The following is a 52,283-nucleotide window of genomic DNA, read 5'->3' as shown; positions in this document are numbered from 1 at the left end:
AATCAACTAAAAAGTTATTTAAAATCAATCGGTTAAAACAAGCACCCAACTAACAATCCCGTTCAAATCTTAAGCTGTGAAACCGCTTTGGCTTGAACCCCTCGCTGGTTGGGAGGGCAAATTATACTGATTTAAGATCTGGCATCAACACCTTTCTTTCATATTTTGTAAATTATTTACGAAAACGAAAAACGCCCTCGCAAAGAGGGCGTTTTATAACAATAAAGGACTTTATTAAGACAGCACAAACAGTTGGTGCTTCTTCTTACCCAGCTTAACTAAGAAGTACTGGTCAAACTTTGCTTTAGCCGGTGTAAACAGATCAGATGTTTGTCCGATGGCATCTAGCCCTAATGCTTCGCCATTAATGGTAACGGCATTTCGCTGTAGCGCATCTTTGACCTGCTTGCCGGTTCCCATATCCGCTTCTGACAACAATTGAGTCAGGGGCTTATCGGTTAGCTCTTCTGCTTTGATGCGAGCGGTTGGTAATCCATCGAGACTCAGTTGCTCGTAATCATCCCGGCTTAGGCTATCGGTATTACCTGAGAATAAAGCATCCGTAATACGAGTCGCCGCTTCTAATCCCGCTTCGCCGTGTACTAATTTTGTTACTTCAGTTGCCAACACAGATTGCGCTTGCGGACGACCTTGGCGCTCTTTGTCTTCCGCTTCCAGTGCATCAATCTCTTCAACGCTCAGGAAAGTGAAGTATTTCAAGAAAAGGTACACATCAGCATCCGCGGTTTGCAACCAGAACTGGTAAAACGCGTAAGGGGATGTTTTGTTCTTGGACAGCCAAATCGTTCCGGATTCTGTTTTACCAAACTTTGTACCGTCCGATTTAGTGATTAGCGGCAACGTTAAGCCAAAGACACGATTGCCATTCATACGGCGCGTCAGTTCGGTACCACCTGTGATGTTACCCCACTGGTCAGAGCCGCCGATCTGTAATGTACAGCCGTGAGTGCTGTTTAACTTTTGGAAATCGAACGATTGCAAAATCATGTAGGTGAATTCGGTGAACGAGATCCCTTCGCCTTCGCGATCGATTCGTTGCTTAACGGACTCTTTCGCGATCATCTGATTGACCGAGAAGTGCTTACCAACATCACGCAGGAACGTCAGAATATCCAGATCACGCGTCCAATCCAGGTTATTCACAACCTCTGCGCTGTTTTGGCCGCAGTCAAAATCCACAAACGCACTGACCTGCGCTTTCAGCTTGTCGACCCAACCAGCAACGGTAGAGTCATCATTGAGCTTTCGCTCTTGGGCTTTAAAGCTAGGATCGCCGATCAAACCGGTTGCGCCACCCACCAGCACCAAAGGCTTATGCCCATACGCCTGAAAACGCTTAAGTGCCAGCAAAGGCACAAGACTACCGATGTGTAAGCTATCGGCGGTTGGGTCAAAGCCGCAATACAAGGTCACACTGCCTTCATTGAGGTGTTGTTCCAGCTCTTCTTCGCTGGTCATTTGCGCCACTAACCCACGCGCTTTTAAATCCTCTAACAGTGTTAACTTCGTCATTGCTGTGCCTTTACCTACATAAAAGATCATTTCAAAAAAAGAGACGCAATTCTAACCAGAGCCGTGCCATTGAACAAACGATAATCACTGCTTAACCTTCCGAGCGGGCGGCCGATAGTGCTTTTATGACTCTTAACGGTACTCATCAAACCACTTTCGATCTTTTTTGTAGGCTTTTTTTAGCGCTGCTCTGTTTGTTCACCCTATGTTTCACCGCTAGCACATCTCAGGCTTCTGAAGGGTTTCGCCAAAACCTAAAAGCCAATCAAGCCTACCTTGAGGGACAAATAAAGACCTCATTTTCCAAAGATGCCCAATTAGCCGGTTTACCCAAAGCGATTGTTGATCAGATGATTGATATGTTTGCGTGGGATGTCGACTTTGCCAAAGACATTCAAGCCTACGATCGTTTTCGAGTCATCTATCAAGATGACCCTTTGAATAAGCCCTACGTCATCGCGGCGCAACTCGTTGTCCAAAAACGTACCTTCACAAGCGTACGCTACGTCACCCAACAAGGCGTTGCCAGCTACTACACGCCGGAGGGCTTCAGCACTCGAAAAGCGTTTTTACGTATGCCCGTTGAGTACGCACGTATCAGTTCGCGGTTTAACCCCAATCGCCGCCATCCGATCCTTAATACCATTCGCGCCCACAAGGGGGTGGATTACGCAGCAAGAAAAGGCACCCCGGTGAGAGCAACCGGTGACGGACGAGTAACTTGGGCTGAGCGTAAAGGCGGATACGGCAATACCGTGATAATTGATCATGGCGATCAGATCACAACCCTTTACGCCCATCTGTCACGATTCTCGACTTCATTAAAAAAAGGCAGCCGTGTAAAACAAGGACAAATTATCGGTTATATTGGCATGACAGGTTTGGCGACTGGACCACACCTGCATTATGAGTTTCGTATTGCACAGGAGCATCAAGACCCATTGAGCGTGGAACTTGAGCATACCTACCCGATCCATGTTCGGGAACGTCTACGATTCAGAAACGAAGCCAATCAAAAGCTGGCTCTTTTATCCCTTTATGCAATGCGTTTTGCCAGCCGGGATTAAAACGAAAAGAACGATAACCCATGATCACACCCGTGTTAAAAGATGGCTTGTACATCGGCATCATGTCCGGAACAAGCTTAGATGGCCTTGATGTAGCTGCCGTTGAATTCACCAATGATGTCCCTCGCTTTGTAGCAGCGGATGCCTTCGACTTACCCGACATCATAAAACACAACCTTGAAGAGTTGATGCAGCCTGGTGATAACGAAATTGAGCGAATGGGGCGCGTTGATCTAAGCTTTGGATATTTTATTGCCGACTGCATTAACCAGTTTATTGATCAGCACGAACTGGATCGATCATCCATTATTGCCATTGGATCGCACGGCCAAACCATCCGTCATCGCCCTTGCATTGGCTTCACACTCCAAATTGGAGACCCAAACATCATCGCATCACGCACCGGCATCACAACCGTTGCTGACATTCGACGTCGAGATATGGCCGAAGGTGGCCAAGGTGCGCCATTAGTGCCCGCCTTTCATAACACCCTGTTCCGATCCGATGAAAAACAACGCATCATCCTGAATATTGGTGGTATCGCCAATGTCACTGAGCTTTCTACATCGCAAGAAAACGCCGTCATCGGATTTGATACAGGGCCTGGGAACACTTTATTAGACCAGTGGCATTTAAAGCATCAAGGTGAGCCGTTCGATGCTAATGGAAACTGGGCGCGAGCAGGGCAGTGTAATTCAACACTGCTTTCAACCTTGTTAGCCGACCCTTACTTTATGAAAGCGATCCCCAAAAGCACGGGGCGAGAACACTTTCATTTAGAATGGTTAGCGACGCATCTTGCCTCACTAGAGCCGATCAACCCTGCGGATGTGCAAGCCACTCTGCTGGAGTTAACCGTCGTATCGATACGCAATGCCATCGAAGCGTTTTGTCATCCGCCAGATGAGATTTTCGTGTGTGGCGGCGGTGCGCGAAATGGTTACTTGATGGAGAGGCTACAACAGCTGATGCCAAACACCGAGATTGCGACCACCAGCGTTTTGGGTATTCATCCTGATTGGGTTGAGGCCTGTGCATTTGCTTGGCTTGCCAAACAAACGCTGTCTGGCACCCCTGGGAACTTAACCGATGTCACCGGAGCTAAACGCCCTACTCTGTTAGGCGCCATCTACCCAGCGTACGGATGATATGGATAGGCATTAAAAAAGGGCTTATTCAGCCCTTTTTTTGTCACACTTCTGCGTGTTTAAATCGAGAAGGATGATCCACAGCCGCACGTTGTCGTCGCGTTGGGATTCTTCACCGTAAATTGGGAGCCTTGCAGCCCCTCTCTGTAGTCCACTTCCGAGCCTTGTAGATACTGATAGCTCATTGGGTCGACAACCATTCTTACGCCTTGATTAACGATTTGCGTATCATCTTCGGCCAAGCTTTCATCGAACGTGAACCCATAAGAGAAGCCTGCACACCCACCACCGGTGATGTAGACGCGCAACATTAGGTTGTCGTTCTCTTCCTCTTGGATAAGAGACTTTACCTTATTGGCTGCGGCATCCGTAAAGATCATGGATGTAATATCTGTCACTGCTGTTACTCTCTTTGTTACCGAAACGCAGAGCCTACTGGGACTCTGCTACCATTGATTGTGATTTAACCAACCAAATTAGTCAAGATTAAGGCATCATACCCAAGGCCGTAAGCCCCTGCTTCTCAGGGAGATCAAACATGATGTTCATGTTCTGAACCGCCTGACCTGCCGCGCCTTTCACAAGGTTATCGATAACGGAAAGCACCACAACAGTATCATCGTTCTGGGGACGGAACACACTGATGCGACACATATTCGCGCCTTTAACGCTGCGTGTTTCTGGGTGACTACCGGCTGGCATCACATCCACGAACGGCTCGTTCGCATAACGCTGCTCGAACAATTCCTGAAGGCCATCCACCGGATCTTTCAAGCGCCCATATAAAGTGGCATGAATACCACGGATCATTGGCGTTAAATGCGGAACAAAGGTTAAACCAACATGCTTACCCGCCGCACGGCCCAATCCTTGACGGATTTCAGGCAAATGTCGGTGACCCGCAACGCCGTAGGCTTTCATGCTCTCGCTGGTTTCACACAGCAAAGAACCGACACTGGCACCACGGCCGGCACCACTGACGCCGGATTTACAATCGGCGATCAAGCGACGGTGATCGATTAGATCGTTTTCAAGCAACGGCAGAAAACCTAACTGAGCCGCGGTTGGGTAACAACCGGGGCAGGCAATCAACTGGGCATCTTTGATCGCTTCGCGATTCACTTCAGGAAGGCCATACACGGCCATTTCAACTAAATCTGGGCAGGTATGCTCTAACTTGTACCACTTGGACCAAAGCTCAACATCTTTAATGCGGAAATCCGCCCCCAAGTCGATGATACGCACTCCTCGGGCCACCAGCGAAGGTGCCATGCTCATAGCCACACCGTGAGGCGTTGCAAAAAACACAACATCACACTCGGCCAGGCGATCTTCATCAGGAACGGTAAAGGTCAAGTCGTAATGATCACGTAGATTGGGGAACATATCCGCAACACGCATACCTTCTTCAGATCGAGATGTAATTACCGCCACTTCTACGCCAGAATGATTGGCAAGAAGACGTAACAACTCAACCCCGGTGTAGCCTGTGCCACCCACAATACCTACTTTAATCACGACAACCCCTCATCGGAATAATGAATATATTGGGGTATAATACCGCCGTAAAACTCTAAACACTATGGACGATGAGTTAAATTCTGGATGCCCAAGATCACTACGCTACTGCAGCAGTTTCGGGAACGGCTCGCGCATTATGATGCGCTACCTCAGTTGGTCATCCTAGGATTGTTGTCCGGCGTACTCACCGGCTTTTTGATGGTTCTGTTTCGTTTGGCCATCGAAGCCCCATTGACCTTCTGGCTAGGTCACCCCGAAGCGTTTGAATCCCTGCCGCAATCTCAACTCTTTTGGTGGCCGTTAGCGGGCAGCATCGTACTGATTGCGATCTATCTAAAGTGGCCCGTCATCGCTCGACAAGTCGGCATGGTGAACATGTTTGAACGCCTAGCCTATCACCAAGGGGTGATCTCGGGTCGCAGCCTCATCATGCAGTTTGTGACGGCCACCACCGCTTTGGTCAGCGGTCACTCCGTTGGGCGAGAAGGCCCTGCGATCTTTCTTGGAGCCGCGTGTAGCTCGTTGCTTGGCCAAAGGATGCGCTTACCCAACAACTCTTTGCGCATATTAATCGGTTGCGGCACCGCTGCGGCCATTTCTGCGGCCTTTCACACCCCGTTAGCGGGCGTTATTTTTGCCATGGAGGTAGTTTTACTCGAATACTCGGTGATCGGTTTCACCCCCGTCATTGTTGCTGCCGTTGCCGCTGACTTGGTGATGCGCAGCACTTTGGGGTACGAAACAGCGTTTTTAGTGCCATCGTTCGAGATAGGTACCTTAGCCGAAGTCCCTTGGATCATGCTGATGGCCGTAGTGATCGGTGCCTGTAGCGCGCTCTTTAACCGACTCATGATTGAAACGATCAACCGGGCTAAGTGGCCTGTTGCTGGGCGCTTTTTACTGGCCGGAATCTTAACAGGCATTGTCGCTACGTTTTACCCGGGCGTCATGGGGGTGGGTTACGACACCATATCCCAAACCTTTACCGGACAATTTGAGTTCACCCTGTTAGCAGGCCTCTTGGTAGCGAAATTGCTACTGACCCCTATTATTCTAGGGCTCGGCATTCCCGCAGGCTTGATTGGCCCTACCTTATTAATTGGGGCACTCATCGGCTGTTTATTCGGCGAAGTCGGCCATTGGCTGACCGATATGAGCGTATCCCATATCGGCCTGTACGCTATGCTCGGTATGGGCGCGATGATGGGTGCGGTATTAAATGCCCCCTTAGCGGCCTTGGTTGCCCTTTTGGAGCTTACCGGAAACCCGAACATCATTTTCCCGGGGATGATTGCCATCGTCATCAGTAACTTAACGATGCGCTTTCTCTTCCACCTGCCCTCGATTTTTATCTCCTCTTTGCAAGCGCAAGGATTGGATTACAGCCGAGAGCCGCTGGCTCAGGTGTTATCCCGAGCGGCGGTGGCAAGCTTGATGGATCGCGATTTTGCTAAAACGCCGAAAGTCACTACCGCCAACGCCGCTACCAAACTGCTAGAGCTCAAGCCCCGCTGGCTTTTGATTAAAGAGCCCGATGAGAAAGCGCTTTCCGTCATGTTGCCCAAGAACCTAGCTGAGTATTTGCAACGTGAGAGTGACGCTGACGAGGTCAAAATGATGGAGATCCCGGCGGAGCGCTATGACGTAGTCGAGATCAGCTATCGATCAACCTTGTATGAAGCCTTCTCGAAGATGGAAGAGCTCCACGCTCCGGTTGTGTGCGTAGTGAACAATCAAGGGGATGTTATGGGCATGCTGACCCAATCCAAAATCGAATACTATTACACGCACAAACAAGCTCTATGACACTGAACAAAACAACGGCGCTCAGCGGTTTATATGCGCTTACCGACACCGAGCTAATGCCTGATGATGAGACGATGATCCGACTCGTCACAGAAGCGATAGACGGTGGCGTCCGTATTCTGCAATACCGCGATAAAAGCGGCGATGATGAAAAACGTTTCCGCCAAGCCACCCAACTTCAAGCTTTATGCCAGGCCAAAGATGTTGTGTTCTTAATCAACGATGATGCCAAACTTGCCAAGGCCTGTGGCGCATCCGGAGTACACTTAGGTCAGAGCGATGGCGCGGTTCCTGAAGCGCGTACGTTATTGGGGGATTCCGCCATCATAGGGGTGACCTGTCACGACCAGTTAAGCCTTGCCGAGACCGCCCTACGTCAATCGGCCGATTATGTCGCTTTTGGTGCTTTCTTTCCCTCTAAAACAAAGCCGAACGCCAAACCCGCACCGATGAGCATCATCCACGAAGCCAAGGCACGCTTTCAATGCCCAGTGGTGGCGATTGGTGGAATTACGGTGGATAATGCCCCTCAATTAATCGACCAAGGTGTTGATATGATCGCGGTGGTTCACAGCCTCTTCAGTGCTGAAAACGTACAGCAACGTGCCGAAGCATTCGCCCGATCGTTCTAACCGATACTGTTTTTGACCGTTATAAAGGTGTTGATATGTCCCGTTCCGAATCTCTATTCCAAGCTGCTCAAGCTCACATCCCAGGCGGGGTCAACTCCCCTGTTCGCGCTTTTAAAGGTGTGGGCGGCACGCCAGTCTTTTTCAAAAAAGGCGAAGGCGCATATCTGTTTGATGAAGACGATCAACGCTACATCGATTACGTTGGCTCTTGGGGACCGATGATTCTGGGCCATGCCAATCCATTAGTGTTGGATGCCGTGCGCTCTGTTTTAGATAACGGCCTTGGGTTTGGCGCACCGACCGCCATCGAAACGGAAATGGCCAATAAAGTCTGCGAATTGATGCCTTCGATTGAGATGGTGCGCATGGTTAGCTCCGGCACCGAAGCCACCATGAGTGCGATTCGACTGGCACGCGGTTACACCGGTCGCGACAAAATCGTGAAGTTCGAAGGTTGCTATCACGGCCACTCTGACTCTTTACTGGTTAAAGCCGGCTCTGGCGCACTGACCTTGGGTGAGCCTAACTCGCCAGGCGTACCAGCTTCATTGGCCGAGCACACCATCACTTTGACCTTCAATGATCTGGATAACGTGAAAGAGGCATTTGCTAAAGTGGGCGATCAAATCGCAAGCATCATTGTTGAACCGGTTGCAGGCAACATGAACTGCATCCCTCCTCAACCTGGCTTCTTGGAAGGCTTACGTGAGGTGTGCGATCAATACGGCACGGTGCTGATCTTTGATGAGGTCATGACCGGATTTCGTGTGGCACTCGGTGGCGCGCAGTCCTACTACAACATCAAACCTGACCTCACAACCCTAGGTAAAGTCATCGGTGGTGGCTTACCGGTGGGTGCCTTCGGTGGTAAGCGTGAGATCATGGAATACATCGCACCGCTGGGCCCTGTCTATCAAGCCGGTACCTTATCCGGTAACCCGTTGTCGATGAGCGCAGGCCTTGCCATGCTGAATGCCTTGGCGGCTGACACCAGCATCCATGAGCAACTTGAAGCCAAAACTGAGCTACTGACGCAAGGCTTAGAAGCGAAAGCACTGAAACATGGCATCCCGTTCACGACGTCAATGGTCGGCGGTATGTTTGGCTTATTCTTTACCGAGCAAGACAAGGTGACGCGCTTCAGTGATGCCACCGCGTGCGATACCGAACGCTTTGCGGCCTTTTTCCAAGGTATGCTGAAAGAGGGTGTATACCTAGCCCCTTCAGCGTATGAAGCGGGCTTTATGTCCCACGCCATCACCGAAGCCGACATTGAGCACACGCTGGATGCAGCAGACCGCGTCTTTGCAACGCTGATCCAAGGATAAGCAATGCTGATGCTCGGGGAGTTATTCATCCTATTTGGAGGCATGGTGGCGGCCATTTTGATGTTCCGCCATCCAGAGCGCTTGAATGATCGACCAAAGGATATGGCCGTACTGCTGAGTTTTTGCTTTTTAGCCACGGCCCTATCGGGATTAACCCAACTGCTTATCCCTGCCAACAATCAAGATCAGCAAACTTTACTGCGTTTGATGATCAACTTGCGGGATTTTATCGCCATCCCTCTGATCGCCTCCATCTTATTAATGTACGCATTCGGTAAAACCTTCTCGCGTGCTGCTTGGGGCCGATGGGCGCTGGTGCTCTTCGCAATGTTTGAGTTGCTTCGCCGCAATGGCAGCGGTGAGATCTATGGCGAAACCTTGCACCTTATCAGCACCGCGTGTGTGCTTATTTTGGCAATCAAAGCGTTTCAAAAAGCAATTACGCTACCGCTTTTCGGGGCTGCACTGTGCTGGTGTGTGTCCTTAAATCTTTTGGGTAGCTACGCGATGATCAATCTGAACAGTCACCCTTGGGGACTCTGGCTTTATTCAGTCCTCTTGGGTGTCAGTATGGTTTTAATCAGTGCGGGGCTAAATCCCATTATTCGGCAACTGCAATCAAACGATTAAGCATAAAAAAAGGGCTCATTGAAGCCCGTTTTTTATTCGACAGTGCGATTAATTAATAGCGCTGTGCAATATTGGTCGCTTTATCCGCCCCTTCCAGATCACCCGAATCGGTACGGATCGATGCGATCAAATTCCAAAGACGACGCAGCTGGCTGTTTTGCCCTTGCGCTGTGGATACGCCCTTGAGCGCCACTTGCTCAGCCTGCAGAAACTCACCTAAACGGCGGTGCGTATCCGCCAGCGAGTAATAGACGTTAGGGTCACGCGGCGAGATCCGCTGTGCGCGCTGAAGACTGGTCTGAGCCGCACGAAGATCACCGTTGTTGGTTTGCTTTTTAGCGGTATCAAGCAGCGCTACAACGGCCGGGTTTTGCTTCGCTTCAACAGCTACCGGTGCAACCGGTACGCTTGGTGTGCTCTCTTCGGTGGTTTCATCACGCTGAGATCGAACCACAGGGACGGGTGCTGTAGGGGTTACCGTAACACCAATGCTTGGGTCGGCAGCGGACACAACGCTGTTGTTCTCATCCGACGGTGGCGCCGTTGTCGAACGATCTTCAATCGGCGTATTGTAAATACCGGAAGTTGAACAGCCCGCCAGTGATACCAGTGCAGCGGCCACGCACACTCTCTGAAACGTCTTCATACTTATTCCTGTCTAAACCAACGGCGAAACCAATCAAGCGGCTGCCCGTTATTATCCTGTTGCGGGCTATTCTGAAGGTCTTGCACCCCACAATCAACCCGATAATCGGGACGCGTCCCTTCTAGGAACGGAACTTGAATCGCGCCTTGGCAACGCTGATCGGATAAATACCCTGTTTCCTTATCAACCCACAGGTACTCGATACCTTCTGGAGCGGGTGCGAGATACGGCTCTAATTGCTCCGTTTTCATGTAAGCGGTCCATGCGCGCAACGCACCACCACTGCCCGTGAAGGGTAAAGGCGAGTTGTCGTCGCGACCAATCCACACAACGCCTAAACGGTTGCCGGTGAAGCCAGCAAACCAGCTGTCACGCTGATCGTTCGATGTACCGGTTTTACCCAGAATGTTAATGTTGGATGGGATCTGGCTGTACACGTAGCGCGCCGTGCCTTCACGAGCCACCTCTTGCATGGCGTATTGCAGTAAGTGCACATCCGCTGCAGGAAGGCTTTGTTTCACCTCGTAGTTGTAACGGGAAAGCTCTTCGTTATCTTTATCCGTCACCGTGCGGATCGCCCGAAGCGGAATCTGGAAACCGTTTGCCGCGATGGTTTGGTAATACTCAGCGACTTCGACCGGCGGTAAGCCTTGCGCACCCAGCAATAAAGAAGGGTAAGGGTCAAGATGACGCGTAACACCTAACTTATTCAGCGTTTTAATCACTTTATCAACGCCAACTTCCAAACCAATGCGTGCTGTGGATAAGTTGTACGAATTGGCCAACGCTCGGTGCAGCGGAATCACGCCGTGCTCTTTATGATCGAAGTTACTTGGGTTCCACACTTGGCCGTTAGGCAGCTTGAGATTGAGTTTTTTATCCTCAATCGGGGATACCAGCGTGTAGCCCTCCATGAGCGCGGTTAGATACACCGACGGTTTAACCAAGGAGCCGATGGGACGAATCATATCCAGCGCGCGATTATAGCCTTGATAGCGAGTACTGCGACCGCCAATGATGGTGAGCACTTCACCGGTTTGAGGGTCGGTCACCACCATACTGGTTTCAAGGTTCTTTGCTTTATCCCCATACCGTTTTTCGAGCATGACCAGCGTGTCGGTTAACCCTTTCTCGGCCTTCGCTTGGGTGATCGGGTCCAGCGCTGTAAACACACGAAGGCCTTCGGAGCTTAAATCCTCTTCGTGATACTGCTCCCGAAGCTGACGTTTCACGTAATCCAAGTAGGCTGGATACGCGCCTTTCAAAAGACTCTTTTGCTTCACAACACTGAGTGGTTTTGCCACCGCATCCGCGTATTGTTCTTGGCTGATCTTCTCTTGGCGCAGCAGTTCGCTCAAGACAAGGTTTCGACGCTCTAAGGCGCGCTCAGGATGACGTCGAGGGTCATAGTAGGATGGCCCCTTCACCAAAGCGGCCAACAACGCCACCTGATGAAGTTTTAACTCTTGAATCGGCTGCGCAAAGTAATACTCAGAGCCTAAACCAAATCCGTGAATCGCTCGTGAGCCAGATTGCCCTAAGTACACCTCGTTCAGGTACGCTTCTAAGATCTCCTCTTTGCTGTAATGCAGATCCAACAGCACGGCCATTGGGATCTCCATCAGCTTACGCGCAAGCGTACGGTCCGAGGTTAAATAGAAGTTTTTGATCAACTGCTGCGTCAGCGTACTGCCGCCTTGGATAAATTTACCGGCTTTCAGATTCACCAACATGGCACGGGCAATACCACGAATCGAGATACCGTGGTGGTCGTAAAAGCTACGATCTTCAATCGCAATTAAGGCATCGGCCAGATAAGGAGGTGCATTTTCAAGGCGAATCAGGTCGCGGTCTTCGTTGTTTTGCGGGTAGATCCCACCAACCAAAATAGGCTCCAATCGAACCAAGCTTTCGGAAGCCCCGACTCCGTTTTGGATGGCGCTGATCTGCCCACCGCTGAAACTGACCAATAAGGTCTGCGATTTTTCTAACCCATCGGGGAATTGAAACCCGCGCGTCACCAAGCGCACACGTGTGCTGCCATACTCCACTTGGCCTGGATACTCTGCGCTTTTAACCGACTGATAGCCCAAGCCTTGAAGCTCGACCTTAAAGTCGGACATCGACAGCGTTCGGCCCGGGTACATTTCAAGCGGACGAGCAAACACTTTAGCGGGCAACGCCCAACGCTTACCTTCAAACTTCTCGGTGATTTGGGCATCCAGATAGATCATCCCAATGGCACCGACAACCACACCCAACAGAAGCAGCTTTAAAAAGGTGTTGCGAATGCGCTTCCAGACACTGGGTTTGGTCGTTTTTTTTGTACTTTTGCGGCTGCCTTTTGGGGCAGGAGTTCTCTTTTTACTCATCTGAACCGTATAATTCCCTGATAAACGATCGAATTTTCACTCAACAAACATGGGGCATCACAGCCAGTATGCAACCGGAACTGCTTCAAGCCTTACAGAACCCGGATGTTTATCCACACCCCGTTGACGCCCCTATACAAGTCATCGAAACCCAGATCTCGTGGTTATTCCTGACGGGCGAATACGCCTATAAACTCAAAAAGCCGGTTAACTTTGGCTTTTTGGACTTTTCTACTTTGCGTCAACGCCAAACCTATTGTGAAGAGGAGATCCGCCTCAATCAGCGTTTAGCGCCAGACATCTATGATACCGTAATTGCCATCATCGGGTCGTCTGAAAACCCATCGCTGATCGACCAATCGCAGTTGATTGATGATGAGCCGATCGAATTTGCCGTGCGCATGCATCAGTTTGATCCGGATCAGCGCTTGGATTTGATCCTAAACCGCCGCCGCTTTGAACCGGCCTGGATCGACCTGATGGCCGAACAAGTCGCGCATTTCCACCTGCGCATACCGCGGGTATCAGCCGAAAGCCAGTGGGGAACGCCCGAAGGCATTTGGTCGTTAGCGTCCGACAACTTTACCCAACTGGATCGCCAGTACCTTGAACCCAATGATGTTCAGTTGCTGCAGCAACTGTCTCAGCGCGCTGCCCAGAGCTTTCGCGAGCTATTGCCCCGTCTAAAACGCCGTCACCAAGAGGGCTTTATCCGCGAATGCCACGGTGACCTTCACCTTGGCAACATCACCTTGTACCACGGCCAGTTGCGACTCTTTGACTGCATTGAGTTCAATTTGCAATTTCGCTGGATAGACACCATTTGCGACCTTGCGTTCCTTTTAATGGACCTTGAAGCCAAAGGCCAGTATCGCTGGGCCAGCCGCTGCCTAAACCGCTATCTTGAGCTGACCGGCGACTACGAGGGACTCACCTTACTGAATTTCTACAAAGCGTTTCGCTCCATGGTCAGGGCAAAAGTCGCTTTGCTGGGCCATGCTCCAGACCCAAAACAGTGCCGACGCTACTTACACCTGACTCAGCAATACATGCACAAGGGCCAACCGACGCTGTTCTTGATGCACGGTGTGTCGGGCAGCGGTAAAAGCCACTTAAGCTCGCAACTGATGGAGCGCACCGACTGCATTCGCATCCGCTCCGACGTCGAGCGCAAACGCCTGTACCGCGAGCTCTCCCGTCGCGGCGTACGCCTTGACCTCTATGGTCAGGAGATGAACGCCCGTACGTTTCAGCATCAGTTCGAGCAGGCCAAGGCACTGCTTGAAAGTGGTTACTCCGTCATCGTCGACGCCACGTTTATTCGCCGCCGTACCCGTAAAAGCTATCTCAGCATGGCCGAGAAACTGGGCGTACCGGCGCGTATTCTAAGCTGTTTCTGTGAACAGAAGCTGATTGAAGCGCGTTTGCGTCGACGCAAAAAGATGGGCGGCGACCCATCCGATGCCGACATCAAGGTGATGCAGCAGCAGATGAAACACGCCGAAGCCTTAAGCAGCTCAGAACAGGCCTCCACGATTTGGGTGCACACCGACGACGATGACGCCATTAATCGTTTAGTCGCCGAGCTGATCAAACAAAACTTGATCGAGCCCTAACTGTTAAATTAACCAACCCCATTACGAGTACCTGTATGCAAACCCTGTGCGCACTGTCTGATTTTCAAGACCCCGAGTCCAAAGGGTTTAACGTGGATGATCAAGCGATTGTGGTGGTGCGAAAAGGGCAAGATTGCTTTGCCTACATCAACAGCTGCCCACACCGAGGCGTACCACTTGAGTGGATTGAGGATCAGTTTCTCGACTATGAGAAAACCTTTATCCAGTGCGCCGTACATGGGGCACTGTTTAGCATCGAAACTGGCGAGTGCATCGCAGGCCCCTGCCCTGGTGAGGAACTTACGGCTATCCCCTGCATCGTGGATGAGGGGATGGTAAAAGTGGATCTTAAGCGAGCCACTTAGCCAGTCGCGACAAGGCAAGCTCGATGCGGTCCAGCCCTGTGGTGTAGGAGAAACGGATAAACTGATGCGCACGATGATGACCAAAATCGAGCCCTGGTGTCACCGCGATGTGCTGCTCTTCCAAAAGTTTCCAACACCATTCAAAGGTGTCATCCGTTAAATTGGATGCATCCGCATACACGTAAAAAGCCCCCTCTGGCATTAAGGGGATTTTAAACCCAAGCGCCCTTAACCCTTCGACCAAACGAGCTCGCCTGGCCTGAAACGCCTTGCGACGCTCTTCGAAGATGGCCAGCGTATCTGGCTCAAATGCCGCTAAAGCGGCGTACTGAGAAACCGTCGTTGGCGAGATATAAAGGTTTTGCGCCATGCGTTCCAACTGCGGCACAGCGCTTTCAGGCGCGACAATCCAACCTAAACGCCAGCCGGTCATGCCAAAATATTTCGAGAAGCTGTTCACCACAAATGCATCATCGTTGACCTCCAGCACTGAAGGCGCATCAAAGCCATACGTCAGACCGTGGTATAACTCATCCACAATCATATGCCCGCCAGAGGCTTTGACCTGCTCGGAGAGTTCAGCCAGCGCCTGGTGACTTAGCACCGACCCCGTTGGGTTAGCAGGCGATGCGACCAAAATACCGGCGGTATTACTCTGCCAATGCGATTTCACCAAAGCGGCCGTGAGCTGATATTGATCATCAGCCCCAGTCGGCACCAGCTGGGGTTCGGCTTCCACAAAACGAAGGAACTGGCGGTTACAAGGGTAACCTGGATCCGCCATCATAAAATGGGTATCGGGCTCTGCAAGTAGGCCAAACAACATCAAAAGTGCACCCGAGGCACCCGAGGTTACGATGATCCTTTCAGGCGAAATCGTAAGGCCGTAACGCGTGTGGTAAAAACGCGCAATCGCTTGGCGAAGCTCAGGGATACCCGCCGCAGGTGTGTACTGCGTCAGCCCCTTATCGATGGCGGCCATTGCGGCTTCTTTGATCGGCAGTGCGGTTGGAAAGTCCGGTTCACCGGCTTCCATATGCACCACATCAAAGCCTTCGGCGTCCAAGGCTTTGGCACGCTTAAGTAAGTCCATGACTTTGAAGGATTCAATTTTATGGGCTCTTTGCGACCACTTGGACATCGTACACCTCATCTAAAAACGGATCTGGACAGTATAAACCCGGCAGTGAGGCGTTCTGTAATGGATATCTGCTGAATTTAAGAGATATGTCATTAATTCGTCCTATTTTAGTCGCGTTTTTCGCGTTTTTTTTCAAAATCAGGACTAGCCTAACGATAGGTGTTCTGGTAATTTCCTCAACCTTCCGAAATTTGGAAGTTGGGAATAATCACATAAAGACACGGTATGTCGACGATGTTCGCCGCAGTACCGGGTCCCATCGGAGAAGTGAGGCTGATTATGCCAAACACGAACGATTCGCAGTTCTCGCAATTTGAACCGTATCAACCGGGTCAAGGTGAAGAGTACATGAATGAGCCCCAAAAGGATCACTTCCGAGAAATCCTTTTGGCTTGGAAACGGCAGCTGATGGAAGAAGTGGACAGCACAATCCACCATCTTCAGGAAGAAGCGACCAACTTTGCTGACCCTAGCGATCGTGCCAGTCAGGAAGAAGAGTTTAGCTTAGAGCTGCGTACCCGCGACCGTGAGCGCAAGTTGATCAAAAAGATCAACGAAGCGATGGAACGGATTGACGAAGATGACTACGGTTACTGTGACGCCTGCGGTATCGAGATTGGCATCCGCCGTCTTGAAGCGCGCCCTACAGCCACCATGTGCATCGACTGCAAAACGCTGGCCGAAATCAAAGAGAAACAAGTCGGCGGCTAAGCTCACCGCGTGTTTTTCGACTCAAGCCTGCCTAGATTCCTATCTGGGCTGGTTTGGTACACTCTGCTGATCGCCATCACGGAGTCCTGAATGTACATCGGCCGCTTTGCACCTTCGCCTACGGGCCCACTGCACTTTGGGTCGCTTCTGGCCGCGCTTGCCAGTTACTTGGATGCCAAACATCATCAGGGCTTATGGCACCTTCGCATCGAAAACATCGACCCACCGCGAGAAAAACCGTTATCCGAACACCGCATCCCAGACACCCTAGAAACATTCGGTTTTGAATGGGATGGGCCTTTGGTATGGCAATCGGACCGCGATGAAGCTTATCAAACAGCCTTGAACACCTTGATCGATCAACAGCGCGTCTATAACTGCGATTGCTCCCGCAAAGAGATTCAACTTAGAAGCGGACACACGCTTTACGATGGTCACTGCCGGCATCGCGCTTTGCCTTTTGATACCGAAGGCGCGCTTCGTTTGTGCGCCCCAGCGATGACCGAGACCTGGCAAGATCGCATTCAGGGCGAGCAGCCCCAAGTCCCTTGTGAGGATTTTGTTCTGCGCCGCAAAGATGAGCTTTGGTCTTATCACCTTGCGATGGTGGTGGATGATCAAGCGCTCGGTGTGACGGATGTCGTACGCGGTTTTGATTTGTTACCCGAAAGCCCCAAACAGATGGCCTTAATGAGCGGATTGGGTTTTGAGCACCCACGTTATGCCCACATCCCGGTCGCAACCGCCTTAAATGGGCAAAAACTCAGCAAGCAAAACTTGGCACCGGCCATCATGGATGAGCCACCCGTCCCGTTATTGGTAAAAGCCCTTGAGTTTTTACATCAAGACATTGATGCTAATCTTCATTTAGCCAGCCCCGCCGAGATCTTAGCTTGGGCCATACCTCGATGGGACATTACCCGTCTACAACAACGCGGTTCGCAACCGATCGTTTAACCGGAAATTTCAGCATGTATTCACACCGCATTGTCCTGTTGTTGCTGTCGATGTGCTGGTTGTTCCTACCAGCGGTCTTTGAGTGGTGGCTTTCGTTGGAGCACAGCTTCATTTTGACCTTTGCCGTGTGGGCGGTTGGCATTGGATTTAGTTTTCTGAGCGATATGAAACAGGAGCGTTCATGAATTTTTCGGTCACGGAACTCTTCCTGATTTTTACCGCTTACTTGCTCTTCTTATTTGTGATCGCCTATGCGACCGAGCGAAACATCATCCCGCGTCGTATTGCAGAACACCCGTTAGTACAAGCCGTTGCTTTGGGTACATACGCCAGTATTTGGACCTTTTATGGGGCCTTTGGCATGATCGAGCAATCGGGCATGTTGTTTTTATCGTCCTACCTTGGGGCCACGGCGGCGTTTTTTTTAGCCCCCATCCTGTTTACCCCCATTTTCAACATCACCAATCGGTATAAACTCAGCTCCCTTGCCGATCTATTCGCGTTTCGCTTTAGAAGCGCTATGGTTGGTACAGTCACCACACTTTTACTGTTTGCCGCCAGCTTGCCCTTGATCTCGATCCAGATCCAAGCCGTTTCAAGCTCATTGAATGTGCTGAACCGAAACGTCTCAAGCCCACAAATTGCCGCGGCTTACTGCACACTGATCGCCTTATTTGCCATCTTGTTTGGCACACGACACCCCTCGCTTCGAGCACGAAACCGTGGATTAATCATGGCGATGGCCACCAGCTCCGTGATTAAGCTAATGGTGTTGATGGGTATTGCGCTCTATATCCTCTTTACCGTGTTCCAAGGGCCATTGGACCTGCACAACTGGCTGATGGAGCGCCCAATGATTTTAGAGCGCTTACTTCGGCACGACGAAGGCGAAAACTGGCGTACCTTGTTGCTGACCTTTTTTACCGCGGCCTTGGTCATGCCGCACATGTTCCATTTGGCGTTCACCGAAAACCGCTCCGCCGATACGCTGCGCAAAGCCTCCTGGGGGATGCCGCTGTACCTGATGGGATTAGCCGTTACCGTTCCGATCATTGTGTGGGGCGGTTACAAGCTTCAAGTGACGGACCACTCCTCCTTTGTGCTGCTCTTTATCAGTAAGGCGCTTGAGTCGGATCTGATGACCATCGCCGTGTTGATTGGCGGTTTAACGGCCGCCAGCGGCATCATTATTGTGACCGCAATTTCTATGGCTTCGATGATGCAAAACCACGTCATCCTGCCGCTGATTAAAACCCCCGGTAACATTAAGTTTTACGACTGGTTATTGTGGCTTCGCCGAATCCTGATCATTGCGGTGGTCGCATGCTCTTATCTGTTTTACAGCGTACTGGGCGGCGGGCAGCAATTGCACTTACTGGGTTTAAGCGCCTTTATCGCCTTCTTGCAGTTTTTACCCGGCGTGCTCGCCACCCTCTTTTGGCTTGGGGCAAATCGCATCGGCTTTATTGCAGGCATCACGATTGGCATGCTGAGCTGGAGCATCACTACCTTCTATCCGTTTTTCCAAGCTCAAACCAGCATTCGCGCCATTGCTGAGTCGGTTTCCATCAATGAGATCAACTGGCAATCCGCCGCCATCGTTTCGCTGATCCTTAACATCGTGGTCTTTGTCTTGGTATCGCGCTTTACCAAAACCACCCAAGAGGAGCGACGTGCTGCCGAAGCCTGTTTTGCAAACACCATGGATTCGCCAACGGACATCGCTCGCCCCGCGTTTGAAACCAAGGACATCATCCGCTTACTGACACCGAAACTCGGTGAAGTCGTGGCTCGGCGCGAACTGCAACTGGCCATCCGAAAGCTCAACCTCACCAATGAGCGCATCGGCCCGTTCGACATGCTCCGTTTAAAAAACACGCTTGAGCAAAACCTGTCGGCTCTGATTGGCCCAATTGAGTCCGCCACCTTATTAGAGCCATTATCCAAGGTGCCAGAGGGCAGCACTCCCTACCCTGGTCGAGACATCCACTTACTGGAATCTCACCTTGAAACGTACCAAGCGAAACTGAGCGGCTTAGCGGCAGAATTGGACGAGGTGCGCCGCTATCACCGAACCACACTGGAAAAACTCCCCATCGGCGCGTGTACCGTAACACCCAATCAGCGCATTGTGTTTTGGAACCACGAAATGGCAAGGCTCACCTCCTTAAATGCGCGCGAGGTAGGCGACCTTACCTTATCCGACCTTCCGGCCCCTTGGTCCGAGGTGTTACCCAACTTCATTCAACAATCGGCCAACCACCTCACCGAAATACAGGTACGCACCAAAAACGGCGATCTTTACCTTACGCTGCACAAAAGCGCGGTGTCCGACAAACCTGACAGCGCCATCGTGCTCTTGGTCGAAGATGAAACCAATCACCACCTGTTGACCGAAAAGCTGACCCATAACGAGCGCTTGGCTTCGATCGGCCGCTTTGCCGCAGGCGTTGCACACGAGATCGGAAACCCCGTTACCGGAATCGCCTGCCTCGCTCAGAACTTATCGCTGGAAACCGATCAACCCGAAGTGTTAGATACCGGTGATCAAATCGTTGAGCAAACCAAGCGCATCAGTCGAATCGTTCAGTCTTTAATCCGTTTTGCACGAACCGGACAATCCATGGCGGATGTGCAACTGGAGCGTCTATCCTTAACGGAGTGCTTGGATGAAGCGATCCATCTTGTGACCTTGGACTCGCACGCCAAACAACACAATTTTTTCCGAAATGTACCGGAAGGACTGGAACTTGAAGCCGACCCTCAACTTCTGCTGCAAGTACTGGTCAACCTGTTGAACAACGCCTGTGATGCATCACCGGCGGATGGCACAATCTGGATCGAGGCTCACAGCCTTGATGGGCAAGTCCAGATCACCATTACCGACGAAGGCTGTGGGATTGATCCTGCGATTCAAGACAAGCTCTTTGAGCCCTTCTTTACCACTAAAGACCCGGGTAAAGGGACGGGCTTGGGGCTTGCTTTGGTCTACAACATCATCTCGGAGCATTATGGTAATATTGAATTAATAAGCCCTGCCAATGCCGAGCACTCCAAAGGTACTCAGGTGGTTATCACCTTGCCAGGTCTACAAGAGGCGGCCGAGAATCGCCCAGAGCCAGATGAACAGTAGGTAGAGAGATCATGCATCGTATTTTGATCGTCGAGGACGAATCAATCATTCGTGCTGCGTTAAAGCGACTGCTCGAAAAACACGACTACCGCGTGGATGACGCAGGGTCCGTCGATGAAGCGCTCAGCACGTACTCACTGAAAGAGTACGACGTCATCATCAGCGACCTTCGCCTGCCGGGTGCTCCAGGTACCGACCTGATTCCGCACGCCGGTGATGTTCCTGTTCTGATCATGACCAGCTACGCCAGTATGCGCTCGGCCGTGGATGCAATGAAGATGGGCGCTGTGGATTACATCGCCAAGCCCTTCAACCACGACGAGATGCTGGAAACCATCCGCACCATCTTGTCAGAAGCCAAACAAGAGGCAAGCGATTCTTCGTCGTTCGCACCTCGTACTCAAGACAGCGCCCCAGCCGCCCCTAAAGCGTCTGAAAAGATCAGCTTTATTGGTCATTGTGAGCCGATGCAAAAGCTGTTCACCAAAATTCAGAAAGTGGCTAAAACCGACGCAACGGTTCTGATTTTAGGCGAGTCCGGCACGGGTAAAGAGTTAGCCGCTAAAGCGATTCACGAGCAAAGCGCCCGACACAGCGCGCCGATGATCTCGGTGAACTGCGCCTCCATCCCTGAAACCTTGATTGAGTCAGAGCTGTTCGGCCATGAGAAAGGGGCCTTTACCGGGGCAAATGCGGCCCGGAACGGTTTAATTGAAGCGGCCGACGGTGGCACCTTGTTTCTCGATGAGATTGGCGAGCTGCCTCTGGAGGCACAAGCTCGATTACTGCGTTTCTTACAAGAAAGCGAGATTCGCCGAGTCGGCTCTGTCCAGTCAAAAAAGGTCAATGTTCGCTTGGTTGCGGCCACGCACCGAAACCTCAAAGAGATGGCCAAGCAAGGCGACTTTCGTGAGGATTTATACTACCGTCTTTACGTGATGGAGCTGCGCATGCCGCCGCTTCGTGACCGCGGTGAAGACATCATCTCACTGGCCGACCGCTTCTTAGCCAAAACCTGCGAGAAAATGGAGATGCCCACCGCCCACCTGACGGCACAGGCACAATCCATGATGTTGAACTATCCTTGGCCAGGTAACGTACGAGAATTAGAGAACGCGATTGAGCGGGCTGTGATTCTGGCTGATGATCAATGGATTACCCCCGAGTTACTGGGGCTGGATCACGATACGAAGCCCGCGCCGCTTGATGAAGTGGCCGACCGCTACGATGCCTTTGTCAGCAAACCCAAAACGGATGAGCCGATTCAACGACAATCGCGCGCGGGCCTATCGCTTGACGATTACTTTCAGCGCTTTGTACTCGAGAACCAAGACCGTATGAGCGAGACCGAGCTGGCTAAAAAGTTGGGTGTAAGTCGTAAATGCTTGTGGGAAAGACGCCAAAAGCTTGGCATCCCGCGTAAGCCAAAAGGCTCATAAATCAGTACTTTAGACCTAAGTCTAATGGGTAACACTCACCCCACAATGTGTTACCCATACTGTTACCCTAGGTAACACTTTTCAGTAACACTTTGTTACATTGTTCATCTAAAATTCAGTATTAAATTTTAACAACCAATAAAAACAACAACTTAAAAAAGTTGGCACACCGAATGCTTTATCTAGGATGTACAAACAACAACAAAACGCTTTGAACACAAGCTATCAATAAAAATAAAAATAGGTGAGTGTAGATAAGCTAGATGCCTCGAATAAAAATAATAATGAGGTTTAAAAGCTGGTCGCTGGATTGTGTGGTAACACCCCCTCAGCGCCAAATAAAAATAAAAAGCTTAGGTTACTCCGGCTTGCGATCAGCTAATATATCCTTTCTTCAGTTTCACGATCGAGTTTGCATCTTTAATCGCCATTCAATGCTACAATGCGCGAAATCGTTTAGAGCAGAACGTCTATAAACCAATGCCAATTCAGATCATAAAAAAAGTATCCGGTTTTTTTAAAAGCCCAAAAGCCTCTTCGGACGACACCGCAAAAGAGATCCCCGTTCACAAAAAAGAACGTGCGCCTCAGCCTGAGTCCAAACCTCAATCGCAATCTCAGTTACCGATCCCGACGTTTAATTCGGACGTACGCGTGATCGAAAGCGATGAGCACAATATTCCTCGTAAGTATCTCGATGATAATGCCGCAAAAGTGGTGTATCGACTGCTTGATGGCGGCCACCAGGCTTATTTGGTCGGCGGCTGTATCCGAGATCTGCTCCTCAAAAAGCGCCCTAAAGATTTTGATGTTGCCACCAGCGCGCACCCAGAGGAAGCCCACGGTCTGTTCAAACGCTCGCGATTGATTGGTCGACGTTTTAAATTACTCCACGTGCGTTTTGGCCGTGACATTATCGAGGTCGCAACCTTTCGTGCCGCGCATGACAGCACGGATGATGCAAACGACCAGATCGCCAAACAATCGGATTCAGGCCTGATCTTACGTGATAACGTCTACGGCACCGTGGATGAAGATGCGGTTCGCCGCGACTTTACGATCAACGCCCTGTACTACAGCATGGCCGATCACCGCATTTATGATTTCACCAAAGGATACGACGATCTGCAAAAACGCACCATTCGCATGATTGGTGATCCAGCCAGTCGCTACCGTGAAGACCCCGTCCGAATGCTCAGGGCAATTCGCTTTAGCGCAAAACTTAACTTTGATATCGAACCGGCCACCGAGCAGCCTATTCGCGAGTTAGCACCGTTACTGAATGATATCGCCTCTGCGCGTTTATTTGATGAAGTGCTCAAACTCTTGCAATCCGGTCATGGCGCCCGCTCCTTTGAGCTGCTTGAGTCGTATAACTTGTTGGCACCGTTACTGCCGTTAACCGCCAACTCACTTAAAGACCCAGAAACCGGCGCAGCCGCTCGTGAGCTGATCATGATGGCGCTTAAAAACACGGACCGCCGTCTGAGCCAACGTAAGAGCGTAACGCCAGCCTTTTTGTTTGCCGTACTGCTTTGGCACCCGGTACAGAAACGCATGCAAGATAAGCTCAATGAGCGTCGCATGTCGCCCTTCAGCGCACTGCAAGAAGCGGCGGATGAGGTTATCCAACAGCAGGTTCGATCCACCGCCATTCCGAAGCGTTTCTCAATCCCAATGCGCGAGATCTGGGAGATTCAATTAAAGCTTCCGAGCCGTCATGGCAACCGTGCTTATCAAACTCTTGAGCAATCACGTTTCCGTGCCGCTTATGACCTTCTGCTGTTACGCGAGCAAAGCGGAGAAGCGCTGGATGGGTTAAGCCAATGGTGGACTCAGTTCCAATCGGCCGATGAAGCGACACAGGCGGCTATGATCTCTGAAATCAAAGCACCTGAACGCAACAACAAGCGCAAGCCATCTCCTAAGCCAAAGCGTGATCATAACGCAGAGGGGAGTGCTAAACGCGACGCTGCGCCACGTAAGTCGAGCAGCAAACCAAGTCAAAAGCCGGCTGCTCAGTCGAGTGCACCGCGGGGTGAAACGACACCGTCGCACACCGCACAAGATGATCAGCCACAGGCTCGTCGCCGCCGTTCGCGCGCTAAGAACGACCCTCGTAATCGCCGTAATACCGAGATTTCAGGATGATCACCTGCTATATCGGACTTGGCAGTAATCTTGAGGACCCGGTTGAGCAAGTCTCAACCGCCCTTAAAGAGCTAAGCCAAATTCCCGATACCACGCTGGAACACGCTTCATCGCTTTATCGATCCGACCCGGTCGGTCCACCTGGCCAACCGGATTACATTAACGCCGCGGCCTGTTTAATCACGCGCTTAGAACCCCATGCGTTATTGGATCAACTCCAAGCGATCGAACAAGCGCATGATCGCAAACGCATTCAACATTGGGGACCACGTACGCTGGACTTGGATCTGATCCTCTACGGGAATCACACCCTTGCCACCGAGCGCCTTAATGTTCCTCACCCTTACGCCAAAGAGCGCGCCTTCGTGCTCTGGCCATTGGCCGAGATCGCCAATGAGCTAACCTTCCCGGATGGAACAGTGTTATCAGAACTGTTAGTCCAATGTCCGGTGGGCAGCTTGGAAAAGATCTCGCTATAATCCGCACTTTTTACAACAACCGACTGGGTTACCTATGAAGACTGTGACATTACACACACTGGCCGCTCGCAAAGCAGCGGGTGAAAAATTTGCTGTCTTAACTGCATACGATGCCACTTTTGCAAAAGCCGTCAGCGAAGCGGGCGTAGAAGTGATTTTGGTGGGTGACTCTCTTGGCATGGTATTGCAAGGTCAATCCAGCACCCTGCCTGTTACCATGGACGATATGATCTATCACACACAAGCCGTTGCCCGTGGCAACGAAGGCGCGATGGTGATGGCCGATATGCCGTTTGTTAGCTACACCACACCTGAGCAAGCGATGCTAAACGCAGGCCGTTTGATGCAAGCCGGTGCTCAGATCGTCAAAATTGAAGGCGGCATCTGGCTTAAAGAGATCATCGCTCGACTGTCCGAGCAAGGCATTCCGACCTGCGCTCACATGGGTCTAACACCGCAAGCGGTGAACAAACTGGGCGGATACAAGGTACAAGGTCGTGATCCTGAGTCTGCTAAGCAGATGATCGAAGATGCCGTTGCCCTTGAAAAAGCCGGTGCCAGCATGATCTTACTGGAATGTGTGCCAACGATCTTGGGGGCCGAAATCACTCAAGCGGTCGACATCCCTGTGATTGGCATTGGCGCAGGCGTACACACCGACGCACAAGTATTGGTGATGCACGACCTATTAGGCTTAAGCCCACGCATACCTAAATTTGTGAAGAATTACATGGAAGAGAGCAGCAGCATCCAAGCGGCGTTCCAAGCCTATGTGGATGATGTCAAAGCAGGACGCTTCCCAACCGAAGAGCATTCGTTTAACTGATTCGACGCCATGAAGACTTTCCATACCATCGCGGAGCTTCGCGCGGCTGTTAACGCCGAAAAAGCCAACGGAAAACGCATTGCCCTAGTACCGACCATGGGCAATCTGCACGCTGGTCACATCTCCCTTGTGGACGCTGCCCACCAGCATGCCGATGTCATTGTCGCCACCATTTTCGTTAACCCACTGCAGTTTGGTGAGAACGAAGATTTCGACAAATACCCGCGTACCCTCAAAGAAGATCAATCCAAACTGAGCCAAGCAGGCTGCCATTACGTGCTGGCCCCATCGGTGGATGAGGTATATCCGCAAGGACAAACAGGACACACCACGGTGAATGTACCGGGCGTATCCGAACTGTACTGCGGCGCGAGCCGTCCTGGCCACTTCCAAGGTGTTGCAACCGTTGTCAGTAAACTGTTTGGCATGGTGCAACCGGACGTCGCCGTCTTTGGTGAAAAAGATTACCAGCAGTTATTTGTCATTCGCAAAATGACGCAAGACCTAAGCCTGCCCATCGAGATTGTCGGTGTACCGATCAAGCGTGATGATCAAGGGCTCGCACTCAGCTCGCGAAATGGCTATCTAAGCGACGATCAACTCAACGCGGCCCGCGAGCTGAATCGCGTATTAGCACGCTTATCCGATCAGATGCGCGATCGTACCGATACCTTTGATGCCCTCATTGAACAAGGCCAACAAGCACTGGAAGCGGCTGGGTTTCAACGAGACTACCTTGTGATCGCCCGTCAAAGTGACTTGATGCCCGCAAGCGAAGAGGACACCGATGTCGTGATCTTAGCGGCCGCTTACATGGGCACTACCCGTTTGATCGATAACCGTCCGGTTCGGCTTTAGTCTCCTTTCCTCCACCCGTATTGCCTGATATGTTGCGACAAGTACTCGGATCGTTTTATTGATCCGGGTACTTGCTTTCGTTGTGGCACTCCCGCACACTGAGCTTTACTGCACTGCAGCATAATAAAGGAAGGATCATAGCCGCGCTGTGACACCCTGCTTTACCGTCACAGTACTGTCCTATTCTCATTCTATGATCCGTAGGGATTAATCAGGAAAAGAGGCACTACCATGCGTGATGTTGTAATCGTGGCCGCAGGCCGCACCGCCGTTGGAGCATTCAACGGATCTCTGGCGAGCGTTAAAGCATCTGATTTAGGTGCAACCGTCATTAAAGGATTGCTGGAACAAACCAAAATCAACCCAGCCGATGTGGATGAAGTCATCCTCGGCCAAGTGCTGACTGCAGGCTGTGGACAAAACCCTGCCCGCCAAGCCGTTATCAATGCGGGTCTACCGATTGACGTTCCAGCCATGACCATCAACAAAGTGTGTGGCTCTGGTCTAAAAACCGTTCAACTGGCCGCTCAGGCCATCCGCTGCGGCGATGCTGAAATCATCATCGCAGGCGGTCAAGAAAGCATGAGCCAATCGCCTCACCTGCTGCCTAACTCACGCAACGGCCAGCGCATGGGCGATTGGAAGATGCAAGATTCCATGATCGTCGACGGCCTGTGGGATGCTTTCAACGATTACCACATGGGCATCACGACCGAGAACATCGTCGAGAAATACGGCTTCACACGTGAAGAGCAAGATGCGTTTGCATCCGCATCCCAAAACAAAGCCGAAGCGGCGGTTACTGCAGGTCGCTTTAAAGATGAGATTTTCCCTGTCACCATCCCACAGCGCAAAGGCGACCCCATCGTATTTGATACCGATGAGCAGCCACGCTTTGGTTGCACCACCGAAGCCTTGGCGAAACTGCGCCCAGCGTTCAAAAAAGATGGCTCAGTTACGGCCGGGAACAGCTCCACCATCAACGATGGCGCAGCGGCTGTGATTTTGTGCTCGGCCGAGAAAGCGAAAGAGCTGGGCTTACCAGTGCTTGCTAAAATCAAAGCGTATGCATCGGCCGGTGTTGCCCCTTCCATCATGGGCACAGGCCCAATCTGCGCGACACAAAAGGCGTTGGCCAAAGCAGAATGGAGTGTGGACGATCTTGAACTGATCGAAGCAAACGAGGCGTTTGCCGCACAAGCGATGTCCGTCAACAAAGACTTGGGCTGGAATATTGATCTTGTTAACGTCAACGGCGGTGCGATTGCCCTTGGTCACCCGATCGGCGCTTCTGGTTGTCGTATTCTCGTGTCCCTGATTCACGAGATGAACCGTCGCGATGCGAAAAAAGCACTCGCAACCCTGTGCATCGGTGGCGGTATGGGTACCGCGCTGGCGATCGAGCGCGACTAATCATTACCCACTCTCTTATGTAGACATAAAAAAACCGCCTTCGGGCGGTTTTCTATTTAAGTGATCTATCAGGTCAAGCTTAAGCGGTCGCCACCGCGCCTTTCCCAATCCCCTCGTAGGCGCGAACCAACACATCATCCAATGGACGGATCTGCTTTGTGCGCTCCGCTAGATGCTGTGCAATCTGCTCTACCGTACTTTCCGTGGTGATGTCATAGCAGCGCTCTTTCGGCAACGACAGGTAGAAAGCCCCTTGTGGCGCATCATACGCGTATACGTTGTGATCACCTTGATCCGCTTGGCGGTGTGACGAGGTGCCAATGTAGATATCTTTCCAACGCTCGGCCAAATCAGCCTCAAGCTGAGCGTTACGCTCACCATTGATGAAGATCTCCACCTTGGATCGGTGACCGTGCGCGATACGCTGACAGTTGCCATCGTGTTGCTGCAAGCCGTGGCTGTAGTGGTAAAAGGCGCCGTTGATCTCTTCCGGAATGAAGCGGATCGATAAGCCCCTTACCTCTTGAGGAAACAGCTCGATCAAGCGTGCTTCACACCAGCTGGCCAGAGACTCAGGCGTGATCGACTCGACATCCACCTGAGCGATGGACGCCTTGGGCGAGCGGCACACCAGTGTCCCCTGATCCTGATAAGTCCAAACCACTTCGGTATTGCCCGCATCGTCTTTTACGGCCAATTGCTCAGACAGCGTTGGTACCACCAGCGCGTGATCGATTGTGCTGTCCATCCACTGACGCACTAACTTTTTCACAATGCCAAAATCACACACCATCCCTTGATCGTTCAACGAGCCATCGAGCTCCAGTTGAACCAACCAAGACTCGCCCATCAGGCCGCGCTCAGTGTGCAGGTAAGAAAAATCAACATTGGTCAGGTTATTAACAAACAGCTTCACTTTAACAATCCAGCTACTCGGTCGTGAATGAGGCGCCATTCTAACGCAACGATTGATCAGTGTGCAGTCAAAACTGTCTTTCAGGTTAAAAACAATCCATCGCATCTGCCGGTACGCTTTGCGTATAATGTGGGTTTTACATTTGAGTCGAAATACCTGTTTATGCGTCTGGATAAATACCTGTCTAAAGCCACTGGGCTGTCCCGAAAAGAGATCAAACGCGCCATCATGCAGCGTAATGTTACGGTTAATGGCGAATGCATTCGTGATTCGGGTCACCATGTGGATGAGTCCGACAACATTGAGTTTTTCGATTCAGAGATCGATGCCCCGCGTCCTCGCTATTTGATGATGCATAAACCCGAAGGCACGGTGTGCTCAAACGATGATAAGACACACCCAACCGTGATGGGACTGCTCTTTGATGAAGCTCGCCCGGATGATCTTCATACCGTTGGCCGACTGGATGTCGATACGACCGGCCTGTTATTGATCACGGATGACGGGCAGTGGTCGCACCGCGTCACAGCGCCTAAGCATAAAATGTCCAAGCGCTACTTTGTCGTCACTGAACGCCCGCTGGATCCATCCCTTGTGGATATCTTTCAAGAAGGCGTGCAATTGCACGGTGAAAAACAACCGACTAAGCCTGCGGTTTTAGATATTTTGAGCGATCACGAAGCTCACCTTACCTTGACCGAAGGGAAATACCATCAAGTGAAGCGGATGTTTGCGGCCGTCGACAATCACGTACTGGAGCTACATCGAGATAAAATCGGCGATGTTGAACTGGATGAGTCACTGGAACCTGGCGACTACCGCGAGCTGACCGAAGAGGAATGTCGTTTACTGGGCGTAGAGCTGGACGACTGATATGGATACGGCGCTCTCTTTATTACTGCCTGAGTTAACCTCAACAAACTCCCCCATTCTTTGGTGGATGGATGAGAACACACCGGCGGACCAGATCCCCTCATCTAAAGCAGGGGTAACCATTCAGACCAATCGTTATGATGTGGCGCAGCACCTTGAACGCCAGCAATGGGCTGTTCAATTTGGGGATTTTGGATCCGATTCACTGAACACAAGTCTTCAAGAGACTGCCCCTAAACGCATTGTAGCGCGCATCTCTAAAGAGAAAGCCTTGACCCACTTCTGGATTAACCAAGCCAGCCATTATCTTGCCGCTAACCAAGGCGACCTTGTACTGACCGGAGTCAAGCAAGAAGGGATCAAAGGCTATTTTGATCGCGCTAAAAAAGCCGGTGCCGATGTCGATATCTGGAAATCCGACAAAGAAACCTGGGCCGCCAGCCTTCGTTTTCCCCACCCGATTGCACTCGAGGATAAGCAGTATTCCAAGCTGCAACCCATCACCGTTTCGGACACGAAAACCGTGCTGAGCAAGCCTGGGGTTTTTGGTTGGGAAAAAGTCGACCAAGGCAGCGCACTCTTGATCGAGCACTTAACGGCGTTAGTCGAGACATATGCCACACGCACACCGACAAAAGCACTCGATATCGGGTGCGGTTATGGATTTCTAAGCCTAGAAACCGCCGAGCGATTATCGATACCAGTGATCGCAACGGACAACAACGCCGCCGCGCTGCTCGCGTGCGAGACCAATGCCCAACAGAGTCATTTGACGATCACCTGCTTGGCCGGCGACTGTGCGGACACCGTAACAGAGCGTGTAGACTTGGTAGTCTGCAACCCCCCTTTTCATACCGGTAAAAGCACAGACAACCAACTGACCGAACGTTTCCTAGCAAGCACAGCTCGCTGCCTGAACCCCGACGGGTTGGCTATTTTTGTCACCAACTTGCACATCGGGATAGAGCAACGTGCCGCGGCCTATTTTGGACAGGTCGAGACGCCTGCGCGCAGTGACCATTTTAAACTGGTGGTCGTAAAGCACCCCAAACCTTGACCCACAAAAAAGCCCGCAGGTAGCGGGCTCTTGGATGCATCAATTGAGCGATCGATTACAGAAGATCGCGGATGTGCTCTTCGCGATCGTCAGAAGCTGGGTGGCTTGAGAAAACGCTGTGGCCAGAACCGCCGGCTTCCGCTTCCATCTGCTGGAATTTTTTCATTACGCCGATACCCGCTTTCGGATCCCAACCGTGACGCTTCATGAATTTAACCGCGTAGGTGTCCGCATCAGTCTCTTGAGATTGAGAGAACTGAGCGTTAACCAGTGCATTGGCATATTCACCTAGCTGCGACTGAGAAAGCGCACCGACTTTGCCGCCTGCAGCAGAAGCGCTCTTTTGAACACCGGATGATGCGTAAGCAACTTGTGCCGCTTTCTTACTGTGACCCAGTTTTACGTGACCGATTTCATGTCCCATTACGAAACGAATCTCGTCGTCGGTCAGGATATCCATCAAACCTGCAAATACGCGTACAGTACCGTCTGCCATTGCAAATGCGTTGATGTCTTCTACCAGATACACCTTGATATCCAGTTTCAGGCCATCTTCGTTTTCCATTCCCTTGGAGATTTTAGCAAGACGCTTAGCGTATTTGTTGTTGGCAGGAGCAACAGGGTTATTCGCATCCATCTCTTTCTTAGCCGCAGCCGCCAGAGCGATAGCGTCTTCATCGGTCATGGTAGCGGCTTTCAGGAAGTCCGCACCAGCAGACAGACCCGTATCAACACAGCCTGTGGTCAGTAACGTAGCGGAGAGACATGTTGCGATCAGCAATTTTTTCATGATTTCACATCCAATGTGGTTTAGAGGGAGCGAAACTGTACCAAAAACCGGACTGTTTTACACTCATTGGCATAAAAAAAAGCCCTCCGAGGAGGGCTTTCTTAGATCGAGTATGGATTAGTTATCCACAGACTCGTCTTCAACCAAGTCTTTCATAGACAGCTTGATGCGGCCGCGTGGATCAACTTCCAACACTTTAACTTTAACCACATCGTCCATGTTGACGTAATCCGTCACTTTCTCAACGCGCTTGTTGTCGATTTGAGAGATGTGAACCAGACCGTCTTTACCTGGCAGGATGTTAACGAACGCGCCGAACTCTTCGATACGAACCACTTTACCTTCGTAGATTTTGCCTACTTCAGCTTCAGCGGTGATGGCTGTTACACGATCAGTTGCCGCTTTCGCAGCCGCTTTGTCCGCCGCGTAGATACGTACAGTACCGTCATCGTCGATGTCGATCATCGCGCCAGTCTCTTCGGTCAGAGCACGGATAGTCGCGCCGCCTTTACCGATCAGATCACGGATCTTCTCTGGGTTGATCTTCATCTGAGTCATTGCCGGAGCGTTATCTGGCAGTTCAGGACGAGCGTAACCGATCACTTTAGCCATCTCTTTCAAGATGTGGCTACGTGCATGGAACGCCTGATCCAGTGCGATTTCCATGATCTCTTCAGTGATACCTGTGATTTTGATGTCCATCTGCAATGCAGTAACACCGTGCTCAGTACCCGCTACTTTAAAGTCCATGTCACCCAGGTGGTCTTCGTCACCCAAGATGTCAGTCAGAACCGCGAAGCCGTCTTCTTCTTTAACAAGCCCCATTGCGATACCCGCAACCGGTGCTTTAAGAGGAACACCCGCATCCATCATGGCCAGAGACGCACCACACACTGAAGCCATAGAGCTTGAACCGTTCGATTCAGTGATCTCAGACACGATACGGATGGTGTAAGGGAACTCTTCTTGTGTTGGCAGCATTGCCGCAACACCACGACGCGCCAAGCGACCGTGACCGATTTCACGACGACCTGTTGCACCCATACGACCCGCTTCACCTACAGAGTAAGGAGGGAAGTTGTAGTGCAGCATGAAGGCATCTTTCTGTTCGCCTTCCAGTGCGTCGATGATCTGCTGATCGCGTGCTGTACCCAGAGTACAGGTAGCAATGGACTGAGTCTCACCACGGGTGAACAGTGCAGAACCGTGAGTGCCTTTCAGAACGTCGATTTGAACATCGATCGGGCGAACCGTTTTGTTATCACGACCGTCGATACGTGGCTCACCGTTTACGATGCGCTGACGTACGATTTTCTTCTCAAGAGAGCTAACAACGCCAGCGACTTCTTTATCAGAAGGCTGACCTTCTTCTTTGCCAGCCAAAGCTTCAACGGCTTTAGCGCGCAGTTCGTTCAGAGCGCCTTGACGCTGCATTTTGTCAGCAACTTGGTAAGCATCAGCGATACCTTGACCAACCAAGTCCGTTACCTGAGCGATCAGAGCTTCGTTTTTAGCCGGAGCCGTCCAATCCCACTGAGGCTTACCAGCTTCAGCTTTCAGTTCGTTGATGGCGTTGATCGCAACCTGCATTTCGCTGTGTGCAAACAGAACAGCACCCAACATTTCATCTTCAGTCAGCTCTTGTGCTTCAGATTCAACCATCAGGACCGCGTCATTCGTACCCGCAACCACCATGTCCAGTTCAGAGGACTTCAGTTGCTCGTAAGATGGGTTCAGAAGGTAGCCTTCGTCTTCAGTGAAGCCAACACGAGCTGCACCGATTGGGCCTAAGAATGGAATACCAGAAATAGACAATGCAGCCGATGTACCGATCATCGCAGCGATATCTGGATCGTTCACCTTGTCCGCAGACATCACAGTACAGATTACCTGAACTTCGTTCATGAAGCCTTTCGGGAACAGAGGACGAATAGGACGGTCGATCAAACGAGACGTCAACGTCTCTTTCTCAGATGGACGCGCTTCACGTTTGAAGAAGCCACCAGGGATACGACCTACAGCGTAGTATTTTTCTTGGTAGTGAACCGACAGAGGGAAGAAGTCTTGACCTTCTTTCATCTCTTTAGCGCCAACCACAGTACACAGTACTTGGTTGCCGCCCATAGTAACCAATACAGCACCGGTTGCTTGACGCGCCACGCGGCCTGTTTCGATAGTGACTTCTTGGCCACCGTACGTAAAAGTTTTAGTAACCGTATTAAACACGATTGTCTCCTTTGTGAGTGATAAAACTCCGGAGATCGCTGCGATTCATCAAAAAGGTAAAGCCAGTACTCAGTTAAACCCGCCTTGAAGGCTTAATTGAGTACAGGCTGACAAATGCAGTACGACATCTCGGAGGCTGATAAAAATTGGGGCCATACAACGATGGCCCCAATGGAGTTTTGCTTAGCGACGCAGACCCAAACGGCCGATCAGCTCAAGGTAGCGATCCGCATCGTTCTTTTTCAGGTAGTCCAGCAGTTTACGACGCTGGTTTACCATGCGAATCAGACCACGACGTGAGTGGTGATCGTGCTTGTGTGATTTAAAGTGGTCTTGCAGACCAGTGATGTTTGCAGTCAGCAGGGCTACTTGAACTTCAGTAGAACCCGTATCCGCTTCACCACGACCAAAATCAGCAACGATCTGCGCTTTTTGTTCAGCTGTTAACATAACAGTTACTCCAATTGTAATATGCAGACGGACTTTGCCGCCGGTTAAATGACACGACCTACCGAGCATATTTTCAGTGGATCGTCAGGGGCCAGTAGGTTGCCCTACTCACCCAATAAAAAAGGACCTTATTTGCGAACTTGACTGCTCAGTAGACGCGTCGGTTTTAACACAGCATCTTCGTCTACCCGACCAATGCCTAAGAACACATCGGTGTCCGCTTCATGTAATCGAACCATCTCGGACGGCTCAAATTGCACAGGAAACATTCGACCTTGGCGAATCAAATCGCTTTCAGCTTTTGGCAACACTAATAAAGGTTTATCTTCAATAGCGGCCCAGGGCGGTAATAATAGCGCATCCAAACGCGTTTGTATGCTATCTACCGATTCATCTTCAAACTTTGGTTGGGAAATCTCGGTCAATTGATCCAACGTCAGCATTTGATCAGCGGTGAACGCGCCGGTTTGCAGTCGACGTAGCATCGAAACGTGTGCACCGCAGCCCAGCTCTAACCCAAGATCCTCTACAATAGAACGGATGTAGGTCCCCTTAGAGCAATACACCTCAAGGTCGATCTCATCGCCACGAAAATCGAGCAGTTCAATAGAGTAAACCGTCACTTGACGCGGTTTTACCTCAACCTCTACGCCTTTTCTTGCCAACTTATACAGCGGCTGGCCATTAAACTTCAACGCCGAGAACATGGAAGGCACTTGTTCAATCTCGCCCTGAAAGCGCGCCTGTAACAACGCATCAATCGATTCTTTTGTTAAGCCTTCGGGTACCGGTTTGGTTTCAACCACTTCGCCATCAGCGTCGCTACTGTTGGTACGAATACCAAGCTTTGCGGTCGTGCGATAGCGCTTATCAGAATCGAGCAACACCTGAGAGAATTTAGTGGCCTCGCCCAAGGTGATCGGTAAAAGCCCAGTAGCCAACGGATCTAAGGCTCCGGTATGCCCAGCTTTGGCGGCATCAAATAAGCGCTTCACTTTTTGCAAAGCAGCATTAGAGGTGATGCCTTGAGGTTTATCTAAAAGAAAAATGCCGTCTATAAGACGGCCTTTTGAACGCTTACCCAACTGTTATTCCTCGTTGTCAGCGTCTTTGTCGCGCAGTTCCCGCGATGCCTTTTCGATCAAGCTGTGCAAGTGACGACCACGCTCTACACTTTCATCAAAGTGGAAGCGCAGTTGCGGCATCACACGCAGTTTGATCTCTTTCGACAACTCGTGACGCAGGAAGCCCGCCGCATTGCGTAACGCCTCTAAAGAAGCAGCTATGGATCCGGCCTCATCCTGATCACCTAACGGTAATACGGTAATGTACACATCAGCATAGCCCAAATCTTTAGCCACTTTTACGTGACTGATGGTGACCATGCCCATGCGTGGGTCTTTGATCTCGAACTGAATCAGCTGAGCCAGATCACGTTGGATCTGGTCAGCAATTCGGTCGGTTCGTTTAAAATCTCGAGCCATAATGACCTGATTTATAGGGTTCGTTGTACTTCGATGGTGGAGTAAACCTCGATTTGGTCACCCACTTTAACATCGTTGTAGTTCTTAACGCCGATACCACACTCCATACCTTGACGGACTTCGGCAACGGCGTCTTTAAAGCGACGTAGGGATTCAAGCTCACCTTCGTAGATAACCACGTTATCACGCAGTACACGGATACGCTTGTTACGGTAAACCGTACCTTCGGTCACCATACAACCAGCAACCAGACCCAGTTTTGGTGAACGGAATACGTCACGTACTTCAGCCACACCTACGATTTCCTCCCGGAATTCTGGTGACAGCAGACCAGTCATCGCTTGTTTCACGTCATCAATGATGTCGTAAATAACGCTGTAGTAACGAAGCTGGATGCCTTCACGTTCAATGATGGCTTTCGCTTGCGAATCCGCACGAACGTTAAAACCAATAACCAAGGCTTCAGAAGCCAGCGCCAAGTTGGCATCGGTTTCGGCGATACCACCAACACCGCTTGATACGATGGTTACTTTTACTTCGTCAGTAGACAGATCTTCCAACGCTTGAGTCAAAGCTTCCAATGAACCACGAACGTCGGCTTTCAGTACGATGTTCAGTGTCTTAACGTCACCGGCTTGCATGTTCGCAAACAGATTTTCAAGCTTAGAGGCTTGTTGACGTGCCAGTTTCACTTCACGGTATTTGCCTTGGCGGAACAGAGCGACTTCACGAGCCTTCTTCTCGTTCGACACCACGGTGAATTCATCACCGGCTTCTGGCGTACCGTCCAGACCTAAGATCTCAACTGGAATCGCTGGGCCTGCTTCATCGACGCTCTGACCGTTTTCATCCAGCATCGCACGAATACGACCATAATGAAGACCCGCCAAAACGATGTCGCCCTTACGCAAGGTACCGTTTTGAACCAGCAAGGTGGCTACAGAACCACGGCCTTTATCCAGACGAGATTCAACAACAACACCCTGACCCGGTGCTTCAGGTACCGCTTCAAGCTCCAATACTTCGGCTTGCAACAGAATCGCTTCTAGCAGCTCATCGATACCCTGACCGGATTTCGCAGAGACATGTACGAACTGTACGTCACCGCCCCAATCTTCAGGGATAACATCACGCTGAGCCAATTCGTTTTTAACACGATCAGGATCAGCTTCTTCTTTATCGATCTTGTTGATGGCAACCACCAAAGGTACGCCTGCAGCACGGGCGTGCTGGATCGCTTCCTCTGTTTGTGGCATCACACCGTCATCGGCGGCAACCACCAAGATAACGATATCGGTCAGCTTAGCGCCACGTGCACGCATCGCGGTAAACGCGGCGTGACCTGGAGTATCCAAGAAGGTCACCATGCCGTTATCGGTTTCAACGTGGTAAGCACCAATGTGCTGTGTGATACCACCGGATTCTCCGGCTGCAACACGCGTACGACGGATGTGGTCAAGCAAAGAAGTCTTACCGTGGTCAACGTGACCCATCACGGTTACGATCGGTGCTCGACCCGCGCTCGAACCTTGCTGAGCCTTCACGTCTTCCATCAAGGCTTCTTCAATCGCATTCTCTTGCAGAGGCTTAGGCTTATGGCCCATCTCCTCAACCAACAGAACCGCGGTATCTTGATCGATGACTTGGTTAATGGTCGCCATAGCGCCCATTTTGAACATCACTTTAATGACTTCGGCTGCTTTTACAGACATCTTCTTGGCAAGATCTGCCACGGTGATGCTTTCCGGAATCGTAACTTCGTGCACTTTTGGCGCCTGTGGTTCGTTAAATCCGTGTTGGTTATTTCGGTTCTGCTTCCGCGCGCCACCTTTTGATGGGTTGCGAGACAGCTTACCGCCGCGACGATCATCACGACCTTCGAAATCATCTTTACGACCACCGCGGGATTTAGAATTACCGCGTCGGTCTTCGCTCTTGAAGTTTTTCTTTCCGTCGTCGCGGGGGCGCTCAGCCGGACGGGCTTTTTTGCCCTTAGGAGCCACTTCATCGTAACCGCCTTCAGAAGAAGCCTCTTCTTTTGCTTCTACTGCCGGAGCTGCTTTTGCTTGTTCAGCCACTTTTTTCGCCATTTGTTCGGTTTCAAGACGCGCTTTTTCTTCGGCTTCTTGACGCGCTTTCGCTTCTGCTTCCGATTTCAGCTTTTCCAGTTCGGCCGCTTCAGACGCTGCTTTATTCTCAGCTTCTTGACGCGCTGCTTTCTCTTGAGCTTCCTGGCGTGCTTTTTCTTCTGCTTCGGCTTTTAAACGCTCCTCTTCAGCTTGTTTCGCTGCTTGAGCATCGCCTTCTACATCTTCACGCTTCACGTATGTACGTGTTTTACGCACTTCAACGTTAACGGTCTTCTTCTTACCAGAAGCACCCGCTACTTTAAGTTGTGACGTTGTTTTGCGTTTTAAAGTGATTTTACGAGGCGAGCCGGACTCGTCTTCGTCTTCACCATGGGAACGCTTCAGGTGCGTCAATAAGGATTGGCGCTCCGATTCCGTTACCATTGATTCTTCATTTTTACCTGCAATTCCCGCTTCCTGCATCTGAGCTAATAAGCGCTCAACGGGAACACCAACCACTTCGGCAAGCTGTTTTACGGTAAGTTCTGCCATATTGGTATTTCTCCTCCGTTGAATTAAGCTTCATCTGCAAACCATGGAGCACGCGCAGTCATAATCAACTCTGCAGCACGCTCTTCGGTCATCTGATCGATCTCTAACAACTCTTCAACAGATTGCTCAGCCAGATCTTCCATCGTGGTTACACCGCGTGCGGCCAGTTGGAATGCCAACTGACGATCCATGCCATCCATTTCCAACAGATCCTGTGCAGGTTCTGCATTTTCCAGTTGTTCTTCATTCGCCAGAGCCATGTTTAACAAGGCATCTTTTGCACGGGTACGAAGCTCATTAACAATATCTTCATCAAAACCGTCGATCTCTAACATCTCATCGACCGGTACATAAGCGACCTCTTCCAAAGTGGTGAAGCCTTCTTCAACCAGAACACCAGCAACATCTTCATCAACATCTAGGTGGTTGATGAACACATCCATTACAGATCCGCGCTCTGATTGTTGTTTCTCGTTAGCCTCAGCTTCAGTCATAACGTTCAGTTCCCAGCCAGTAAGCTCGGATGCCAAACGTACGTTCTGACCGCCTCGACCAATCGCCATTGCCAACGCATCTTCCGCGACAGCAACGTCCATAGAATGGGTTTCTTCATCAATGATGATGGATGCCACTTCAGCAGGCGACATCGCGTTAATCACCAACTGAGCTGGGTTATCATCCCACAAGATGATATCAACGCGCTCACCGCCTAATTCGTTCGATACCGCTTGAACACGCGCACCACGCATGCCCACACACGCACCCACAGGGTCGATACGGCCATCGTTTGTTTTCACCGCGATCTTGGCACGAGAACCTGGGTCACGCGCCGCCGCACGGATTTCAATCACTTCTTCTGCGATTTCAGGCACTTCAATGCGGAAAAGTTCGATCAGCATTTCTGGGCAAGTACGGCTTAGGATCAACTGAGGGCCACGGCCTTCTGCGCGCACTTCAGCCAGAACGGCACGCACACGATCACCCATGCGGAACACTTCGCGAGGCAATACATTGTCGCGCGGTAAAAGCGCTTCGGCGTTGTTACCGAGGTCCACAATGATGTTATCGCGCGTTACTTTTTTCACGCTCGCAGAGATCAGCTCACCCAACTTATCGCGGTACAGATCAACCACTTTCGCACGCTCAGCTTCACGTACTTTTTGTACGATAACTTGCTTAGCGGTTTGTGCTGCAATACGGCCAAATGCAACCGATTCAACCTGTTCTTCATGGATATCACCAGGCTGAAGCTTGGAGTCGATCTCTTCTGCTTCTTGCATGGTTAATTCAGTACCCAGCATTGGGACTTCGTCGTTGCTCACTACGGTCCAACGACGGAACGTCTCGTAATCCCCAGTGGCACGATCAATAATGACTTTAATATCGGCGTCTTCTTCATAACGCTTCTTCGTCGCCGTTGCCAGAGCAAGCTCGATGGCTTCAAAGATGACACCCTTCGGTACATCCTTTTCATTAGAAACGGCTTCTGCAACCAATAAGATCTCTTTATTCATGCTGTTGCCTCGCTTAAACCTCGAAAGTGCCTTAAAACTGCGGAATAACTTGCGCGCGATCGATCAGATCAATCGGCAGTAAAAATTCATCTTCGTCAACAACCAATAGGATGTCGTCGCCTTCAACACCATTGAGCATGCCTTTAAAGTTACGACGCCCTTCAAACGCCAGACGTAGTTTAATGCTCACTTTGTGACCTTTAAACTGCTCAAACTGCTCAAGTGTATAAAGAGGACGATCCATTCCCGGAGACGAAACCTCGAGCGTGTACTCACCTGCAATCGGGTCTTCAACATCTAAGACACCGCTGATTTGGTGACTGACAGCAGCACAATCATCGACGTTAATGCCATCAATTTCTTTATCAATGTACACGCGTAAAACGCTGTGTTTGCCTTGAGAGATCAAATCAATCCCCCACAGCTGGCAATCCATTGATTCAACAACGGGTTGCAGCATCTCCTGAAGCGCTTTCAGTTTGGCTGACACGTATTAAAACCTCGGTGTGACGGAGTTAAGAAACAAAAAATGGGCCACATTGGACCCATTTCTGTAAACAACAAACTTAAACCACAGCTACGAAAAAGCCCCTAAAAGGGGCTTCTCGATAAAGTGGTAGCGGGGGCTGGATTTGAACCAACGACCTTCGGGTTATGAGCCCGACGAGCTACCAAGCTGCTCCACCCCGCATCAGAAACTGGTGCATACTATACAGAGTATGCGACTGTATTGCAAATGGTGCCCAAGGCCGGACTCGAACCGGCACAGCCGTAGGCCACTACCCCCTCAAGATAGCGTGTCTACCAATTCCACCACTTGGGCAAAAAAACGTTTACTCAGTTGTCGGAATATCCGACTCAGCTGGAGATGATGGAGTTTCTGATTCCAAAACAGGAAGCGCACTCTCATCAACTTGCTGTTCAATCACTGTAGCAGAAGGAATACCCGCCTCAGAGATTGTAGAAGCTTGCTGCTTGGCGTAGTACGCCAATGCAAAACTGGTCAAGAAAAGACCCGTTGCCAAAATAGCTGTACCACGGCTCAATACGTTACCTGAACCTTGGCTACCGAAAACGGTTTGAGAAGCGCCGCCACCAAAGGCTGCACCGGCTTCCGCACCTTTACCCTGCTGCAGCATTACTAACGCAATAATCGCGATTGCGAGGATCACATGTACTGCAAGGATGATTGTTTCCATTATTCTGCCTGCTTTTCTTACTTAACTGCTGCTGCACAGATGGTTAGGAAGTCATCTTTCTTTAAAGATGCACCGCCAACCAAACCGCCATCAATATCGTTTTGGGCGAACAGCTCTTGTGCGTTAGCTGCATTAACGCTGCCCCCGTAAAGCACTTTCACTGTATCTGAAACCTGACTTCCTACCTGTTCAGATACCACGCCTCGAATAAAAGCATGGATCTCCTGTGCTTGTTCAGGAGACGCTGTCTTACCTGTACCAATCGCCCAAACTGGCTCATACGCAATGACCACGTTGGACCAATGATCTGGCGACAACTTAGAAACACCTTCAACAACTTGAGTTCGAATGACATCAAAGTGAGCATTCGAATCGCGCTCTTCAAGGGTTTCACCTACACACAAAATCGCAGTCAAACCCGATTCGCATGCAGCTAAAACTTTTTTACTGATCAGCTCATCCGTCTCACCAAACAGCGCACGGCGTTCGGAGTGGCCTAGGATAACAAACGAGCAACCCGCTGACTTCAGCATGCTAACGGAGAGTTCTCCGGTAAAAGCACCTGATGTCTCATAATGGGCGTTTTGAGCCCCAACATTGAGCTGTTCTGCTGATCGCGCCATGTCGCTTAAGAACACAGCAGGAGGACATAACAACACATCGACACTTGGATTTTCTTTAGCGAAAGCATTCAACGAAGGCACCATCTCTTCAATCAGAGTGGACGTACCGTTCATTTTCCAGTTGCCTGCTACCAAGGCTGTGCGCATATAGCCCTCCTTTAAGAGGCGCAAATAGTATCGGAGTTCCCTTTAGCTGACAAGCATTTCCAGCGTTTTTTCTACTTGCTTCGCCAATGCCTCACAGAGCGTTTGGATCTGTTCTGGATTACTTCCTTCGATCATCACACGAACCAAGGGCTCAGTCCCAGAAGGCCTCAATAATACACGCCCTTCATTCCCCAATGCTTGCTCGGTTTCTGCAACCGCCTTGGCAATGGCATCAATGGACATCACATCTACTTTCTTGGCCATCCGCACATTGATCATCACCTGAGGCATTTTATCCATTTCAGATTTGAGATCATGCAGTGACTTGTCGGTTTCCTTCATAGCGCGCAAAACTTGTAGTGCCGAAACCGTACCATCCCCTGTCGTCGTTAAATGCTTACACACGATGTGACCTGAGCTTTCACCACCCAACAACCAACCATGTTCTTGGAGACGCTCCATGACATATCGGTCTCCGACTTTGGCACGTTCAAATGGGATACCCAACTGCTTGAGCCCTTGCTCTAGGCCAAAGTTGCTCATTAGCGTACCCACGACACCACCGATCAGCTCTCCGCGGGCCTGCATCTGCTTAGCGATGATGAAGATCGCTTCATCACCATCAACCACTTCGCCTTTGTGATCGACCATAATCAGTCGATCACCATCACCATCCAACGCAATACCTACGGCCGCTTGTTCAGCTTTGACAATATTGATCAAGCGTTGCGGATCCGTCGCGCCACAACCTTCATTGATGTTAAGGCCATCTGGGGAGGAAGCGATTTCAACCACTTCGGCACCCAGCTCTTCAAGCACACGAGGGGCAACGTGATAAGTCGCACCGTTTGCGCAGTCCAGAACGATCTTCATGCCCTGTAAACTGAAACCAACCGGTACGGAGGATTTACAAAATTCGATGTAACGTCCCGGCGCATCCGGCACGCGTTTAGCACGCCCCAGATCGCCCGACTCAACCGTGGTCATCACAAGATCCATCTGAGCTTCGATTGCATGCTCAATGTCGTCAGGTAACTTGGTGCCTTGGGATGAGAAAAACTTAATGCCGTTATCTTCAAACGGGTTATGCGATGCTGAAATCACAATACCGGCGTTGGCATGAAAGGTGCGTGTTAAATAAGCAATGGCAGGGGTTGGCATCGGCCCCAGCAGCAACACATCAACACCCGCAGCGGATAAGCCCGCTTCCAGCGCTGATTCAAACATATAGCCTGAAAGGCGTGTGTCTTTACCAATCAGAATTTTGCAACGGCCTTCTCGGGCAAAGACCTTACCGGCCGCCCAACCCAGCTTGAGCATGAAATCAGGGGTAATAGGAAACTTACCCACATGGCCTCGAATACCATCGGTACCAAAATAACGTTTTGACACGTATTAATCCTCTACGTACATAATTGCTTCAATCATTTTGACCACATCCACTGTCTGGGCCACATCATGGACTCGAATGATCTTAGCGCCCTTCATGACACCCATCGCCACGGTCGCTAGACTCCCGTACAGGCGCTCATTAACGGACTTATTCAGTGCCTGACCAATCATCGACTTCCGAGATGTACCCACGAGCAAAGGTAAATTGTTAATCTGGATATTCTCCAGATGCTTCATTAACTGGAGATTATGATCGAGTGTTTTTCCAAATCCAAAGCCTGGATCTAAACATAGTCGATCTAATTCAATTCCGGCTTCAAGACACAGCATTACTCGCTCTTGTAAGTAGGTGCTCACTTCCTCAAAAACATTCTTATATACCGGGTGGTCTTGCATGGTAAGGGGCGCCCCCTGCATATGCATCAAACACACCGCCATATCCGTTTGAGAGGCCGCATCGATAGCGCCTGGCCTTGAAAGCGCTCGCACATCATTAATCAGCCCTGCCCCTAACTTGCTGGATTCGAGCATTAACTCTGGCGTACTGGTATCAATGGAAATAACGACATCCAGCTCTTTGGCAATCAGTTCAACGACCGGCAGTACTCGATCAAGCTCCTCTTGGACGCTGACAGGGTCTGCACCAGGGCGCGTGGACTCGCCACCGACATCAATGACGGTTGCACCTTCATCCACCATCTCTGCGGCTCTTACCAATGCTTGATTAGTGATCAATTGACCACCCTCATGGTAACTACCGCCATCCGAAAACGAATCTGGTGTGACGTTCAATATACCCATTACATGAGCGCGGTCGAGTTCTAGCGTGCGCTTCGCACAGCGTAATTGATCCATGACATCCTACTTACAATAAAAAAACCGGGCGCGATGTCCCGGTTTATATCAAATTTACCTGCGTTTTTACATGTTACGCCGGTTTACCATCTTCACCCGATAGGCCTGTATCAGCCTCATCGTTTGACTTAGGCGTATCCGTTTCTGACTTTGGAGCCTCATCATCCGATGCCGGAGCACTACCCGACGGAGTTGATGAATCGTTATCATCTACCCATCCATCGGGAGATGTCACAGGCTTACGCGCCATCAGCTCATCAATTTGGCTGCTGTCGATGGTTTCGTATTTCATCAATGCCTGAGTCATCGCTTCCAAGATATCGCGGTTATCAACCAATAGCTTGTGCGCATGGCTGTAGCAATCATCGATGATCTTACGAACCTCTGCATCAATACGGTTTTGAGTCGATTCAGATAGCGGCTTAGCTGGCTGACCGTACCCACGGCTAAACGGATCACTGTCTTCATCGTCGTACAACAATGGACCCAGCTCATCAGATAAGCCCCACTTAGTCACCATGCTACGCGCAAGGCTGGTTGCACGCTGGATATCATTCGATGCACCGGTAGTAACACCCTCTTTACCCAACGTCATTTCTTCCGCAATTCGTCCACCGTACAGTGAGCAAATGTTGGAAATAATGGTTTGACGGCTATGACTGTAGCGGTCTTCCTCTGGTAGGAACATAGTGACACCCAAAGCGCGACCACGAGGAATGATCGACACCTTGTACACAGGGTCATGCTCAGGCATCAAACGACCAACAATCGCATGGCCTGATTCGTGATAAGCCGTGTTCAGTCGCTCGCTGTAAGACATCACCATAGACTTACGCTCTGCGCCCATCATGATTTTATCTTTAGCGCGCTCAAACTGATCCATTCCAACAATGCGCTTGTTCTCACGAGCAGCAAACAAAGCCGCTTCGTTCACCAAGTTTGCCAAATCAGCACCCGAGAAACCTGGGGTACCACGGGCAATCAGCTCAGGCTTAACGTCATCACCAATCGGCACCTTACGCATGTGAACTTTTAGGATTTTCTCGCGCCCGCGAATGTCCGGCAATCCAACGTTCACTTGACGGTCAAAACGACCTGGACGCAGCAGCGCAGGATCAAGTACGTCAGGACGGTTAGTCGCGGCAATGACGATGATGCCTTCAGTGCCTTCGAAACCATCCATCTCCACCAATAATTGGTTCAACGTTTGCTCACGCTCATCATTGCCACCGCCCATACCAACGCCACGGTGACGACCTACGGCATCGATCTCATCAATGAAGATGATGCAAGGGGCGTGTTTTTTGGCTTGATCGAACATGTCACGGACACGGGATGCACCCACACCGACAAACATTTCAACAAAGTCCGAACCTGAAATACTAAAGAAAGGCACCTTCGCTTCACCCGCAATCGCTTTAGCAAGCAAGGTTTTACCAGTACCGGGGTTACCGGACATTAAGACGCCACGTGGAATATGACCACCAAGACGCTGAAATTTACCCGGGTCACGCAAGTAATCGACAAGCTCTTTCACTTCTTCCTTGGCTTCTTCGACACCAGCAACATCTTCAAAAGTCGTTTTGATTTGGTCTTCACTCATCATGCGAGCTTTCGACTTACCAAACGACATTGGTCCGCCTTTACCGCCACCGCCTTGCATCTGGCGCATGAAGAACATAAAGATCGCAATGATGATCAGAATCGGGAAAGAGGCAACCAGAAGCTGAGTCCAGATGCTTTGTTGCTCTGGCTGCTTACCTTCAATGGTCACGTTGTGCTGCAGAAGGTCATCTACCAGTTTAGGGTCCTGAAGGGCAGGACGCACAGTGGTGAACTTTTCTCCATTGGTGCGAGTACCTTGGATTGTGTAACCATCCACAATCACTTTTGCCACTCGGTCATTCTGAACTTCTTCAATGAACTTAGAATAGTTGAGTGTTTGGGAACTCGTCTCGGTACTGAAGTTATTGAACACCGTCAGTAGCACAGCGGCAATAACAAGCCAAAGTACCAAGTTTTTAGCCATATCGTTCAAAAGACAACCCTCGAAATAATCGCTTTGTAACCTGTACTATATCAGGTTCACTTTTCTTAGGTACAGGTCACTTAAAACCTACACCAATTATGTATACCTCACGCGAGCGAGCGCGTGATGAGTCAGGCTTTCGCGTCACTACTTTTTTAAAGTGTGTACGAACATCGGCCATATATTGATCAAACCCTTCACCCTGAAACACTTTAGCAACAAAACTCCCGTTTGGCTTTAGCACTTCCCGGGCCATATCGAGCGCAAGCTCCACCAAATACATGGCAGCCGGCTGATCAACCGCATTGTTACCACTCATATTGGGGGCCATATCGGAAATTACAACGTCTGCAAGCTCACCATCCATCACATTGAGGATCTGATTCAGGACCGCTTCCTCGGTGAAGTCGCCTTGAATGAACTCAACCCCGGCCAGCGGGCTCATCTCCAAAATATCGGACGCCACGACTCGGCCATTGTCGCCGACCAGCTCAGCGGCTATCTGTGACCAACCGCCTGGTGCAGCACCAAGATCAATAACGGTCATACCCGGTTTAATCAGCTTATCTTTTTCGTTGATCTCAATGAGCTTAAAGCTCGCACGTGAGCGATACCCATTCTCTTTGGATTTTTTGACGTATTGATCGTCAAAATGTTCCTTCAACCAACGACCACTGCTTTTTGATCTGGACACGAATGTTTCCTGCTTGTTTTACCCAGTACAAGACTGTTGTAAAATTACGTTTTTGATGTGGATTATCCACCCCAACGAGTAAAGTATTCTAATATGGCCCTAACACCTGAGCAAAAAAAGCAATACCGAACCATCGGTCACAGCCTTAATCCACTGGTCACTGTCGCAGGCAAAGGCTTGTCAGAGAACGTTCAGTTAGAGGTCGATCGAGCTCTGGAAGACCATGAGCTGATCAAAGTGAAGTTCGCTGTTGGTGACCGTGATGTTAAACGCCAACTGATCCGTGAACTGTGCGAGATTGTCGAAGCCACACTGGTTCAAGAGATCGGTAACATTGCTTTGCTGTACCGTCCTGCGGTAGAGCCGAATCCAAAACTGTCTAACTTGCTGCGCTAATCGCAACGCGTTATACAAAAAAGCCGCCCTAGGGCGGCTTTTTCATGCCTGCACGATCAGATGTGCAGAACTTCTTCGATCTCGTATTCAACAAAACCTTTCGGAGTTTGAATACTGGCGATTTCGCCCTCGGACTTACCGATCAACCCACGCGCGATAGGTGAGTTAACCGAGATCTTGCCCGCTTTAATGTCAGCTTCGTCATCACCTACGATTTGATAACGAACCGTCTCGTCCGTATCGCAATTGATGATGACCACTGTTGTACCAAAAATGACCTTACCCGAGTTCGGGATAGCTGCAACGTCAATCACTTGAGCGTTTGACAATTTGCCTTCCAGCTCGGTGATACGCCCTTCGATAAAGCCCTGCTCTTCGCGGGCCGCATGATACTCAGCGTTCTCTTTAAGATCGCCGTGTTCACGGGCATCCGCAATGGCCGCGATAACACGCGGCCGATCAGCGGTTTTTAGGCGATCAAGCTCTTCACGAAGGGCTTTCTCGCCACCCACTGTCATGGGTACTCGACTCATTAAAAACTCCTTTTAGTGCAGGTCTTGGAGGCGGCGAACCACTTTTTCTTCGCCATATTCCAATGCTTTCACAATTGCGTCTGCACCTGCCAGTGTCGTTGTGTAAGGCACTTTATTCAGAAGTGCGCTGCGACGGATCTCAGCAGAGTCCGCGATCGCTTTGCGACCTTCAGTCGTGTTAACAACGTACACAATTTCATTGTTTTTGATCATATCGATGATGTTCGGGCGACCTTCGGTCACCTTGTTCACCACATCGACTGACAAACCTTGCTCCTGCAAGAAGCGCGCTGTACCGCCTGTTGCCACTAAGGTGAAACCTAGGTTAATCAGGGACTTCGCAACAGAAACAGACTCAGCTTTATCCACATTACGTACTGACATAAATGCACGTCCTGGCTTAGGCATCTTCTCGCCTGCGCCAATGGTCGCTTTCATGAAGGCTTCACCGAAGGTTTCACCTGTACCCATAACTTCACCAGTCGACTTCATTTCAGGCGACAGGATAGGGTCAACACTTGGGAACTTGTTGAACGGGAATACCGCTTCCTTAACATTGAAATGCTTAGGAATAATCTCTTCGGTAAAGCCGATTTCCGCCAATTTTTTGCCGGTCATGACCAGTGCAGCCACTTTCGCCAGCGATACACCGATGCACTTAGAAACAAACGGCACGGTACGTGAGGCACGAGGGTTAACCTCGATCACGTAAATTTCGCCGTCTTGGTAAGCCAGCTGACAGTTCATCAGACCGACAACGCCCAACTCAAGTGCCATCTTTTTCACTTGCTCGCGCATCTCATCCTGCACATCAGCGGGTAAGCTGTATGGAGGGAATGAGCAAGCCGAGTCACCTGAGTGAACACCCGCTTGTTCGATGTGCTGCATGATCGCACCGATCACAACCGTTTCACCATCAGAAACAGCATCGATATCTACTTCGACCGCGGCATTCAGGAATCGATCCAACAAGACTGGCGCTTCATTTGACACCTGAACGGCATCGTTCATGTAGCGGCGCAGCTCGTCTTCTTTATAAACGATCTCCATAGCGCGTCCGCCCAATACATATGATGGGCGAACAACCAGCGGGTAGCCGATTTTCTCAGCTTCGATGATTGCTTCTTCTAAAGATCGAACAGTCGCGTTATCCGGCTGTTTCAAACCCAGACGCTTCAGCATTTGCTGGAACTGTTCGCGGTCTTCAGCACGGTCAATTGCTTCTGGTGTAGTACCGATGATAGGAACGCCCGCTTGCTCAAGCGCAACGGCTAATTTCAGTGGTGTCTGACCACCAAACTGCACGATAACGCCAGCCGGTTTTTCTACGTTGACGATCTCAAGCACGTCTTCCAACGTGATAGGTTCGAAGTAGAGACGATCTGAAGTGTCGTAGTCCGTTGATACCGTTTCAGGGTTACAGTTAACCATGATGGTTTCAAAGCCGGCTTCACGCGCCGCAAATGCCGCGTGCACACAACAGTAGTCAAACTCGATACCTTGGCCGATACGGTTAGGACCGCCACCGATAACCATGATTTTCTTGTTATCGGTAGGTTGTGACTCACACTCTTCCTCGTAGGTTGAGTACATGTAAGCCGTGTCTGTCGCAAATTCAGCCGCACACGTATCAACACGCTTGTACACCGGATGGATGCTCAAGCTTTGACGATGTTTACGAACCTGTTTCTCACTGACGCCCAACAATTTAGCCAGACGCGCATCGGAGAAGCCTTTACGCTTCAAGCGGAACAGCTCTGAGTAATCCAAAGCACTTAAGCTCATTTCAGAGACTTTTTGCTCTTCTTTGATCAGGTCTTCTACTTGAACCAAGAACCACGGATCGATACCGGAGTAGCCGTAAAGCTCTTCAACGCTCATACCTAGACGGAAAGCATCACCTAAGCACCAAATACGTTCAGCGCCAGGTTGCTTCATTTCGCGGATGATGTCATCGCGCGCATCTTCGCTGTTCAGATCCACGATAGGATCAAATCCAGTAGCACCCACTTCAAGGCCGCGTAGCGCTTTCTGCAACGATTCTTGTTGCGTACGGCCGATGGCCATTACTTCACCTACGGACTTCATCTGAGTGGTCAGACGATCGTTCGCTTGCGGGAACTTCTCGAAGGTAAAGCGGGGAATTTTCGTGACGACATAGTCGATGGATGGCTCGAAAGAAGCCGGCGTTGCACCACCTGTGATGTCGTTCTTAAGCTCGTCTAGCGTGTAGCCAACCGCCAATTTAGCCGCGACTTTAGCAATCGGGAAGCCAGTGGCTTTCGATGCCAAAGCGGATGAGCGAGACACACGAGGGTTCATCTCGATCACAACCATACGACCCGTTTTTGGATCAACACCAAACTGAACGTTAGAACCGCCTGTTTCAACACCGATTTCACGCAGAACAGCCAAGGATGCATTACGCATCAGCTGATATTCTTTGTCCGTCAATGTTTGCGCCGGTGCTACGGTGATCGAGTCACCTGTGTGAACACCCATCGCGTCAAAGTTTTCGATTGAGCAGATGATGATGCAGTTGTCGTTCTTATCACGAACCACTTCCATCTCGTATTCTTTCCAACCGATCAAGGATTCGTCGATCAGCAACTCATTTGTTGGTGATAAGTCCAGACCACGCTCACAAATTTCTTCAAACTCTTCGATGTTGTAAGCGATACCGCCACCGGATCCACCCATAGTGAACGATGGTCGGATAATGCATGGGAAGCCCAGTTGAGCTTGAACCTGCAACGCTTCTTCCATGCTATGAGCAATGGCCGAACGCGGGCATTCAAGACCGATGTTTTTCATCGCTTTGTCAAAACGATCACGGTCTTCGGCTTTGTCGATGGTATCGGCGTTTGCACCGATCATCTCAACACCGAACTGCTCAAGTACACCTTCACGTTCTAAGTCCAGTGCACAGTTCAATGCGGTTTGGCCGCCCATGGTAGGTAGCAATGCATCTGGGCGTTCTTTTTCAATGATTTTCGCAACTGTTTTCCAGTTAATAGGCTCGATATAAGTCGCATCAGCCATGGCCGGATCAGTCATGATGGTCGCAGGGTTAGAGTTAACCAAAATAACTCGATAACCCTCTTCGCGCAGTGCTTTACACGCCTGAGCTCCAGAATAGTCAAATTCGCAAGCCTGACCGATGATGATCGGACCTGCGCCAAGAATCAAAATACTGTTTATGTCCGTACGTTTTGGCATTCTATAAACCGGTCAATATCTGAATTAAAAGGCAGACTGAGTATCAGTCACGTTCAGGCACGCTTTGCGGGCGCCATTTCTCGAATGAATCGATCAAACAGCGGAGCCACATCATGAGGGCCTGGACTTGCTTCAGGGTGTCCTTGGAAACTGAATGCAGGTCGGTCTGTACGCTCGATGCCTTGAAGAGATCCGTCAAACAACGAAGCGTGAGTAGCGCGCAAGGTTGATGGCAAGGTTTCTTCATCTACAGCAAAACCGTGGTTTTGGCTGGTGATCATCACCTGTTTTGAATCCAAATCTTGAACAGGGTGGTTCGCACCGTGGTGACCAAATTTCATTTTCACGGTTTTAGCACCCGAAGCCAACGCTAACAGCTGGTGACCTAGGCAGATGCCGAAAACGGGAATTGAAGTGGTATCACAAATCGTTTTAATGGCTGAAATCGCGTAATCACACGGCTCTGGATCGCCAGGACCGTTCGATAAGAAGACTCCATCCGGGGACATGGCCAGTACTTCTTCAGCAGAGGTTTGCGCTGGTACTACGGTTAATTTACAACCACGTTCTACCAACATACGCAAAATGTTCGTTTTTACACCGTAATCGAATGCAACGACATGATAAGGCAGCTCACTCTCATCACGCTCTTCGTGTCCTACACCCAGCTTCCATGTGGTAGAGCGCCATTCAAAAGATTCTTTCGCAGAAACTTCTTTGGCCAAGTCCATTCCTTTAAGACCCGGGAATTGTTTTGCAGCGTCTAACGCAGCTTGCTCGTCGATCTCGCCCGCCATGATGCAACCATTCAGCGACCCTTTTTGACGCAAAATACGCGTTAATTTTCGCGTGTCGATCTCAGCAATACCAACAATATTGTTGTCTTTAAGGTACTGATCCAGTGTTTTTTGCTGTCGGAAGTTACTAGCAGTCAACGGCAAATCACGGATGATGAGGCCAGCAGCCCACGTCTGATTAGACTCAACATCTTCATCATTCGCGCCCACATTGCCAATATGTGGATAAGTCAGCGTAACTATTTGCTGACAATATGATGGATCCGTCAGAATTTCCTGATAACCGGTCATGGATGTGTTGAACACCACTTCTCCAGTGGATTGACCATCCGCGCCAATAGCAATACCCTTGAAAATGCTACCGTCTTCAAGAGCCAGAATGGCTGGTCTCGTCAATTGAACCTCCCCCGCGCGAGCTGCGACATACAGAATACGATGTGATACCTGAAAAAAAACGAGGGTAAACCTCGTCTTTTTTGGCAAAATTTAGAATTTGCAATTACTGCAGATAAATCGGCGGTATTTTAGACGAAGGTGCTTTGAGTGTCCATTGTAAGTGACCGGACCTCATCGCCCTTTCCAAAGATAACGCTCTTACTAGAATGAAAAAACCCCGATCACAGAGTGACCGGGGTTCCGTATAAAAGCTTGGCGATGACCTACTCTCACATGGGGAGACCCCACACTACCATCGGC

At 50.5% G+C, this 52,283-nt stretch carries 45 protein-coding genes and 2 tRNA genes; 21 read left to right on the top strand and 26 right to left on the bottom strand.

The genetic code is table 11. From position 1 onward, the window contains the following. Positions 1-234 precede the first annotated feature (234 nt). Positions 235-1,533: a tyrosine--tRNA ligase gene (tyrS, locus tag ACXAF9_RS16810; protein ID WP_475076187.1), complete on the bottom strand. Its 1,299-nt coding sequence runs from the start codon at positions 1,531-1,533 to the stop codon at positions 235-237. A gap of 194 nt (positions 1,534-1,727) precedes the next feature. Here tyrS and ACXAF9_RS16805 point away from each other — a divergent pair, with 194 nt between their 5' ends. Further along, positions 1,728-2,600 carry a M23 family metallopeptidase gene (locus ACXAF9_RS16805; protein WP_475076184.1) on the top strand — a complete coding sequence of 291 codons (873 nt, stop codon included), beginning with the start codon at positions 1,728-1,730 and terminating at the stop codon, positions 2,598-2,600. Positions 2,601-2,620: 20 nt separating this feature from the next. Next, positions 2,621-3,748: an anhydro-N-acetylmuramic acid kinase gene (locus ACXAF9_RS16800; protein WP_475076182.1), complete on the top strand. Its 1,128-nt coding sequence runs from the start codon at positions 2,621-2,623 to the stop codon at positions 3,746-3,748. A gap of 59 nt (positions 3,749-3,807) precedes the next feature. Here the strand turns inward: ACXAF9_RS16800 and erpA are convergent, their stop codons facing one another. Beyond that, positions 3,808-4,128, bottom strand: a complete 321-nt coding sequence (erpA, locus tag ACXAF9_RS16795) for an iron-sulfur cluster insertion protein ErpA (protein ID WP_475076192.1) — start codon at positions 4,126-4,128, stop codon at positions 3,808-3,810. Between the two features lie 106 nt (positions 4,129-4,234). Next, positions 4,235-5,266, bottom strand: a complete 1,032-nt coding sequence (gene argC, locus ACXAF9_RS16790; protein WP_475076180.1) for an N-acetyl-gamma-glutamyl-phosphate reductase — start codon at positions 5,264-5,266, stop codon at positions 4,235-4,237. Positions 5,267-5,353: 87 nt separating this feature from the next. On the opposite strand from argC, the gene ACXAF9_RS16785 reads away from it, so the two are divergent. Genes ACXAF9_RS16785 through ACXAF9_RS16770 form a run of 4 tightly spaced genes read left to right on the top strand, consistent with a single transcriptional unit; the run spans position 5,354 to position 9,665 of the window. Next, positions 5,354-7,075 carry a chloride channel protein gene (locus ACXAF9_RS16785; RefSeq protein WP_475076178.1) on the top strand — a complete coding sequence of 574 codons (1,722 nt, stop codon included), beginning with the start codon at positions 5,354-5,356 and terminating at the stop codon, positions 7,073-7,075. Beyond that, positions 7,072-7,707, top strand: a complete 636-nt coding sequence (thiE, locus tag ACXAF9_RS16780; RefSeq protein ID WP_475076176.1) for a thiamine phosphate synthase — start codon at positions 7,072-7,074, stop codon at positions 7,705-7,707. The genes ACXAF9_RS16785 and thiE overlap by 4 nt, the downstream gene beginning before the upstream one ends. Before the next feature lie 35 nt (positions 7,708-7,742). Continuing rightward, the gene (gene hemL / locus ACXAF9_RS16775; protein WP_475076174.1) at positions 7,743-9,035 is read left to right on the top strand and encodes a glutamate-1-semialdehyde 2,1-aminomutase; all 1,293 of its coding nucleotides are present in this window, start codon (positions 7,743-7,745) and stop codon (positions 9,033-9,035) included. Between the two features lie 3 nt (positions 9,036-9,038). Beyond that, complete coding sequence (locus ACXAF9_RS16770; RefSeq protein WP_475076172.1) at positions 9,039-9,665, top strand: hypothetical protein; 627 nt, start codon at positions 9,039-9,041, stop codon at positions 9,663-9,665. 52 nt (positions 9,666-9,717) lie between these two features. Here ACXAF9_RS16770 and ACXAF9_RS16765 read toward each other — a convergent pair whose 3' ends face one another. Together ACXAF9_RS16765 and mrcB are read right to left on the bottom strand one after the other, a co-directional pair. Continuing rightward, on the bottom strand, positions 9,718-10,311 hold the full coding sequence (locus tag ACXAF9_RS16765; protein ID WP_475076171.1) for a tetratricopeptide repeat protein: 594 nt from the start codon (positions 10,309-10,311) through the stop codon (positions 9,718-9,720). 2 nt (positions 10,312-10,313) lie between these two features. After that, the gene (mrcB, locus tag ACXAF9_RS16760; RefSeq protein WP_475076169.1) at positions 10,314-12,683 is read right to left on the bottom strand and encodes a penicillin-binding protein 1B; all 2,370 of its coding nucleotides are present in this window, start codon (positions 12,681-12,683) and stop codon (positions 10,314-10,316) included. Positions 12,684-12,751: 68 nt separating this feature from the next. On the opposite strand from mrcB, the gene ACXAF9_RS16755 reads away from it, so the two are divergent. Together ACXAF9_RS16755 and ACXAF9_RS16750 are read left to right on the top strand one after the other, a co-directional pair. Further along, a complete protein-coding gene (locus ACXAF9_RS16755) occupies positions 12,752-14,299 on the top strand; it encodes a bifunctional aminoglycoside phosphotransferase/ATP-binding protein (protein ID WP_475076167.1) in 1,548 nt (515 codons plus the stop codon). Positions 14,300-14,334: 35 nt separating this feature from the next. Next, positions 14,335-14,664: a Rieske (2Fe-2S) protein gene (locus ACXAF9_RS16750; protein ID WP_475076165.1), complete on the top strand. Its 330-nt coding sequence runs from the start codon at positions 14,335-14,337 to the stop codon at positions 14,662-14,664. Here ACXAF9_RS16750 and ACXAF9_RS16745 read toward each other — a convergent pair. Next, entirely contained in the window at positions 14,648-15,805 is a 1,158-nt protein-coding gene (locus tag ACXAF9_RS16745) for a pyridoxal phosphate-dependent aminotransferase (protein ID WP_475076161.1), read from the bottom strand. The two genes, ACXAF9_RS16750 and ACXAF9_RS16745, sit on opposite strands and share 17 nt — an antisense overlap. Before the next feature lie 279 nt (positions 15,806-16,084). Between ACXAF9_RS16745 and dksA the strand changes: the two genes are divergently transcribed. From dksA to ACXAF9_RS16695, 10 genes are all read left to right on the top strand, one after another. Continuing rightward, positions 16,085-16,516 carry an RNA polymerase-binding protein DksA gene (gene dksA / locus ACXAF9_RS16740; protein ID WP_475076159.1) on the top strand — a complete coding sequence of 144 codons (432 nt, stop codon included), beginning with the start codon at positions 16,085-16,087 and terminating at the stop codon, positions 16,514-16,516. 90 nt (positions 16,517-16,606) lie between these two features. Beyond that, a complete protein-coding gene (gene gluQRS / locus ACXAF9_RS16735; RefSeq protein WP_475076157.1) occupies positions 16,607-17,473 on the top strand; it encodes a tRNA glutamyl-Q(34) synthetase GluQRS in 867 nt (288 codons plus the stop codon). A gap of 14 nt (positions 17,474-17,487) precedes the next feature. Next, entirely contained in the window at positions 17,488-17,658 is a 171-nt protein-coding gene (locus ACXAF9_RS16730; protein WP_475076154.1) for a hypothetical protein, read from the top strand. Beyond that, positions 17,655-20,606, top strand: a complete 2,952-nt coding sequence (locus tag ACXAF9_RS16725; protein WP_475076152.1) for an ATP-binding protein — start codon at positions 17,655-17,657, stop codon at positions 20,604-20,606. Before ACXAF9_RS16730 ends, ACXAF9_RS16725 begins: the two co-directional genes overlap by 4 nt. A gap of 11 nt (positions 20,607-20,617) precedes the next feature. Continuing rightward, the gene (locus tag ACXAF9_RS16720) at positions 20,618-22,045 is read left to right on the top strand and encodes a sigma-54-dependent transcriptional regulator (protein WP_475076150.1); all 1,428 of its coding nucleotides are present in this window, start codon (positions 20,618-20,620) and stop codon (positions 22,043-22,045) included. Between the two features lie 480 nt (positions 22,046-22,525). Next, complete coding sequence (gene pcnB, locus ACXAF9_RS16715) at positions 22,526-24,196, top strand: polynucleotide adenylyltransferase PcnB (protein WP_475076148.1); 1,671 nt, start codon at positions 22,526-22,528, stop codon at positions 24,194-24,196. Beyond that, on the top strand, positions 24,193-24,675 hold the full coding sequence (gene folK / locus ACXAF9_RS16710; RefSeq protein ID WP_475076146.1) for a 2-amino-4-hydroxy-6-hydroxymethyldihydropteridine diphosphokinase: 483 nt from the start codon (positions 24,193-24,195) through the stop codon (positions 24,673-24,675). The genes pcnB and folK overlap by 4 nt, the downstream gene beginning before the upstream one ends. A 34-nt stretch (positions 24,676-24,709) precedes the next feature. Beyond that, entirely contained in the window at positions 24,710-25,501 is a 792-nt protein-coding gene (gene panB / locus ACXAF9_RS16705) for a 3-methyl-2-oxobutanoate hydroxymethyltransferase (protein WP_475076144.1), read from the top strand. A gap of 9 nt (positions 25,502-25,510) precedes the next feature. After that, the gene (gene panC, locus ACXAF9_RS16700) at positions 25,511-26,359 is read left to right on the top strand and encodes a pantoate--beta-alanine ligase (protein WP_475076142.1); all 849 of its coding nucleotides are present in this window, start codon (positions 25,511-25,513) and stop codon (positions 26,357-26,359) included. A gap of 231 nt (positions 26,360-26,590) precedes the next feature. After that, complete coding sequence (locus ACXAF9_RS16695; protein ID WP_475076140.1) at positions 26,591-27,772, top strand: acetyl-CoA C-acetyltransferase; 1,182 nt, start codon at positions 26,591-26,593, stop codon at positions 27,770-27,772. A gap of 79 nt (positions 27,773-27,851) precedes the next feature. Here ACXAF9_RS16695 and ACXAF9_RS16690 read toward each other — a convergent pair whose 3' ends face one another. Continuing rightward, positions 27,852-28,793 carry a 6-carboxytetrahydropterin synthase gene (locus ACXAF9_RS16690; RefSeq protein WP_475076138.1) on the bottom strand — a complete coding sequence of 314 codons (942 nt, stop codon included), beginning with the start codon at positions 28,791-28,793 and terminating at the stop codon, positions 27,852-27,854. Between the two features lie 24 nt (positions 28,794-28,817). Between ACXAF9_RS16690 and rsuA the strand changes: the two genes are divergently transcribed. Both rsuA and ACXAF9_RS16680 read left to right on the top strand, forming a co-directional pair. After that, on the top strand, positions 28,818-29,561 hold the full coding sequence (gene rsuA, locus ACXAF9_RS16685) for a 16S rRNA pseudouridine(516) synthase RsuA (RefSeq protein ID WP_475076136.1): 744 nt from the start codon (positions 28,818-28,820) through the stop codon (positions 29,559-29,561). A gap of 1 nt (position 29,562) precedes the next feature. Next, positions 29,563-30,618: a class I SAM-dependent methyltransferase gene (locus ACXAF9_RS16680; protein WP_475076134.1), complete on the top strand. Its 1,056-nt coding sequence runs from the start codon at positions 29,563-29,565 to the stop codon at positions 30,616-30,618. 55 nt (positions 30,619-30,673) lie between these two features. Here the strand turns inward: ACXAF9_RS16680 and ACXAF9_RS16675 are convergent, their stop codons facing one another. The 16 genes from ACXAF9_RS16675 to rlmE form a co-directional block, all read right to left on the bottom strand. Further along, positions 30,674-31,408, bottom strand: a complete 735-nt coding sequence (locus ACXAF9_RS16675; protein WP_475076131.1) for a M48 family metallopeptidase — start codon at positions 31,406-31,408, stop codon at positions 30,674-30,676. 117 nt (positions 31,409-31,525) lie between these two features. After that, positions 31,526-33,634, bottom strand: coding sequence for a polyribonucleotide nucleotidyltransferase (gene pnp, locus ACXAF9_RS16670; protein ID WP_475076128.1), 2,109 nt, complete (start codon positions 33,632-33,634; stop codon positions 31,526-31,528). 183 nt (positions 33,635-33,817) lie between these two features. Continuing rightward, positions 33,818-34,084: a 30S ribosomal protein S15 gene (gene rpsO, locus ACXAF9_RS16665; protein ID WP_475076124.1), complete on the bottom strand. Its 267-nt coding sequence runs from the start codon at positions 34,082-34,084 to the stop codon at positions 33,818-33,820. Between the two features lie 128 nt (positions 34,085-34,212). After that, positions 34,213-35,169: a tRNA pseudouridine(55) synthase TruB gene (truB, locus tag ACXAF9_RS16660; RefSeq protein WP_475076121.1), complete on the bottom strand. Its 957-nt coding sequence runs from the start codon at positions 35,167-35,169 to the stop codon at positions 34,213-34,215. Between the two features lie 3 nt (positions 35,170-35,172). Further along, positions 35,173-35,568, bottom strand: coding sequence for a 30S ribosome-binding factor RbfA (gene rbfA / locus ACXAF9_RS16655; protein ID WP_475076120.1), 396 nt, complete (start codon positions 35,566-35,568; stop codon positions 35,173-35,175). 11 nt (positions 35,569-35,579) lie between these two features. Next, positions 35,580-38,189: a translation initiation factor IF-2 gene (infB, locus tag ACXAF9_RS16650; protein ID WP_475076118.1), complete on the bottom strand. Its 2,610-nt coding sequence runs from the start codon at positions 38,187-38,189 to the stop codon at positions 35,580-35,582. Between the two features lie 23 nt (positions 38,190-38,212). Next, positions 38,213-39,703, bottom strand: coding sequence for a transcription termination factor NusA (gene nusA, locus ACXAF9_RS16645; protein ID WP_475076116.1), 1,491 nt, complete (start codon positions 39,701-39,703; stop codon positions 38,213-38,215). 31 nt (positions 39,704-39,734) lie between these two features. Beyond that, positions 39,735-40,193, bottom strand: coding sequence for a ribosome maturation factor RimP (gene rimP / locus ACXAF9_RS16640; RefSeq protein WP_475076113.1), 459 nt, complete (start codon positions 40,191-40,193; stop codon positions 39,735-39,737). 124 nt (positions 40,194-40,317) lie between these two features. Continuing rightward, positions 40,318-40,394: transfer RNA gene (locus ACXAF9_RS16635), tRNA-Met, on the bottom strand. Between the two features lie 46 nt (positions 40,395-40,440). Next, a tRNA-Leu gene (locus tag ACXAF9_RS16630) sits at positions 40,441-40,526 on the bottom strand. A gap of 10 nt (positions 40,527-40,536) precedes the next feature. Beyond that, complete coding sequence (secG, locus tag ACXAF9_RS16625; RefSeq protein ID WP_475076110.1) at positions 40,537-40,902, bottom strand: preprotein translocase subunit SecG; 366 nt, start codon at positions 40,900-40,902, stop codon at positions 40,537-40,539. Between the two features lie 17 nt (positions 40,903-40,919). Continuing rightward, positions 40,920-41,672 (bottom strand): triose-phosphate isomerase, encoded by a 753-nt coding sequence (tpiA, locus tag ACXAF9_RS16620; protein ID WP_475076106.1) that lies wholly within the window; start codon positions 41,670-41,672, stop codon positions 40,920-40,922. Positions 41,673-41,714: 42 nt separating this feature from the next. Further along, positions 41,715-43,064 carry a phosphoglucosamine mutase gene (gene glmM, locus ACXAF9_RS16615; RefSeq protein WP_475076103.1) on the bottom strand — a complete coding sequence of 450 codons (1,350 nt, stop codon included), beginning with the start codon at positions 43,062-43,064 and terminating at the stop codon, positions 41,715-41,717. Between the two features lie 3 nt (positions 43,065-43,067). After that, on the bottom strand, positions 43,068-43,919 hold the full coding sequence (gene folP, locus ACXAF9_RS16610) for a dihydropteroate synthase (RefSeq protein ID WP_475076101.1): 852 nt from the start codon (positions 43,917-43,919) through the stop codon (positions 43,068-43,070). 73 nt (positions 43,920-43,992) lie between these two features. Continuing rightward, complete coding sequence (gene ftsH / locus ACXAF9_RS16605) at positions 43,993-45,948, bottom strand: ATP-dependent zinc metalloprotease FtsH (RefSeq protein WP_475076190.1); 1,956 nt, start codon at positions 45,946-45,948, stop codon at positions 43,993-43,995. A 76-nt stretch (positions 45,949-46,024) separates the two neighbouring features. Then, positions 46,025-46,642 carry a 23S rRNA (uridine(2552)-2'-O)-methyltransferase RlmE gene (gene rlmE / locus ACXAF9_RS16600; protein ID WP_475076097.1) on the bottom strand — a complete coding sequence of 206 codons (618 nt, stop codon included), beginning with the start codon at positions 46,640-46,642 and terminating at the stop codon, positions 46,025-46,027. A 93-nt stretch (positions 46,643-46,735) separates the two neighbouring features. Between rlmE and ACXAF9_RS16595 the strand changes: the two genes are divergently transcribed. Next, positions 46,736-47,038, top strand: coding sequence for a YhbY family RNA-binding protein (locus ACXAF9_RS16595; protein WP_475076094.1), 303 nt, complete (start codon positions 46,736-46,738; stop codon positions 47,036-47,038). Between the two features lie 56 nt (positions 47,039-47,094). Here the strand turns inward: ACXAF9_RS16595 and greA are convergent, their stop codons facing one another. Genes greA through carA form a run of 3 tightly spaced genes read right to left on the bottom strand, consistent with a single transcriptional unit; the run spans position 47,095 to position 51,983 of the window. Further along, positions 47,095-47,571, bottom strand: a complete 477-nt coding sequence (gene greA, locus ACXAF9_RS16590) for a transcription elongation factor GreA (RefSeq protein ID WP_475076091.1) — start codon at positions 47,569-47,571, stop codon at positions 47,095-47,097. A gap of 12 nt (positions 47,572-47,583) precedes the next feature. Next, positions 47,584-50,790 (bottom strand): carbamoyl-phosphate synthase large subunit, encoded by a 3,207-nt coding sequence (gene carB, locus ACXAF9_RS16585; RefSeq protein WP_475076088.1) that lies wholly within the window; start codon positions 50,788-50,790, stop codon positions 47,584-47,586. A 53-nt stretch (positions 50,791-50,843) separates the two neighbouring features. Next, positions 50,844-51,983, bottom strand: a complete 1,140-nt coding sequence (gene carA / locus ACXAF9_RS16580; RefSeq protein ID WP_475076085.1) for a glutamine-hydrolyzing carbamoyl-phosphate synthase small subunit — start codon at positions 51,981-51,983, stop codon at positions 50,844-50,846. Positions 51,984-52,283 lie beyond the last annotated feature (300 nt).

The organism is Neptunomonas sp. ABH4_499, from assembly GCF_056160565.1.
This window is presented reverse-complemented; position numbering and strand designations above follow the sequence as displayed.

Bases quoted from the DNA above. Each gene is read 5' to 3' on its own strand.
- secG (WP_475076110.1), bottom strand. From the start codon at position 40,902: ATGGAAACAATCATCCTTGCAGTACATGTGATCCTCGCAATCGCGATT.
- panC (WP_475076142.1), top strand. From the start codon at position 25,511: ATGAAGACTTTCCATACCATCGCGGAGCTTCGCGCGGCTGTTAACGCC.
- ACXAF9_RS16800 (WP_475076182.1), top strand. From the start codon at position 2,621: ATGATCACACCCGTGTTAAAAGATGGCTTGTACATCGGCATCATGTCC.
- nusA (WP_475076116.1), bottom strand. From the start codon at position 39,703: ATGAATAAAGAGATCTTATTGGTTGCAGAAGCCGTTTCTAATGAAAAG.
- ACXAF9_RS16725 (WP_475076152.1), top strand. From the start codon at position 17,655: ATGAATTTTTCGGTCACGGAACTCTTCCTGATTTTTACCGCTTACTTG.
- greA (WP_475076091.1), bottom strand. From the start codon at position 47,571: ATGAGTCGAGTACCCATGACAGTGGGTGGCGAGAAAGCCCTTCGTGAA.
- hemL (WP_475076174.1), top strand. From the start codon at position 7,743: ATGTCCCGTTCCGAATCTCTATTCCAAGCTGCTCAAGCTCACATCCCA.
- ACXAF9_RS16695 (WP_475076140.1), top strand. From the start codon at position 26,591: ATGCGTGATGTTGTAATCGTGGCCGCAGGCCGCACCGCCGTTGGAGCA.
- ACXAF9_RS16765 (WP_475076171.1), bottom strand. From the start codon at position 10,311: ATGAAGACGTTTCAGAGAGTGTGCGTGGCCGCTGCACTGGTATCACTG.
- dksA (WP_475076159.1), top strand. From the start codon at position 16,085: ATGCCAAACACGAACGATTCGCAGTTCTCGCAATTTGAACCGTATCAA.
- erpA (WP_475076192.1), bottom strand. From the start codon at position 4,128: ATGATCTTTACGGATGCCGCAGCCAATAAGGTAAAGTCTCTTATCCAA.
- panB (WP_475076144.1), top strand. From the start codon at position 24,710: ATGAAGACTGTGACATTACACACACTGGCCGCTCGCAAAGCAGCGGGT.
- tpiA (WP_475076106.1), bottom strand. From the start codon at position 41,672: ATGCGCACAGCCTTGGTAGCAGGCAACTGGAAAATGAACGGTACGTCC.
- ACXAF9_RS16750 (WP_475076165.1), top strand. From the start codon at position 14,335: ATGCAAACCCTGTGCGCACTGTCTGATTTTCAAGACCCCGAGTCCAAA.
- gluQRS (WP_475076157.1), top strand. From the start codon at position 16,607: ATGTACATCGGCCGCTTTGCACCTTCGCCTACGGGCCCACTGCACTTT.
- ACXAF9_RS16755 (WP_475076167.1), top strand. From the start codon at position 12,752: ATGCAACCGGAACTGCTTCAAGCCTTACAGAACCCGGATGTTTATCCA.
- folP (WP_475076101.1), bottom strand. From the start codon at position 43,919: ATGGATCAATTACGCTGTGCGAAGCGCACGCTAGAACTCGACCGCGCT.
- mrcB (WP_475076169.1), bottom strand. From the start codon at position 12,683: ATGAGTAAAAAGAGAACTCCTGCCCCAAAAGGCAGCCGCAAAAGTACA.
- ACXAF9_RS16720 (WP_475076150.1), top strand. From the start codon at position 20,618: ATGCATCGTATTTTGATCGTCGAGGACGAATCAATCATTCGTGCTGCG.
- ACXAF9_RS16675 (WP_475076131.1), bottom strand. From the start codon at position 31,408: ATGAAAAAATTGCTGATCGCAACATGTCTCTCCGCTACGTTACTGACC.
- ACXAF9_RS16745 (WP_475076161.1), bottom strand. From the start codon at position 15,805: ATGTCCAAGTGGTCGCAAAGAGCCCATAAAATTGAATCCTTCAAAGTC.
- ACXAF9_RS16770 (WP_475076172.1), top strand. From the start codon at position 9,039: ATGCTGATGCTCGGGGAGTTATTCATCCTATTTGGAGGCATGGTGGCG.
- ACXAF9_RS16730 (WP_475076154.1), top strand. From the start codon at position 17,488: ATGTATTCACACCGCATTGTCCTGTTGTTGCTGTCGATGTGCTGGTTG.
- rpsO (WP_475076124.1), bottom strand. From the start codon at position 34,084: ATGTTAACAGCTGAACAAAAAGCGCAGATCGTTGCTGATTTTGGTCGT.
- infB (WP_475076118.1), bottom strand. From the start codon at position 38,189: ATGGCAGAACTTACCGTAAAACAGCTTGCCGAAGTGGTTGGTGTTCCC.
- ACXAF9_RS16690 (WP_475076138.1), bottom strand. From the start codon at position 28,793: ATGCGATGGATTGTTTTTAACCTGAAAGACAGTTTTGACTGCACACTG.
- pcnB (WP_475076148.1), top strand. From the start codon at position 22,526: ATGCCAATTCAGATCATAAAAAAAGTATCCGGTTTTTTTAAAAGCCCA.
- folK (WP_475076146.1), top strand. From the start codon at position 24,193: ATGATCACCTGCTATATCGGACTTGGCAGTAATCTTGAGGACCCGGTT.
- ACXAF9_RS16595 (WP_475076094.1), top strand. From the start codon at position 46,736: ATGGCCCTAACACCTGAGCAAAAAAAGCAATACCGAACCATCGGTCAC.
- thiE (WP_475076176.1), top strand. From the start codon at position 7,072: ATGACACTGAACAAAACAACGGCGCTCAGCGGTTTATATGCGCTTACC.
- ftsH (WP_475076190.1), bottom strand. From the start codon at position 45,948: ATGGCTAAAAACTTGGTACTTTGGCTTGTTATTGCCGCTGTGCTACTG.
- tyrS (WP_475076187.1), bottom strand. From the start codon at position 1,533: ATGACGAAGTTAACACTGTTAGAGGATTTAAAAGCGCGTGGGTTAGTG.
- carB (WP_475076088.1), bottom strand. From the start codon at position 50,790: ATGCCAAAACGTACGGACATAAACAGTATTTTGATTCTTGGCGCAGGT.
- ACXAF9_RS16785 (WP_475076178.1), top strand. From the start codon at position 5,354: ATGCCCAAGATCACTACGCTACTGCAGCAGTTTCGGGAACGGCTCGCG.
- ACXAF9_RS16680 (WP_475076134.1), top strand. From the start codon at position 29,563: ATGGATACGGCGCTCTCTTTATTACTGCCTGAGTTAACCTCAACAAAC.
- rbfA (WP_475076120.1), bottom strand. From the start codon at position 35,568: ATGGCTCGAGATTTTAAACGAACCGACCGAATTGCTGACCAGATCCAA.